Genomic DNA, 57671 nt, shown 5'->3' with positions numbered 1-57671 from the left:
GGGGGTTGCGGAGGTCGGGGTTGCGGAAGTAGGGATTGCGGAGGAGCGGGTTGCGGCGTCGTGGGCGTGTCCGGCGGCGGTGATGCGGTCGAGCATCTCGGTGAAGATCTCGTCGGAGGTGCCGAAGTTGATGCGGACGTGGCCGGCGTAGTCGTCGCTGGAGCTGTCGACGAAGTAGTTGCCGGTCTCGACGCGCAGCCCGACGTCGGCGAACGCGGCCACGGGGTCACCGGCGATCGACGTGTCGGAGAAATCGGCCCAGTACAGGTAGCCAGCCTCGGGGGCTCGATGTACGACCCCGGGGAATGCTTCGTCGAGCGTCGCCGCGAGGCGGTCGCGATGACTGCCGAGGAGCGTGACCATCTGGCGCAGCCACTCCTGGGCGGGCGGTTCGAGCGCGGCCTCGGTCGCGAGCACGCCGAGGAGTGAGGGGCCCGAGCGCAGGCGTCGCGGAATCGCCAGCCATTCGTCGCGCCATGCGGCGCCGACGATCGCGGCACCGCACAGCAGTCCCGCGAAGCTCATCGCTTTCGACATCGAAACGAGGACCACGCAGTGCTCGGGTCCGGCGACCTCTGCGTACGAGCAGAAGTCGGTGCCGGCGTACGTGACCGGTGCGTGGACCTCGTCGCTGACCACCACGGCACCGCGCTGGGCGGCGATGCGTGCGAGCTCGACCAGTTCGCTCCGCTCGAACACCGTGCCGGTCGGGTTGTGCGGATGACAGAGGAGCAGCAGGCGAGCGCCGCCCGCGAACGCGCGGTCGATGCCGTCGAGGTCGAGACGCCAGCGCGAGCCGTCGTCGACGAGCGGGACGTCGACGCGGTGGCGGCCGAGTTCGCCCGGTGCGTCGAGAAACGGTGCGTAGACCGGTGTGGTCACCACGACCTCGCCGCCCGGTTTGGTGAACGCACGGATCGACGCGTAGAGGCCGGTGACCACGCCGGGGACGCCGAACACCGAATCGGGGTCGACGTCGACGCCCCACTCGGTGGCCAGGTGACGCGACCAGCTCGCGCGCAATGGTGAGGTCTCGTCGCTCGGTCGGTAGCCGACGTCGCCGCTCGTCACCGCCCGGACCAGAACGGACTCGACGCTCGGCGGCAGCCGGAAGTCGGTTTCGGCGACCCACGCCGGGATCGTGCCCGGTACCGTTTCCGACCACTTCATACCCGTACGTTGTATACAGTCCTCGGTCGACGCCTGGAACGGTCCAGCGTCCGAGGTGGCAGGAACGCTTGAATAACCGGCGTTTGGTGCCGTTTCGACATTTTCGCTGGACAAGCTCATCGGTAGAATGTATACAATACCGCATGACCTCGACGCAAGGGCTTTCGCTCCAGAGTGACGATCAGTACACCGAAGTCGGCGAGCTCTACCGTGAGCAGCGGATCGGCGGCGGTTCGGTGGGGTGGGGTGCGAAGGCAGCACTGCTCATCGTCGACTTCCAGCACCTCTACACCCGAGGTCGTGCATCGACCGGCCTCGAGGCGGTCGAGAACACCGTGCCCCTGCTGGCTGCAGCTCGAGCCAACGGCGTCCCCGTCGCATTCGCCGTCGTCGGCTACGAGGCCGAGGCCGTCCCCGACGATCACGCCTGGACGATGAAGTGCCCCGGGCTCCTCGAAGCCCGACGCGGTTCGGAAGCATCGTCGGTCGACCCGCTCATCGCGCCGATCGACTGCGAGATCGTCCACGTGAAGACGGTGCCCTCGGCGCTCTTCGACCCGACCGTGCGCGACGCGTTCCGATCCGCCGGCGTCGACACGATCGTCGTCGCCGGCACCTCCACGAGTGGCTGCGTCCGCTCGACCGTCGTCGATGGGGTGTCGCACGGCTTCCGCATGATCGTTGCGGTCGACTGTGTGGCCGACCGATCGAAACCGTCGTCCGATGCGGCGCTGTTCGACATCGACACCAAGTACGGCGACCTCACCACCTCCGCCGAGGTGTGCGCCAAGTTCACACAGATCGGAGCCGACGCATGATCGAACTGACCGGGGTGTCCAAGGAGTTTGGCTCCGGGTCCGACGCCGTCCAAGCGGTGCAACCGCTCGACCTGTCGATCGGGGAGGGCGAGATCGCCGGCATCGTCGGATTCTCGGGCGCCGGAAAGTCGACCCTCCTCCGACTCGTCAACCGTCTGGAAGAACCGACCACCGGTCGCGTGGTCGTCGACGGCACCGACATCACCAAGCTCTCCGGACGTCGACTTCGTGAAGCCCGGCGCCGCATCGGCGTGATCTTCCAAGGGTTCAACCTGCTGTCGAATCGCACCGCGCTCGACAACGTCGGCCTGGCGCTCGAACTCGACGGCTGCAGCCGAGCCGAACGACGGAAACGCTCGATGGTGGCGCTCGAACGCGTCGGTATGGCCGAACGCGCCAAGGCGTACCCCGCTCAACTGAGCGGCGGGCAGAAGCAGCGCGTCGCCATCGCCCGGTCGCTCGTGACCGAACCGAAGGTGTTGCTCTCCGACGAGGCGACGAGTGCCCTCGACCCGCACACCACGCTGAGCATCCTGCACTTCCTCCGCGACCTCAACGCCGACCTCGGCCTGACCCTGGTGATCGTGACGCACGAGATCAACGTCGTCAGTTACCTCTGCGACACCGTCTCGGTGATGGAGCGAGGAGCGATCGTCGAAGGCATCGACCTCCGAGACGGCCCACCAGAACCGAGTACGCCACTCGGTCGGTTCCTGTTCGAGTCGGCCACCGGCTGGGACGAAGACACCGTCCGGTTGGCCGAGCAAGTCGCAGGAGCAACCACATGATGTTCGCCGCAACCATCGCCGGGATCATCCCCGACGAAGTCATCGACGTGATGCCCGAGTTCCGCGAGGCGATCGGCGAGACGGCACTGATGGTGTCGATCTCGGTGACCGCCGCCCTCGTGTTCGGCACGCCGGTCGGCATCCTCCTGCACCTCGCACGCCGGGGTGGACTGATCAACAAGCCATGGCTCGCCGAGACGCTCGGCTGGATCGTGAACGTGATCCGTTCGTTCCCGTTCGTCGTGCTGGTCATCGCGATCATCCCGCTCACCCGGCAGATCGCGGGGACGGGCATCGGCCCGAAGGCGGCGGCGGTTCCGCTGTCGATCGCGGCGATTCCGTTCTACGCCCGGCTCGTCGAACAGAGCATCCGCGACGTGCCTCGCGGCCTCGCCGAGGCGGCGATCGCAGCCGGAGCGAGCACCTCGCAGGTCGTCCGCAAGGTGCTCATCCCCGAAGCGATGCCGAGCCTGATCGCCAGCTTCACCACCACGGTGATCAGCTTCATCGCCTTCAGTGCGACGGCCGGTCTCGTCGGCGGCGGCGGGCTCGGCGACCTCGCCATCCGCTACGGCTACAACCGCTTCATCGAGCCGGTCATGTACGCCGCCGTGATCGTGTTGATCGTGGCGGTGCAGATCGTCCAACTCGCCGGAACCATCGCAGTCAAGGTCGTCGACAAACGCTGACCGCGTCGGCAGGCGACCTCGCCCGGCACCCCGCTTCCGGCATCACGCGTCCTCCCACCATCCCCGAACCGTCCATCCACACCCCGCACCACCACCAACCACCCCACCACCAACCACCCCACCACCAACCACCCCACCACCCCCACATCAAGGAGACAGCCAGCATGAAGTTCCCAGCACCGACCCGAGGCGCGATCGCCCTCTTCACCGCCGCAGCGTTCGCGCTCGCCGCCTGCGGAAGCGACGACGACGCCGCCGAGACCACCGACGCCCCGGCAGCAGCCACCGACGACACGGTGGCCGAAGCCGAGACGATCGAGCTCGACATCGGCTTCATCCCCGGCCCGTACGCCGACATGTTCAAGGGCGGAATCGCTCCGATTCTCGAAGCGCAGGGCATCGAGGCGAACATCGACGAGATCAGCGACTTCACGATCCCGAACCAGGCCACGGTCGACGGCGACCTCGACATGACGATCTTCCAGAACGACGCGTTCATGGACGGCTACAACGCGGCCAACGGCTCCGACATCGTGTCGATCCTCAAGATCCCGTCGGCGCCGCTCGGCATGTACGCCGGCAAGGGCAGCGCCACGTCGCCCGCCGACATCGAAGACGGCGCGACGCTCGCGCTCACGTCGGAGGCGAGCAACCTGGCCCGCAGCCTCAACTTCCTCGAGACCCTCGGTCTCGTCGAAGTCGGTGAGGTTCCCGAAGGCGAGTTCGCCACCGAGAAGGACCTCACGTCGAACCCGAAGAACCTGAAGTTCGAACTGGTCGACGCCCCGCAGGTGCCGCGCACCCTGCCCGACGTCGACTACGGCGTCGCACTCGGCAACCACATCTACGCAGCCGACGGCGTGACCCTCGGTGACGCGATCGCACTCGAAGACGTGCCAGAGGCCTCGCAGATCACGGTGACCGTGCTCGCCGAGAACGCTGAGAGCGCCGGAGCCCAAGCGGTCGTCGCCGCCTTCGAGTCCGACGAGTTCCGTGCCTTCGTCGAGAACGACCCGAACTTCGCCAGCTTCGTGAAGCCCAGCTGGTGGAAGTAAGCCTCGACCACATCGGTCACCTCGTCGACTCGCTCGACGACGTCGCGGCGCAGCTCGTCGCCGCCGGTTTCCAGCTCACGCCCCCCGTGCAACTCGCACGGGGCGGCGGTGAGCCGACCGGCGGCGTGCAGCAGACGTTCGTGACGGCGTCGGGCTACGTCGAGGTCCAAGAACTCGCCGAGCTCGGACTTGATCATCCGCTCGAACACCTCTGGGAGTTCCGACCGGTGACCGCCGTCGTCGCCTGGTCGACCGACGACGTCAGCGCCGCGGTCGACGCAGCGCGCCGAGCCGGACACCAGACCACCGATCCCGTCACGTGGGCACGCGACACGCCCGACGGCGAAGCTCGGTTCTCGTTCGCGTCGCTCGTGCCGTCGCCGGCGTCGGGCGCACGACCCGGCCCGTTGCACGTGATCGTGCAGCACCACGACAAAGACCGCGTCACCGCGTCGTCCGAGCAACCGAATTCGATGTCGGCCATCATCGGCTACCGCACCGCGTCACGGCTCGTCACCGCGCTCGACCTGTCGGTCGCCCCCGCCGACCTCGCCGAGGTCACCGCTCCGGTCGACACCGTGATCGTCCGCGCCGACGACACCGACCGTCTCCTCGGCTCGATGTCGTCGATCGGCATCGAACCGACCGACCCATCGGGTCCCCAACTTGCCGAGGCCGTCGCCACGCTCGACGCGCGTGCGCTCCTCGGCGTCTTCATCGAGGTGTGTACATGACCGCCAAACCCACCGAATCGCACGACCACGTCGCCGTGGCGATGGCATCGCTCCGCTCGGCGATCGCCAACGGCAAGTATCCGCCGGGTCGTCGGCTCAAAGAAGTCGAGATCGCCGAGTCGCTCGACATGTCGCGCACCCCGGTGCGCGAAGCCATTCGCCGCCTCGTCGGCGAGGGGCTGCTCGAACTCACGCCCAACCGCGGCGCCGCGGTGCCGCAGTGGTCGGACCGCGATCTCGACGAGATGTTCGAAGTGCGCGCCCAACTCGAAGGATTCGCAGCCCGCCTCGCCGCGGCCCGAGCCACGCCGGAGGAAGTGACGTCGCTGCGCGAGCTGTGCGATCGGATGGAACGCTTCGGCGGACACGATCTGCGCGCCGAGGACTGGAACGAGTACGCCGTCATCAACAACCAGTTCCACCGCGACCTCCTCCGCGGCTCCGACAACCGACGCCTCGAAACAGCGGCGCTCGGTCTGATGGCACCCTCGCTCCTGCACAACCAGATCGCTCGACAGAGCACCGCGCTGCTCGATCGGTCGAACCAGCACCACGCCGAGATCGTCGACGCCATCGCGGCCGGCGACGAGTCGTGGGCCGAGGCGATCACCCGCACACACGTCGTGGCGACGCGCAACAAGTTCATCGCGGCGAGGGGTGACGATGCAGTCGCTCCGTGATGTGACCCCGTACTCGCCGATCGTCGATCGCCCGAAGCTCGAATGGCCCGGCGGCAAGCGCCTCGCGGTGTGGACGGCCCTCAACGTCGAACACTACGAGATGATGACGCCGCCCGCCGTCGGCCGCGTCACCTGGGATCGAGTGACCCACGAGCCCGACGTCCGCGAGTACTCGCTGCGCGACCACGGCAACCGGGTCGGCCTCTGGCGGACGCTCGAGGCGTACGACGCCGTCGGCATCGCGCCCACGCTCTCGCTCAACCTCGCCGTCCTCGACATGTTCCCGCGCATCCGCGACGAGATCATCGAGCGCGACCTCTGCGTCATGTCGCACGGCATCTTCAACACGCGCTTCCTGTTCGGGATGGAACCCGAGGAGGAGCGGGCGTTCTACACCGACAACATCGAGTCGCTCCAGCGACACACCGGTCACCGACTGCGCGGCATGCTCACCCCGGCGGTGAGCAACACCCCGAACACGCCGACGCTCATGGCCGAGATGGGGTTCACGTATCACGCCGACTGGGTCCACGACGACCAACCGGTCCCGCTCGACGTCGGGGTCGGCCGCATGATCTCGATGCCGTACTCGTACGACCTCAACGACGCCCCGCTCTGGGACGGACGCCCGTACTCGGGGGACTACCTCGTCGATTCGTGCATCGCGCAGTTCGACCGACTGCTCGCCGATGCCGAGCGATGGGACACCGGCCTCACGATGTGCATCGCGCTGCACCCGTATCAGATCGGTCAGCCGCAACACATCGGGCGTCTGCGCCGCATCCTCGACCACATCGTCGGCGACGACCGCGTGTGGCACGCCACCGCCGACGAGATCGCCGACCACTACCTCGAACACGCCTACGACGAACAGTTGGCCTACGCCCGCGATCTCGCCGCGGTCGGCGCAGCAAGGAGTTCCGATGCCCGCTGAGCGGCGTCCCGGTTACGACCACGAATGGTTCGACTACAGCGCCTTGGCCGACCGCCGGCGCCCGGGCAGCGGGGTGGCGGTCGTGCCGATCATCCTGCTCGAACTGTACGAAGATCCGCTTCCCGAAGGTTGGCCGCAACCGTCCTCGACGGCCGGTGGCCTCGACCGCGCGTTCCCCAACATCTCGCGGGTGTCGATGCGCGAGTACGGCCATCGCGTCGGGATCTTCCGACTGCTCGACGCGCTCGAGCGACACGGCGTGCGACCGACCATCGCGATCGACGCGATGACGGCCGAGGGCTACCCGTGGCTGGTGCAGCGCCTCGTCGACGCCGGTGCCGACTGGATCGCGCACGGCATCTCGGTGACGCGGCCCATCGGTTCGCACCTCACCGCGGAGGAAGAACGCGCCTACGTCACCGAGACGATCGAACGGCTCGCCGCATGTGGCATCGAGACCAACGGTTGGCTTGGGCCCGAGTACGGCGAGTCCGAACGGACTCCGGGCGTGCTGGCCGCGGCCGGGATGGAGTACGTCTTCGACTGGACGGGCGACGAGCAGTTCGTCGACTTCCACGTCGACACCGGACGGCTCACCGGCTTCCCGCTGTCGGCCGACCTCGACGACCAGACGACGCTCGCCAACCGGATGGCCGAACCCGCCGCCTACGGGCAGCACCTCGTCGACGCGGCCACCGAGTTGGCGATCGACGACGGTCGCGGCGCCCGCGTGCTGTCGTTCTGCGTTCGCCCGTGGCTGACCGGTCAGCCCTTCCGAGTCGGCGTGTTCGACCACTTCGTCGACGCCGTCGTCGACATCGACGGCGCGACCCTCACCCACTGGACGGATGCGGCCGCATCGCTTCAGACCGAACCTCTCCAGAAAGCAACGACTCGATGAACCAGTGGACCGGCCTCACCCGCCGTCTCGCCGAACACGCCGCCGGCCTCACGGTCGACCAGATCCCGGCATCGGCACTCGCCGCCACCCGCTCGACGATCTCCGACGCGCTGGCCTGCGCCATCGCCGGATCCGTCGTCGCCGACGACATCGTCGGTCCTGTCTCGGCGCTCGTCGCCGACACATCGGGCGGTCGATCGACGTCGATCCTGACCGGCGGATCGCTGCCCGCCGTCGACGCGGCGTTCCTCAACGGTGCCATCGTGCACACGATCGACTTCGACGACACGCTGATGGCGGTCGTCGCCCACCTCGGTTCGTCGGTGGTCACCTCGGCGCTCGCCGCGTGTGAGCACGTCGGTGCATCGGCCGAGACCTTCCTCGCGGCGGTCGTCGCCGGATTCGACGTCGGCGGTCGCGTGGGCCGCGCCGTCATGCCACAGCACTATCAGCGGTGGCACGCGACCGCGTCGCTCGGCGGGATCGCGAGCGCGGCGGCGGCATCGGTCGCGCTCGGTCTCGACGCGGCGGCGACCGAAATGGCACTCGGCATCGCGGCCGACGACACCGGCGGCACACGCGTGTGCATCCGCCAGGGTGACGTGACCAAGAGCCTGCATGCGGCCGCGGCGTCGCAGAAGGGCATGCGCGCGGCGCTGCTCGTGCACGCCGGAGCGATCGGCCCGGTCGGGCATCTCGAGCACGACTTCGGATTCTTCTGGGCCTACTCCGACGAGCGCGACCCGCACCGTCTTCCCGAACACCTCGACGATCTCGGCGAGCGGTGGGAAGTGGAGGAGAACGACCTCAAGGCACACCCGTGCATCCTGAGTTCGCACACCGCGGTCGAAGGGGTCGTGACCCTGATGAGCGAGCACGGCCTGAACGTCGACGGCATCGAGTCGGTCGAGTTGTTCCAGCCGCCGTACTCCGAACGCCATGGCGTCAACTACGAACCCGAGACCGCGATGGCGGCCAGGCTGTCGGTGCAGTACGTCGTCGCCGCAGCGATCCGACACGGCAAGGTCGGGCTCGAGGAGTTCGACGGGGGAGCGTGGCTCGACCCCGACGTGCGCCGTCTGATGGAGCGCATCACGATCACCCCCGATCCCGAACTCTCCACGCGCTATCCCGGGCAGGCGCCCAACCGCACCTGCATCACGACCGTCGGCGGGTCGACCCACGAGCTGGAGGTCGGCGTCGCGCTCGGCAGCCACCTGCGGCCGCTGCAGGGAGATGCTCTGCGCGAGAAGCACGACGCGTTGCTCGCTTATCGACTCGACGCGGCGGAGCGCGAGCGGTGGCACGGTGCGATCGATGCCCTCGGCGTCGGCGGTGACATCGCCGATCTGACGGCGTTGTTCGCTGCAGGCCGGTCGGAGGTCCAGGGTCGATGATGCCGTCGTCGATCGAGGTCCTCGAAGTCGGCGCCCGCGACGGGCTGCAGAACGAGGCGGTCACGGTGTCGACCGCACTCAAGCTCGAACTGATCGACCGACTGATCGGCGCCGGCGTGCGACGGTTGGAGACGACGAGCTTCGTCCATCCCGCCGCCGTGCCGCAGTTGGCCGACGCCGACGACGTGATGCGCGGCGTGTCGCGAGTCGACGGCGTGGTGCACCAGGGCCTCGTGTTGAACGAGCGCGGCTTCGATCGCGCGCACCTCGGGCTGTGCGACGAGATCAACGTCGTCGTGGTGGTCAGCGACGAGTTCAGCACGCGCAACCAGCGCATGACGACCGACGAGATGCTCGACGTCGTCGACGTGATCGCCGCTCGCGCTGCGTTGGTCGGGACTCCGATGTCGGTCACGCTGAGCGCGGCGTTCGGCTGTCCGTTCTCGGGCGAGGTCGACCCGGGCCGGGTGGAGGCGATCGCCGGCCGCATCGGGGCGCTCGCGCCGGCGCAGATCGCGCTGGCCGACACGATCGGTGTCGGCGTTCCGGCACAGGTGACCGACCTCGTCGACCGGTGTCGACGAGCCGCACCCGACGTCGCATTGCGGGCGCACTTCCACAACACGCGCAACACCGGATACGCGAACGCGTTCGCGGCGATCGAGGCGGGCGTCGTCACGCTCGACTCGTCGGTCGGCGGCATCGGCGGTTGCCCGTTCGCCCCCGATGCGACCGGCAACATCGCCACCGAAGATCTCGTCTACATGCTCGAACGGTCGGGGATCGACACCGGACTCGACCTCGACGAACTGATTCGAACCGCGCAGTTCGTCGGCGAGATCCTCGGGTCGACGGTGCCGGGCAATCTGAGTCGGGCCGGTCGCTTTCCCTGAGCTGCACGTGGGTCGAGCGACGACGTCGCCCGCTCGTTCTGCTGGTCGTCCGCTGGTCGTCAGCCCGGTCGGAGTTCGACCGCGAGGTGCATGATCGGGTCGGGCACCACGACGCCTGGGGTGAGGACGGCCCGCTGGGCCGGATCGACGAACGCGGTGACGCCGCTCGACGCGAATCGGATCGTGACGGTTCCGTCGTCGTCGAGCGTGAGTTCGTGGGTCGTCTGCCCGAAGCAGTCGATGACCTGCTCGGTGCCCAGCCCGCCGAACTCAGCCGCGATTCCGACGCCCGTACCGCTTGTTGAACCGCTCGACACGGCCGGCGGTGTCGATGATGGTCATGTTGCCGGTGTAGAAGGGATGCGTGTGATTCGACACGTCGAGCAGGACGTGTGGATACTCCTCACCGTTCTCCCACGTGGTGGTTCGGTCGGTCTGGATCGTCGAGCGGCAGATCCATCGTTGGCCGCCGGTCGAGTCCTCGAAGACCACCGGCCGGTAGTCGGGGTGGATGCCCGGCTTCATCAGCGTGTCTCCTTGAACTCGACGTGGCGTCGGATGATCGGGTCGTACTTCTTCAGCACGATCCGCTCGCGCGTGTTGACCTTGTTCTTCTTCGTGACGTATCGGTAGCCCGTGCCGGCGGTGCTCTCGAGCGTGACGATCGGTCGGCGATCTTTGTTCGCTGCGGCCATCGTTCAGTTCCGTCCGCCGTCGTGTTCCCGTTGCGGACTGTGGTGCGTGGCCGTGTCGTTCATGTTGGTCATGTCGATCATGCTAGTCGTAATGAGAATCATTATCATTACGATGATCGGATGATCACAACTCGCTCGACCCGTCCCGAATCGACGGGGTCACTCCCCACCACGGTGCTGTCCGGCTTCCTCGGAGCCGGGAAGACCACGCTGCTCAACCACATCCTCCACAACCGCGACGGCCGTCGAGTCGCGGTGATCGTCAACGACATGAGCGAGATCAACGTCGACGCGCACCTCGTCTCCGGGGAGGTGCAGCTCGACCGGACCGAAGAGCGGCTGATCGAGATGACCAACGGATGCATCTGCTGCACGCTGCGCGACGACCTGCTCGCCGAAGTCGGTCGCCTCGCCGACGAGGGGCGCTTCGATCACCTCGTCATCGAGTCGACCGGGATCAGCGAGCCGCTGCCGGTCGCCGCCACGTTCCTCTTCGACACCGGTGACGACCTCTCGCTCGTCGACCGTGCGCACATCGACTCGATGACCACCGTGGTCGACGCGCATCGCCTGCTCGACCACTTCGACGACGTCGACGAACTCGCCGAGCTGGGCATCGGTCGCGACAGTGACGACCAGCGCACGATCGCCGAACTGATCGTCGACCAGATCGAGTTCGCCGACCTGATCGTGCTCACCAAGACCGATCTGCTCGACACCGCGGACACGGAGCGGGTCTGCGCGCTGATCCGCGTGCTCAATCCCGACAGCCGAATCGAGATCGCTCCGTTCGGGCGAGTGCCGGTCGGCGAGTTGCTCGACAGTGGCCGGTTCGATCCCGACTCGACCGGTGCGTTCCCGGGCTGGGCGCAGGCGCTCAACGGTGAGCACGTGCCGGAGAGCGAGGAGTTCGGCATCACGAACTTCGTGTACCGATCGCGGTGGCCCTTCCACCCGGGCCGCCTGTTCGACCTGTTGACCGAGTCGGCGTGGGACGGCGTGCTGCGGTCGAAGGGCTTCTTCTGGGTCGCGACGCGGCCGGACGTGCAGGCGATCTGGCATCACGCCGGAGCGGCCGTCACCCTCGAGCCAGCGGGGCCGTGGCTCGCGACCATCCCTCGCGACGAGTGGGAGCTCGAGCCGGACGAGCAGGCCGACCTCGACGGACGGTGGGACCCGTTGCTCGGCGACCGGATGACCGAGTTGGTGTTCATCGGCATCGAGATGGACCACGCCGCGATTTCCGCATCACTCGACGCGTGCGTGCTGACCGTCGACGAGATCGAAGCCGGGTTCGCGGGCTGGGCCGACTTCGCCGATCCACTCCCGGCATGGGACGACCTCGACGACGACTGAGCCGCGGCCGAGCGGCCAGGCTGGGCCGATGAGCGGCGTGGTCTGATCGGTCCACTTCATCTGGACGATCTGGATCAGGTTGCCGCAGGTGTCGTCGAAGACGGCGATGATCGAGGGGCCGGCGTCGGTTGGCGTCGTGAATTCGACGCCTTGCTCGACGAGACGCACGTTGATGGTGGGCGTTCGCTGGTTGCGAACGAGGAGGTTGGCAAGGGGCCCGAAAACGACCACACTCGAACCTCCAAACGGGGCTCGGGTGTCCGGGGTGTCTCGCGACATCTGATTGGAGCGGATGACGGGAATCGAACCCGCGTTCTCAGCTTGGGAAGCTGATGTTCTACCATTGAACTACATCCGCGAAGAGCGCCGAGTGTAGCTGAACGAGCCGCCGGCAATCCACGTGACCAGGTGCAGGGAGACGTGCTGCTCTCCAGCGTCAAACGATGCGGGCTCCAACTGGCCGCTGATGACCTACATCCCGAGGTACTCCCTGGCTCGACTGGGGCGCGCAGGCTACTCATCCTGGTTCTGGCAGGACGTAGTGAGCACCACGCTTCTCGCCGCGCATCGTGAGTTTCCCGGAGTCGACCATGCGGCTGAACGATGGTGCCGCCTGGTCCGTTACGGCTGGGACAGCCCCACAACGTCTGAGCGGCGGATCGTGAGATCCTTTGACATCACGTCACAGCTATACCACGCGTATGTGATGCGCATCACCAGTTATGCGACGTTGTCGCATAACTATGCAACAGTGTCCATACGTGCTGTGGACAAGGCGAGAGCCCGAGCTGGCGGTCGCAGCGGTCCGACACGCGTGCACGGATGGTCTGGTCGTTGTTGTCGGTCGTTCCGGCTGGTGAGTCGGGTTCGATGGTTGGGGTTGATTCGGTTGCGAAGGGGCGTGATGGCACGCCGGCCGGGATCGACAGCAGCGTCGCAACGCCCCGCATGGAATACGGCCTCAGGCCGAGGAAGGCGGCACCTTCGTGGGTCGAGCGGCGACGGCGGCGCCTGCTGCCAGCGCGAGGCAGAGCGGGGAGTAGACGCGCAGGTCCCAACGGCGGAACTCGTCGGTCACGTCGATGAGTCGCGTCGCCCCTGCCACGAGACCGCCCGCCCCGCGAAGAGCGAGTGCGCCCGCGACGCCAGCGGCTCCGAGCCGAGTGAGGCGGACCGATATCGGTGCGGGGACCCTGCCGTCGGCGGCGAGCACCAGCCATGCGCCCCCGGCGACCAGACCGGTCACCGCCCACGTCGCCGGAGGCGACGGGAATGGTCGAGTTCCCACCACCAGGTCCGCGAGCTCGTCGCTCGAGTCGCGCGGCCACGTCGAACCACTCGCCCAGAGCGCGTGCAACGCGCCAGCCGCGCCGAGGCCGGCCACCGTGAACCCAACAGCCACACTTTCCATACGGTTACGTATGTTCATGTTGCGTACGGTACCGTATGCAACATGCCGAGGGCAACGCGAACTCCACCTGAGCGGTGGATCGAAGAGTGTCTCCGCACGGTGGCGAGCACCGGCGAGGCCGGAGTCTCGGTCGAACGCCTCGCCGCCACGCTCGGCGTCACCAAGGGAAGCTTCTACCACCACTTCGCCGACCGGTCCGATCTCCTGCAGCGATCCCTCGAACACTGGCAACGCCTCGCGACCGACGTGGTCATCGAAGAGCTCGAACAGGTCGACGACCCCGCCGAACGCCTCCGCGCCGTGCTCGCCGTTGCGTTCGGAGACGACGAATGGGGCACCATCGACGTCATGCTCGCCGTGTCGGCCGACCCGACAGTGCTCGCCGTGGCGAGCGCGGTGGCCGAGCGCCGCATTGCGTTCATGGCCGACGCCTACCGCCAGCTCGGCGTGCCCGATCCCGACGCCGAACGACGGGCAGCCATCGCCTACTCCACCTACCTCGGCCACTTCCACGTCGCCGCCGCACGCCCCGACCTCACCGCCGACGCCGACTACTTCGACCTACTCGTCGCAACCCTGCTCCCGTAGTCCTTCGATGCGCAGCTCCCGCGGTCGGCGACGGCGGTCATCAACGCGGGCCGAGCACCGATGCTCGTCGGAGACATCGCTCGTCGAGGGTTCGGTCGGACGGCGCCGAGCGCAGGCGTGCATCACGTGAGGCCGAGCGCGTCGGCGAGCGTGGCGAACGTGCAGCGGGCTTGCACTTCGGTGAACGTGGGAGTGTCGAGTCGGACCGCTTGCGGTGACACGTTGCCGTCGATCGTGGTGATCGAGAATCCGCCACGTCGCGACACGGTGCCGGTGGTCCCGTTCGAGACGTACTGCACGCAACGAACGGCGGTCTTTGCATCGTCGCCGTTGTAGAGCACCTCCGCGATGACCATCTCGTAGCTCCCTGCGGCCACGCCTGCATCGAGCAGAATCAGCGACGCTCGGTCGAGCGCAGCGAACGTCGCGGCGAGCTCGGTATCGGTGGCAACGATCGACGGATCAAGCGCACGGGCCGTCGACCAATCCTGCGCGGCGAACGCGTCGACGAGCGCCTGCGCGTTGAGGAGGAACGGCAACGCATCAGCGGCGAACACGCCCGATCGCAGCTCGGCCGACTCGATCTGTGGTGACCCCGGGCCACTGGTCGGCAGGGGTGGCGTCGGCAGCACCGGCGTGTCCCAGATCGTCGGGGCCACGGTCGTCGGCGGCGCGACCGTGGTCGGTGCAGCGGTGGTCGGCGGCGCCGTGGTCGGAGGAACCGTGGTCGGAGGGATCGTCGTCGGGGGAGCGGTGGTCGGAGGAACCGTGGTCGGCGCGACGGTGGTCACGGGAGCCACCGTGGTCGGCACGCCGGTCGTCGGCGCCACGGTCGTCGGCGCGAGCGTGCTCGAAGGAGCGGTCGCCAACGATGCGTCGGGCGGAGAATCGACGGTCGGGGCCGTCGCCGCGCCGGGGCTCGCGTCGTCGTCGCCCGAACGCGTCACCAGCACGAGTCCGGCACCGAGCACCGCGATCACGGCGACGACCGTCGCGACCATCAGCCCGACCGAGGGGCCGGTGCGCTCCGCCGACTGATCGAACGGTGGGGGTGACGTCGAAACAGAAGCAGCGACCGGCCCGCCGAACTCGCGACCACACGCCCGGCAGTACCGAGCATCGGCAGCGTTCAACGCCGAACAGTTCCCGCACGTTGCCTTCATCCGATCGTTCCTCTCCAGTCGAGTTGCCGCTCAGTCACCGTTGCCCGCCAGATCGCGCACGAGGCCTCGGAGCTCCCAGAACTCGTACTGCTCGGGGAGCATGTCGGCGAGGTCGTCGAGCAGCGTGGCGGCAGCATCGAGCTGATCCTGCTCCATCAGAGCTCGGGCCGTCAGCAGCCAGAGCATCGGCGACCACCGCTGCTCGGACCGTGCTGCCGTCACCGCGGCGAGCCAGTGCACCGTCGCCTCGGCGGCGCGGCCCATCCCGTGTTGCGCCCGTCCGAGCTGCACGCGCAGGCTGATCAAGCCGGGGGCCCAACGCAACCCGCGGAGCGCATACGACTCGGCGAGCTCGAAGTTCCGGTCGCGAAGCAGTTCGTCGACGACGGCGCCGAACATGGCGATCGCGGTGGCCTCGATCTTCGCGATCGCGTCCGGCTCGGCGGCGGCGAACGCCTCCACTTCGTCGACGAGCGCAGCGAGGTCGACGCGTCGCCCGAAGATGCGGTCGACGTGCTCGGCACGAACCGGTATCTCGGTATCGGGCAAGCCGACTGACGCAGCGACCTCGCGATCGGGGCGCACCAACACCCAACTCACGACGCACCCCCGGTCGAACCGCGATCCTCGAGGATCAACCGCTCCCACACCTGGTCCGCAGTCGGTATCCGATCTGCTGGATCGGCGGCGGTCTTGAGCTCGCGCTCGAGTTGATCGGCGATGCGGTCCATCCGCTGCTGCAGCTCGCGCACCTCAGGAGGCCGAAGCTGCTCCATCAACCTGATGCGCTCACCGGTCGCGTTCGCGACATGCGACGGCGTCATCCCGGTCTCGGCGAGCAGCCGGCGTTCCATGTCGACGGGTGACACCCCGTCGTTCTTGATCGTCTCCATGATCTCCATCGCTCGATCGAGCCGGGTATCGGGTTTGGGAACCGGCGTCGTCGCCGGCAACAGCCCCTGATCGACGAGGTACTCGGTCTGGCGTCGCAACGCGTCGAGTCGCGGCTGCACCTGTTTGCCGTTCTGCTTCACGATCTGGCGGACGCCCTCGGCCCGCTGGTCCTCCGACAGCTCCGACCAGTCGATGCCACCGCCGGCGCCACCCCCACCGCTCCTCGACGACGTCGGTCGGATCGCCCGGTCGCCGGAATGGTCGGCTCGCCACGCCCACTCCTCACCTTTGTGCGTCACCGTCAACCCGACCTGCTGGGCGTCGCCGATCTCACCGAACGGCCGGTTGATCACGGCGCGCACGTTGCGGTAGGCCTCGGGGTCGAGGTCGTCGGTGACCGCCTGGTCGAGTCGCTCGGCAACGCGGTCGATGGTTTGCCGGCGTGCGGCTCCGTCCAGGTCGGTCGGCGGTGGCACGCCGCGGCGCTCGGCATCGGCGAGCACCTCCGCGGGGGTGGCCGCGGGGATCCCGAGTCGCTCGCGCATGTCGTCGCCGCCGATCGCGTCGTAGAACGCGTCGTTGTAGACGGGGCGCACCTCATCCCTCGGCAACGAGAACGCCGGCGCCGTGCTTCCCGCCGGCTTCACGTACGTGGTGAAGTCACGGTCGGCACCGACACTGATCTGACCAGGCCTCGCGTTGGTCGGCTCGAACAACTGGATCTCGTTGCCGACGGTGTCGACGAAAACGTGACGGCCGTTCTCGATGCGGTCCAGCTGAAGGTCGCCTTGGATCCGGACGCCGCCGAGGCGGCCGGAGTCCTGACGGTTGATGTAGTCGGTCGCCCAGTCGAGCACCGCTGCGTCGGTCTCGTCGTACACCTCGCGCATCTGATTGACGAACACTCGCTGAACCGCCTCGGGCTGGTTCTTGATCTGTTGCAGTGCGTTCTTGTTCGTCTGGACCCGCAGTGCCGCCTCGCGTTGTGCCGCACTCAGCTCGCCCACGGTCTCGACGTCGAGGTCGATCGGACGTGTGGCGTGATGAGCGAAGTCGTCGACGGCCGCCGCGCCGACGCGTTGGTTGTTCTCCCAAGCTGCTCGACGCGCCTTGTCGTCGGGGGATCCCAACGCATCGCTGAGCCGCGCCCTGTTGCGGGCGATCTGCGCCTCGATGTCGTCGACCACTCCTCCCGGCGCGCGGGTCGCGTTGCTGTTGATGTCGTCGAGCGACGACGCCAGCGCGGACTCCCGTCGAGCATCGGTGAACCTGTCGAGCGAACGCCGACCGTCGACGCCGGCGTCGGAGAGGTCGCCCGCCCGACCGAGGTGGTGCAGCCGCTCAGACGAACGCGCTGCATCGGCTGCTCGCTCCAGATCGCGTGACGCGTCGACGAGGTTCGAGGCGTCGCGAGCCATCGACGCGCCGCCCATCGCCGGGAAGAGCTCGCCGAGAACCGCTCCGAGCGAGGCGAGTCGCTGACCGAGCGTGCGGTCTCCGTCGAGCGAATCCTTCACGTCTTGGAGCGGGCTCATCTGCATCGCGAAGCCGACGGGGTCGGCGGCGAACGCCTCGGCCATCGCCTCCCCGAATCGGCCCAGGGCCCGCGACGACTCGGAGATGTGTCGTCGGCCTTCGCCGAACTCCACGGGCGAGAGCATGCCGGCCAGGTCGTAGGCAGTGCCGCCCATGGCGTCGCTGAGAATCTCCCACGTCTCGGGGTCGTTCAAGGTCTCGTTCACCGACTGGGCGACCTCGCGCAGTTCGCCGGGCAACCCTTCGACATCGCGCAGCATGCCGTCGAACGCGTCGTCGAGCATCGCCTCGCGAACGCGAGCCGGATCAGACCAGCGCTCCTGATCGGCCTCGGCAGCCAACAGCTGCGTTTCGAGCTCGTCGCGACGTCGCAGCTGCTCGGTGAGCCGATCGACGCGGGCGCGGTCGGCGCGGATGTCGGCCAGCAGCTCGGCGTCACGTTCGAGTCGTTCGGTGCGTCGCTGATCGCGGTCGACCCCTTCGAGTCGATCGCGCTCCGCGCGCGTCATGTCGCGGAACTCCTCGCGATTCGGGTCCCAGCCGCGCACCGGGTCGTCGGGGCGTTCCGCCGGTTCGAGGTCGGTGTCGAGCAGCTCCTCCACGCGTTCGCGCCCGCCGTTGCGGTAGGCGTCGACGAGCTCGCTCATGGAGTGGCCGCTCTCGGCGATCGTGGAGCCGGCGAGCCCAGCCGCGCCGAGCAGGGACACGAGTGCGATCGCTGCGATGTCCTCTGCGTCGACGTCGTCGTCCTCGGATGCCGCCGCGTCACGGTCTGGTTCCTCGTCGTCTGGCGCGTCGCCGTCGTCGGGTTCGAGGTTCGCCGGATCGCTCGTGGCTGGCTCGGTGTCGGCCTCGCCGTCGGGATCTGCTGGCCCGTCGGTGTCGGCCTCGCCGGGTTCGGCGAATGCGGCGTCCGACTCGGCCGAGGGAGCGACGCCGTTCGCGTTCCACTCCTGAGCGAAGCGATGCCAGGTGTTCAGCACGTCGGCGATATAGGGGTCGCCGACTTCGCAGTGGTGGCAGTTGTAGAAGTAGCTACCCCACGGGAAGTTGCCGCGAATGATCGTGTCGGGGCCGTCGGCCAGATCGGTGTTGGTCCAGATCGTGACCTCGCCGTCACCGAACTCGTGGAAGGTGCGATTCAGGCAGAAGTCCTGGTCGGCGCGCTCCTGCGGGATCCCATCGGCGCCCACGTCGCACTGGATGTCCGCGTCGATCTCGTGCGGCAGCGTCCGGTCACCGAAGGTCTCGACGATGGCGCGCTGACGTTGGCCCTCGGCCTCCGGATCGACGGAGGCGAGCGAATAGATGAACTCGTTGCGGACGCCACCCTTCCGTTCGTCACCGACGTAGGCACTGCCGTTGCACGCTGGTTCGTTCGGGTCCCGAAAGACGTCGAGTAGATCGTTGGTTGCGGCCTGATCGTTGTAGCGCGGGTCCTGCCCGAACGTGGCCATCACCTCTTGGTGGACAGGGCACACCGTTCCGTGCGAATCGATCCGCGCGGGGTCGTCGAGCGCGGGAACTTCGGGGGCCCGATCGAGCGCCGCAGACACCGTGAAGCCAGGCAGTTCACAGTCGGTGTACACCGCGACCTCGGGTGCGTCGCGGCCGCTCGAATCGGTGTCGCCGACCGCGAGCGTCGAATAGATCGGATCGTCGTCGCCGATGCGTCGACTCTGGAGCACCTGGCGGCCGCACGCTCCATTGTCGAGGATTTCCGGCGGGCCGAATGGTCGTTGACCGTTGAACCCGTCCGCTAGCGAGGTCAACGCGCCCAGTTCGGCTTCGGCGACGATCGCCTCGGCCGCGTCGTCACCCTGTTGCGAGGTGCCGGTTGCCGCGTAAGACATCGAGCAGCACAGGCCGTCCGGAAGCGCCGAGAAGGTATACGTCTCTGCGAGGGCGTAGGCGTACTCCGTGCCCGCCCATGGCAGTGACCAGGCGGCCTCGACCGAGATCGGGTCGGGAATCGTTTCCAGTCCGATGGGGAGCGTCACCTCGACGAGCGGCTTCACGTTGCCGACGCCGCTGTAGCCCGCATCGAGCTGCAGCGTGGTCCAGTCGACGAGGCTGGTGAGGAAGGCTTCGGTGTCGAGCTCCGATGCGGGTTCGGCCGGCGGTTCGTCCTCGCCCTCGTCCCCGTCGTCGTTCTCGGGGGAGGGAGTCGCGAGGATCGCGTCGTGGGCACGGGCGGTCCCGACCGTCGGTCCGGCCCCTCCGGCAACCAGCGCGATGGCGGGGGCCGATACGAAGAGCAGGACCACGGCGGTGGCCATCGAGGCACGCGCGTCGCGCACTCTGGGGCGTCGCCCGACGGTGACGCCGGCAGCGAGCGCGGCCGACAACATCGTCAAGCCGATACCGACGCTGAGGATCCCGATCCGGCCGAGCAAGCCCGACAGCTGAGAGGCCGACAATCCGATGACGAACGCGATCATCGCCCACCGACTGCGCCGCGCCATCAGCCGATCGTCGGCGACACGCACCTCGAGATTGCGTCCCTGGACCAGACCGAGTGCGCCGCCGAGCAAGATCGCGACGGGAAACACCCACAGCGGGGTCGACCGCCCGAGCACGAACGTCGTCACCCCGGCAACCACGACCATGATCACGATGCGCAGCACGTCGAGTTTCGGCCGCACACGCGACTCGCGTTTCAACATGAACAGCGCCAGGGCGACGCCCAAGATCGAGAGCGGCAGGGCAATCCACCCGAAGATGCGCATCGCCAACTGGACCCATCCCGGGAATCGACTCGTCGACGGCTCGGTCGCTGCACTCGACGCGGGTGGGGTCGATGTGGCTTCGGGAAGCCCGTCGGTTGCAGCGCTCGTCGGGGTCGACTCGGTGGGTGCCGCGTCGGTCACCGGCGCGGCGACGGTCGTCTCCGGTTGCGCAGGTTCCACAGGAGCAGAAGCGGGGGCGTCGGCAGCGACCGGATCCGGCGGGGGCACCAGCGATTCGCCGCCGCCGGGCGTGAGCAGCAGCGTCGGCTGGCCCGAGCTGTAGCCGACATCCCAGACCTCGGCGAGCCACTGAGGGAGCGGCGAGTAGAGGTTGCTCTCGGGGACCGCCGCACAGTCCGCGGCGAGCGGCGCAACGAGCGAGAGCATCGCATCGAGCTCCGCCCGCGCTGCCTCGACGTCGTATGCGAGCGCCGGGCTCAGCGGATCGATCGTGCCGTAGACCGCTGACGCACCGGGCCCGTCGACGGTGGTGATGCCACCGTCGAACCGATCGACGGCCGAGCATGGCGTGATCTTGGCCCTGTCGGCGGCGGTCGCCGACGCATAGGTGACCGACACGCGCACCTCGCTGTCGACGATCGGAGTATCGACGTCGATGGCGTCGTAGTCGATCCGGTACTCACACCGGAGGGTCCACACGCCGTTGTCAGCTCTCGCTTCGGCGGTTCCGTCCTCGTTGCCGAAGAAGTCGTCGAAGGGCACGGGGCCGATCTCCGTTGCACACGTGTGGATCGGCGCGCACGGCTCCGAGACAGGTTCGAACGCGACGATCAACTGGGTGGCCGCATCGACGAAATCGTCGAAGGCCGCAGGTCGCCCCTCTTTCAGCAGGCTGATCGAGGCATCGACGGAGGCGTTGCCGAGGCCGACCGTGAACAGGTCGTTCGCAAAGTCGCTGGGTTCACGATCGTCGGTCGGGATCGATGTCGTGCAACCGCTGCCGCCGGGTTGGCCGAGGTCGATCCATCGGATCGTGATGTCGAACCCCTGGGTGTAGACGCACGTCAGCGACCCGCCGGTCTCATGAACGTTGACGCGTCGGTTGGTCGGCGCCAATGAACCCACGTTCGGGCAGACGATCGGTGCCGCCGCCCCTTCGTCGGGCGCTGTCGTCGGCGGAGCTGCCGACGCCGCGAGTGGCGATGCGAACGGCATCAGCGCCGTCAACGACACGACGGCGACGACGAGACGCAGAAGTGAGGCAAACCGGTGAGGGCGCGACGAAGAGCTCATCACCCCACAAGTGTGACACGGGTGTTCCACCCGCCGTGACGCCGTGCTGGTGACCGCGCTACACGGTGGCGCAGTCGTCGAGAACGTCGAGGGCCGTTGGTGTCATCACGTCTTTCGTCGGCGTGCCAGTTCGGCGAGTCCGCCGAGGCGGCGCACTGCGTCGATGGCTATCTCCATCGCTTCGGCCCCGCCTACACCTTCGCCGTCGCCGCCACCGGCCGTGAACCGTGCTCGTTCCGTCGCGATGATCTGTGCAATCGGAGTGGCAGCCGCTCCGAGATCGAGCTGTGCGCCGCCGCTCTGGGCGCGCCAGAACTGATGGAGATGATCGAGCAGCACCCACGCGTGCTGATCGGGCGCACTCGGCGCGTCGGCCACCAGCGCCGCGAACATGTCCCGCACGCCAGTCGCGCATGCCGCCGGATCGTCGCGGTGGAGCGCCATGATCGAGCTTCTCCAACTCCCCAGCACCCAGTGCTCCCCGTGACCGATCCCGCTTCGATCGTGTACGAAGTACCGGCCTCGGCCGAGTGCGAACGCAAGGAGTTCGTTGCGGTCGCTCGCTTCTCGGAACAGCGTGCTCATGCGGCCACCTCGGCGGGCCTGCGAGACGACGAGTACGCGATGCCACCCGCGCACGCCGCCAACGCGGCGCACAACGCGGCGAACGCCCAGAACGGAACCGTGTTTGCGACGAACTCGCCGTTGTCGAGGAGATCGGCTCCATCCGGATCATCCGGCATGTACAGCACGGACAGCTCGTCGAGCGCACCGAGTTCGGCGTATCGATCGGCCGCGATCGGCTGAGTCGCCGACGACTGCGCACCGTCGCCGAGTCGGAAGCCGAACTCGACTCGGTCGTCGGAGTAGGTGTCGTATCGACCCGTGTTCGGGTTGAGTCGCCGTTCGTCGCGTTCGATGAACGAACGCCACTCGACAGCGGCTTCGACGCCGTCGTTTCGCAGTTCTGCCCGCTCGGCCGACTGCCGCAACTGCAGCACGGTGAAGAGCACGGCCCCGACGAAGAATCCCGTTGCGCAGATCATCATGATGAGTGCCTGCGCGCGGTTTCGCACAACGCGAGGGTACCGAGCGGCGCGGCACGGCGACGGGACCGTCGGAGAATCCACTCGTCGGCGAAGGTGAGTCGGGTTGAAGCGGTGCGGCTGCCCGGCGACACTGGGGCATGCGCTCGAATCAGGCGCTGAGGCGCGAGTACCGGTTGGCCGTGACCGCGCTCGTCGTCCTCGCGCTCGTCGCTCCGGTGCTGCTCGATCGCGACAGCTTCCCGTTGTCGACCTGCCCGATGTACTCAGGGGCACGCGGGACGCATTCCACGCTCGTGACGGCGTACGGCATCGACAAGGACGGAGAGCGGCGGGGGCTCACGCCCACGTTGATCGGGGCCAGCGACGATCCGCTCGTCGTCGCCGGACGTTTGCGTGCGGCCCTCGCATCCGACCGAGTCGGCGTCCGCTGCTCCGAGATCGCGCAACGAGTGTCGAGGCGCCCGAGCCTGGCGGAGGTCGTGTCGATCGAGGTCGTCAGCGAACGTCACGACACAGTGGCGCGCACGCGCGGCGAGGCGAGCCTGTCCCACCGCGATGTCCACGCGATCTGCGAGGTGGAGCGGGCGTGAAGCGGGTTCTCGACGCGGAGGCGCCCGGGGAGCGGCTCGCCGCGTTTCGCATCGTGGCCGGCGTGTTCGTCGTCGGCTATCTCGTGCTTCGCCTTCCCGTCTTCCTCGCGCTCGGCGACCGTCCCGCCGCGGACTTCGAGGCAGTCGGCGTCCTCGCCCCGCTGTCGTCGCCGCCGTCGAGAGCCGTACTGGTTGCATGCATCGTCGCGGCCGGCGCGTCCGGAATCGCCTCGACGCTCGGCTGGCGGTACCGACCGGCGGCCGTGACGTTTGCTGCGTCGATGCTGCTCCTCACGACCTTGCGAGGATCGTGGGGCCAACTGTTGCACTTCGAGAACCTGATGGTGCTCCAACTCGTGGTGCTCGCCGCGTCGCCCGCCGCCGACGTGTGGTCGCTCGACGCGAAGCGCCGTGCGCCGACGGCACCCACAGCCCTCCCGGGGTCATCGGTTCGCTACGGCTGGCCGCTCGCGGTCGCCTCGCTGGTCACGACGATCACCTACGTGATCGCCGGCGTCGCCAAGCTTCGCTACGGCGGGCTCGACTGGATTTCGGGCGACACCCTTCGGAACCACATCGCGTACTCGGCGGCACGGCTCGACGTGCTCGGCGGAAACCCGCCGGTGTTCGCCCGCACCGCGGTCCGTGCCGAGTGGATCCTGGGCATCGCCGCCGTCGGTGCCGTGGTGATCGAGCTGTCGGCGCCGGTGATCTTCGTCGGTACACGTCTTCGCAACGCCTGGGTCGCTGCGGCCTGGCTGGGGCACGTCGGCATCCTTCTCACGATGGGTGTGGGCTTCCCGTCAGCGCTGTTCGGTGTTGCCTACGCGCCGTTTTTCGCGTTGGAACGTGTCCGCGCACGGGGGCAGACCCGAGGTGTGGCGCGGACTTTCTGTTGAACGTCAATGTCGCGACAAAGCCACTCGCACGGCCCGTGCCGCGTCTACAGTTCGCACTCGCCGCTGACGGTCAGCGACGGGAGGGACGACGACACACCATGGAGACCGCGCCACATTCGCGATGGCTGAACGCGCTCGACCGTGAGTGTCACATCGGAAGTGACGCGCTGCGCGTGGTCGACGTCTCCGAGATGCGGGTCCGCGACGGCCAGTCGACCTTCTCCGTGGTTCTCGAACTCGCCGACCCTCGCCGGGTCGAACAAGGCACCTACGACGTCGACCTCGGCGACGGCGCACCCGTTCCCGTCTTCCTCGTGCCCATCTCCGAACACCGTCTCGAGGCCGTCTTCAACACGATGATCGAGGAATCGGCATGAGCGCCCCGTCCGAACGAACGCCCAGGATCTCTCGCCGCGGCGTCATCGTCGGTGGCACCGCACTGGCTGCGGGTGCCGCCGTCGGCCCCGGCCGTGGCCTCATCGGCCTCCTCGGCTGGTGGAACGACCCGGCCCGACTCGAACGATCGAGCATGCAGCAACACCTCGCCGAACGATTCGCGCTCGCCGCCCCCGACGGCGGAACGATCGAACTCGTCCTGCAGCAGATCGACGAACTCCCCACCCGCGAAGTGTCGAACCCCGAGGGCCAGTTCGCCGCACGCTTCGCCGCACCGAGCGGAACCTCGCTCGCCCAAGACACGTACGCCATGTCGAGCCCCCGATTCGGCGACATTCAACTGTTTCTCTCCCCGGTGCACGACACAGCCGGGAACGTCGCCGCCTACGAGGCGCTCTTCAACCGCCCAGAGGTCACGTCATGAACCCGTCCATCCGCAACGCGATCCGGACCGCACTCGCCGCGACGCTCACGGTGAGCGCCGTCGCCACGTCGGCCGGTCAGGCCTCGGCCGAGCCCGTTGCCGACGACGCGCTCGTCGTGTTCGCCAACTCGACCACCGAAGAAACCCTCGTCTCGCTCGCTCCGAGTCGCTTCGCCGACACGCGCCTCGACGGAACCACCATCGACGGTGAGTCGCAGGCGACCGGACTGATCGACGCCGGCGAGACGATCGAGGTCGTCATCGGTGGACGCGGCTCCGTCCCCGCCGATGCGACCAGCGCCGTGATGAACCTCACCGCGGTCACCCCGACCGGCAACGGCTACATCACCGCCTACGACTGCGACCTCGATCGGCCGCTCACCGCATCGCTCAACTTCGCCACCGGTGTCAACGTCGGCAACGAAGTGGTCACGGCGCTGTCCGGCACCGGGAGCCTCTGTCTCTACGCGAGCACGGCGACCCACCTCACCGTCGACGTCGCCGGCTACGTGCCCGCCACCAGTTCGATCGAGCCGATCGCACCATGGCGCCTGCTCGACACCCGGCCCACCGGCACGACGGTCGACGGCGTGTCGCAAGGCGACGGTCGCACCACCCCTGGCGTGTCGACCGTGGTCCGCGTCGCCGGACGCGCCGGGATTCCCGAGGCCGCCGACGCGGTCATCGCCAACGTGATCGCCGTGCGGCCGACCGCCACCGGCTTCGTGAGCGCACACCCGTGCCTCGACCCTGCACCCTCCACGGCCTCGCTCAACTACGTCGCCGACGTCAACCGCGGCAACGAACTGCTGCTCGACCTCGACGGCAACGGCGACGTCTGCATCGAGACCTCGACCGAGGTCGACCTCGTCCTCGACGTGGTCGCCTACATCCCCGCCGGCACCAACCTGAAGACCACCTCGCCCGTTCGACTCGCCGACACCCGCCTGTCCGGCGAAACAGTCGACGGCGAGTACGAAGCCGACGGCCGCCTGGGAGCAGGCGACGAGTACACGATTCGCATCGCCGGGCGCGGTGGCGTCCCTGCCGATGCCCGGTCGGGCGTCCTCAACCTCGCCGTCGTCAACCCCTCGGGCAACGGCTACGTCACCATGCACCCGTGTCAGGATCCGCGACCCGTCGCGGCATCGGCCAACTTCACCGCCGGTGTCACCGGCGCCAACGAACTCCTCGCCGAACTCGACGAGAACGGCGACGTGTGCGTGTTCACCAGCGCAGCAGCCGACCTCGTCGTCGACGCGTCGGGCTTCCTCGCCGAACTTCCCGCCGGCCCAGGCGAGGCCGACCTCTCGATCGCCGTGACCGACAGCGCCGACCCGGTCGCCGCCGGCGACTCGCTCTCGTACACGATCACCGTCGACAACGCCGGCCCCGACGACGCCACCGGAGTGACCGTGATGGAGACGCTGCCCGCCGGCGTCACCTTCGACTCCACGACCGGATGCGGCGAAGACCCGAACGGCGTCGTGTCGTGCACCTTGGGCACCATCGCGACCGGTGACTCGGCCAGCTTCACCGTCGACGTCACCGTCGACGCGTCGACGTCGGGCGTCATCACCAACCAGGCTGCCGTCTCGTCCGACCTCACCGACCCCGACACGAGCGACAACGTCGTCAGCGAGACCACCACGGTCGACGGCCTCGGCACGATCAACATCGTCAAGCTGAGCGACCCGTCGGGCGGCACCGGCTACGCGTTCACCGACGACATCGCCGCCCCCAACTCGTTCTCGCTCGACGACACCGAGACCAAGACCTTCACCGACGTCGCGATCGGCACGTACGTCGTGACCGAGGTCGACCCCAGCCCGCAGACGCTCACCGCGATCGTGTGCGACGACGGAACGAGCACCACGCCGAGCACCGTCGACGTCGGCACCCGCACCGCGACCATCGAGGTCGACCCGGGCGAGAACGTCACCTGCACCTTCTCGAACAACCGCAACCTCGCACCCACGATCACGACCGCAGCAACCGCCAACGCGGCGGAGAACCAGACCGCGGCGGTCGACGTCGACACGACCGACGACTTCAGCTCCGAAGGGGCCGGCCTCACCTACTCGATCACCGGAGGCGCCGACGCGGCCGCCTTCTCCATCGACGCCGCCACCGGAGCGCTGACGTTCGACGCGGCGCCCGACTTCGAGTCGCCGGCCGACACCGGAGCCGACGGCACGTACGACGTGCAGGTCACCGTCACCGACGCCGGCCCGGGCACGCCGCTCACCGACGTCCTCGACCTGGCGATCACCGTCACCGACGTGAGCGAAGCCCCGTCGATCACCACCGTGGCGACCGCCCTCGCTGCCGAGAACCAGACTGTCGTCACCGACGTGCAGTCCACCGATCCGGAGGGCGACACCGAGGGCTCGGGTCTCACCTACAGCATCACCGGCGGTGCCGATCAGGGCGACTTCTCGATCGTGGCGGCGACGGGCGTGCTCACCTTCGACAGCGCCCCCGACTTCGACACGCCCGGCGACACCAACGCCGACAACGTGTACGAGGTGCAGATCACCGTCACCGACTCCGACTCGATGACCGACGTGCAAGACCTCGCGGTCACCGTCACCGACGTCAACGAAGCACCGACCATCACCTCGGGCAGTGCCGTGTCGGCCGCCGAGAACCAGACCGCCGTGACCGACGTGCAGTCCACCGATCCGGAGGGCGACACCGAGGGCTCGGGTCTCACCTACAGCATCACCGGCGGTGCCGATCAGGGCGACTTCTCGATCGTGGCGGCGACGGGCGTGCTCACCTTCGACAGCGCCCCCGATTTCGACACGCCCGGCGACACCAACGCCGACAACGTGTACGAGGTGCAGATCACCGTCACCGACTCGGGTTCGCTGACCGACGTGCAGAACCTCGCGGTCACCGTCACCAACATCAACGAAGCGCCCGTCGTCACGACCACCGCCGGCACCACCGCCTTCACCGAAGACGGCGGCGCGGTCGTCGTCGACGCCGGGGTCACGGTCACCGACCCCGACAGCACGGTGCTCGACACGGCAACCGTCACCATCACCAACCTGCAGGACGGAGCGAGTGAAGTGCTCGCCGCGACCGCGACGGGCGGCATCGTCGCCGGCGACATCAGCTACGCCGCTGGCGTCCTCACCATCGACCCCGCCACCGGTCAGTCGCTCGCCGACTTCCAGGCGGTGTTGCGATCGGTCACCTACACCAACGCGAACAACACGCCCGACACCACCGCCCGCGTCGTCCGATTCGTCGTGAACGATGGCGCCATCGACTCGGCCGACGCCGACAAGACGGTCAGCGTCACCGCCGCCAACGACGCACCCACGCTGACCGCCCCTGGCACCTACGCCTCGATCGGCAACGTGGGTATCGACGTGCCCGCCTCGGCCGGCCTCATCCAGGGGGCCACCATCACCGACGTCGACTACTCCGGAGCCTTCACCATCGGCGGCACCGTGCCGACCACCTCCGCACAGGGCGGCGGAGTGGCCGTCAACCCCAACTCCGGTGGCTTCGTCTACGAACCGCCCGCCGGCTTCACGGGCAACGACACCTTCACCTACCAGGTGTGCGACGGCGGAACGCCCGCGCCGTCGGCCTGTTCCACCGCCGCCACGGTGACCATTGCGGTCAGCGCACCGATCTGGTTCATCGACGACGCCGCCGCTGCCGGCGGTGACGGCACCCGCGTCGCGCCGTTCAAGACGATCGGCCAGTTCAACGCCGCCGGCGGCCCCGCCGCCAACCACGGCGTCTTCCTCGCCGACGGCACCTACACCGACGGCATCGTCCTGGCGGACGGTCAACGAGTCATCGGCGAGGGCACCACGGGCACCACGCTCGCCGGAGCCCTCGGCATCACCACTCCCACCCACAGCGAGACCCTGCCCAGCCTGGACGGCACGTCGCCGACCATCTCGTCGACCACCGCCGACGGCATCGCACTTGCCGAAGACAACACGGTCCGCGGCCTCGACGTGGCCAACACCCCGGCCGGTCACGCGCTCGCCGGCACCGTCGTCGGGACGCTCACCGCGTCCGAGATCGACGTGTCGGGCACCGGTGGCATCATCGAAGTCGCCACCAGCGGCAACCTCGACGCCGTCTCGCTCGACACCCAGGTGTCGACCAGCACGATCAGCGGAGCATCGGCGATCGACCTCAACGGCCTCACCGGCACCACCGGCTACAGCGGTGGCATCGTCTCGATCAGCGGAGCGTCGGGCTCGGCGATCGAGATCACCGGCGCAACGGCGCCGGTCGCGTTCGCCTACGCCACCATCAACGGCGGTCAGAAGGGCGTCGAACTCACCAACAACTCCGCCACGTTCTACATGGCCGGAGCGATCGGCGGGTCGGGGTCGACCACGCAGGAAGCGGTCGACATCGACGGAGGTTCGGGCAACGCCACCTTCACCACGGCGATCTCCAACAGCCAGGGTCGAGCGGTCGACATCAATGGTCGGACGGGTGGCGTGATCACGTTCACGGGCTCGATCGACGACACCGGCGGTGCGGGCGTCGCGCTCACCAACAACTCCGGCTCGTCTCAGATCACGTTCACTGAATACGTGCACCTCACCAACTCGACCGGCACGGCAGTCACGGCCACGAGCAACAGCGGCGCGACGATCTCGTTCGCCGACCTCGACGTCACGAACACCACGAGCAACCAGACCGGGCTGCTCGTGTCGAACTCGGGCACGTTCTCCACCACGTCCGGCACGATCAACACCGGCCAGGCCACTGCCGTCGATCTCGACAACACGAACCTCGGCGTCGTGCTCGACAGCGTCACCTCGACCGGCGGAAGCGCCGTCGGCATCGACATCCGCAACACCACGGGCACGTTCACGGTGAACGGAGACGGAGCGTCCGGTCCGGGAATCACGGCCAACAACGGCTCGGGCGGCACCATCCACACGAAGACGGGAGATGCCATCTACCTCGACACAGCGACCGGCATCTCGCTCAACTACCTCGACATCGGCGCAGCCGGAGCACTCGGCAACATCGACGGCAACGGCGTGCGAGCGAACGCCGTCGCCGGGCTCACCATCACGCGGTCCGACTTCCTCAACGTCGCCGACCAGACATCCCCCGACGAAGCGGCGGTGATGGTGACAGCACCCACCGGTGCGTACACGATCGCCAACACGTCGTTCGATCGATCGCACGACGACCACGTTCGCATCACGAACGCGAACGGAAACCTCGCGTCGCTGTCGGTCACCGACAGTCGCTTCACCGACAACAACGACAGCGGTCAGGGAAACGACTCGCTGCTCTACCTGGGCGACAACAGCAGCGACGCCACGATCGTCGTGGCGGGCAACACCTTCGAAGACAGCGACGGCGACCACGTGCAGGTGTCGTTGAACGGCAGTGCCAGCGCTGACGTGACCATCGGCGGACCACTCGGCACCGACGGCAACACGATGCAGGTCAACGGTGGCGAAACGGTGGTCGGATCGGGAATCACCCTGAGCGCCGGCAACTCCTACTCGGGCTCGCTCACCTACTCGATCGAGAACAACAGCATCCAGGGTGCGGTGGGCCGCGCGATCAACGTCAACCTCGAGTCCTCCACCTCGGACGGCTCGTTCGACGGTGACATCACGAACAACGTCGTCGGCACGCCCGGCACCCCCGGCTCGGGCGGATACGGCGTGGGCGTCATCAGCAACGGCGCCGGCACCTCGACCGTCGACCTCACCGGCAACTCGGTGCGGTCGTGGACCGAGAGCGGTATCAGCCTCGAGGCTCGCAACGGCAGCAACCGCCTGAATGCGACCTTGGAGAACAACACGATCCTCGAAGGGGCCGATGACATCTTCTACTTCGCCGGCCTGTTCGTGGCCAGCGGCGCCCTCGCCACCGACACCACTGCGGTCTGCCTCGACGTCGGCATGTCGGGTGGCAACAACACCTTCGATCAGATGCCCGACCCGACCTTCTCGTTCGGAGATGCCTACATCGGCACGCTCGGGTCGAGCACCATCGCGATCAGCGGCTACGTCGGCGCACCAAACGACGCAGCGGCGATCCAGAGCGACATCGCGAGCGACAACGTCGGCAACCCGTCGGTGGATGTCTCCGCCTCGGGCGGCGACATCAGCGGCGGAGGTGCCTGTGCCGTCTGACCGAACACACCGACCGCCGAGCCCTGCAGCGAAAGGACACCATGTCTGAACCGTTTCTCGCCGAGATCCGAATGATCGGCTTCGACTTCGCTCCCCGCGGGTGGGCGTTCTGCGACGGTCAGATCTTGCCGATCAACCAGAACCAGTCGCTCTACTCACTGCTGGGCACCGACTTCGGCGGCGACGGGCGAACCACACTCGGGTTGCCCGACCTGCGCGGCCGGACACCCATCCACGTCAGCAACGAGCACCATCACGGCCAGAAGGGCGGTGAGGAGACGCACTCGTTGACCACCGCCGAGATGCCTGCACACTCGCACGGCCACCAGGCATCGTCGGCCAACGCCGACTCGCCACTCGCGGCCGATGGTGCTCTGGCGGCATCGCTCAACGGCTACGCGTCACCCGACGCGCTGGTCGACCTGCGCCCGGGCACGATTGCGTCCGCCGGTGCCAACCAGGGCCACGACAACATGCAGCCGTGGACCGCGCTCTATTTCTGCATCGCGCTGAGCGGGCTGTTCCCGTCGAGGAGCTGAGGAGATCATGTCTGAACCATTCGTCGGTGAGATCCGTATGTTCGCCGGAGATTTCGCACCCCGAGGTTGGGCATTGTGCGACGGCCAACTCCTGGCGGTGAGTCAGAACGACGCCCTGTTCTCGCTGTTGGACACGATCCACGGCGGCGACGGTCGGACGACGTTCGGACTGCCCGACATGCGCGGTCGGATTCCGATCCACGCAGGCAACGGTCCGGCGCTCTCCATACGCCAGCTCGGCCAGAAGGGCGGCCAGGAGCGGGTGACGATCACCCAACCCGAGCTTCCGGCCCACTCCCACGACGCCCGGGCATCGACGAACTCCGCGACCGACAACCAGCCCGAGGGCAAGGTCGTGTCCAGCTCGTCGGCCACGTCGAAGTTCGTCGAGACCGCACCGACCCACAACATGGCCCCGACCGTGCTCGACGCCGGTGGGAGCCAACCGCACGACAACCTCATGCCGTTCCTGTGCGTCAACTTCATCATCGCCCTCTTCGGCATCTACCCGTCGAGAAACTGAGAAGCATCATGTCTGAACCGTTCGTCGCCGAGATCCGGATCTTCGCGGGCAGCTTCGCTCCACGCGGGTGGGCCGTCTGCAACGGCCAACTGCTGCCGATCGCGCAGAACACCGCACTGTTCTCCTTGATCGGCACCATCTATGGCGGCGACGGTGAGACCACCACCGCCTTGCCCGATCTGCAGGGCCGAGCGCCGATGCACCCGGGCCGCGGGCCTGGTTTGACGAGCCGCAGGATCGGTCAGCGAGGGGGCACCGAGGAGATCGAGCTCACCGAATCGCAGATGCCACAACACACGCACGTGCCCTGGGGCGCGAACACTCCGCTGGGGCAGGTCCAGTCGCCGACGTCGCAGACGACCCTCGGCCGGGTTCGGGGTGGCACCGCCTACCAGGCCGAGCCGCTCAGCGACCTGGTCGACCTCGCCCCCGAGTCGTTGAGTACCGAAGGCGGATCGCAGGCGCACAACAACATGCAGCCGTTCCTCGCGGTCCACTTCATCATCGCCCTCATCGGCCTCTACCCGACGCGTTAGGGATGCTGCTCCGGCCGGCGACCCCTGGCGACGTCGACTTCCTGCGTGAGCTGTACGCCGACACTCGAGCCGAAGAGTTCGTCGGCATCGGATGGCCCGCCGACCAGATCGCCACGCTGCTGGCCATGCAGTTCGAGGCGCAGCACACCGACTACACGCGCCGGTTTCCGGCGTCGAGCCACGACATCGTGCTCGACGGACTCGCACCGATCGGCCGCATCTGGGTCAACCGGGCACCCGACGAGATCCGTCTCCTCGACCTCGCGATCCACAGCAGCTTCCGCAACCGTGGCATCGGCAGTCGCCTGATCCACCAGCTGCAAGCGGAAGCGACGTCGGCGGGTCGACCGCTGCGCCACAGCGTCGTGAAGGAGAACCTCGCGGCGCTGCGGCTCTACCACCGCCTCGGATTCGAGATCGTCGGCGGCGTCGAAAGCCACCACCTCATGGAATACACCGCCCCGACCCCCTGACCACGTCATCCGGTGTCTGACACCATTTGATGCGTCATCGGGTGTCTGACACCGATTGACGCACCGCGGTCTGGCGGCGGGACTGGGTTGGGTATCGTGCCAGCGTGATTCTGTCCGACCGGTCCATCCGTGAACAGCTCGACGCCGGGCGCATCGTCATCGACCCGCTCGACGAGTCGCTGATCCAGCCGTCGTCGATCGACGTGCGCATCTCCAACCTGTTCCGCGTCTTCCGCAACCACACGCGCGGCATCATCGACGTGAAGGAAGACATGCTCGACCTCACCGAGCCGATCGAGATCCCGGCCGGCGACGACGGCGTGGGCGACGACCCGTTCATCCTCCACCCCGGTGAGTTCGTGCTCGGCTCGACCTACGAACGCATCGCGGTGCCCGACGACCTCGTCGGCCGCGTCGAAGGCAAGTCGTCGCTCGGACGCCTCGGGCTGCTCATCCACTCGACCGCCGGCTTCATCGACGCCGGGTTCGACGGCCACATCACGCTCGAACTCGCCAACGTCGCGAGCCTGCCGATCACGCTGTACCCGGGCATGAAGATCGGCCAGGTCAGCTTCATGCAGATGACCAGCGCTGCCGACCACCCGTACGGCGCCGGTGCCAAGGGGTCGAAGTACCAGGGTCAGCGCGGCCCCACCCCCTCGCGCTACTTCGAGAACTTCGGCTGACCGCCACGAGCCTGACGGCCGGTTGCAGCCCGCTCGCTCCGCCTGACTATTTCGCGCGTGTGACGAGGTCGGCGCGCAGCTTGTGGAGTTCGTCGGTGATCGACACGTGATAGCGGTGCGGGTTGACGAGCCGTCGCACGCCGGGGTCGAGATGATCGAGATCGGTCGCGCAGCGCGCCGCCAACTCGTCGATCGACGCTCCGCTCTCGGGCGTGACGAGCAGCGGCTCGACACGAGCGATGTCGGCGCGCCTGATGATCTGGTTGACGCCCGAGTGATTCGGGTGGTGCACCACGTTCTCGTCGAGCGGCAGCGGCTCCTCGTCGCTCAAGCCGATGAGGTCGACGATGGCGACGTCGCGGTGGTCGTACAGGCGCCACACCGCCTTGCGGCCGGGCAGCGGGATCTTGCCCGGGTCCTCGGAGATCTTGATCGCGGGCGTCCACTCGCCGTGCTCGTCTTCGATGCCGACCAACTTGTACACCCCGTTGAGCGCTCCCGACCCGTGTGACGTGATGAGCCGAGTCCCGACGCCGTAGACGAGGCGCTGACGGATCGGGTTGGGATCCATCCCCTCCCGCTCGGCCTCGTCGGCGATCTGAGTGAGGATCTGCCAGATGTTGAGCTCGTCGAGATCGCTCGACAGCACGATCGACACGCCGGGATAGCCCGCTGCGTCGAGCAGCTTCGCCGTCTGCACCGCCAGGTAGGCGAGGTCGCCCGAATCGAGTCGCACGCCGACCGGCTCGTGGCCGTCGGCACGCAGTTCGTCGAACACGGTGATCGCATTGGGCACGCCCGATGCGAGCGTGTCGACGGTGTCGACGAGCAGGATGCACTCGTCGGGGGCGGCCTGGGCCATGGCCCGGAACGCGCCGAGTTCGCCATCACCGATCGCCATGTAGGCCTGGACGAGCGAGTGCGCGTGGGTGCCGATGGGCTGGCGACCGAGTGCGATCGCCGCCTCGACGTTCGACGTCGAGACGCAGCCACCGATCAGCGCTCCACGGATGCCTTCGTTCACTCCGGTCGCCGGGCCGCGCCGCATCCCGAACTCCAACACTCGGCCGCCGCGTGCGCTGCGCACGACCCGCGCCGCCTTCGTGGCGATGAGCGTCGGGTAGTTGAAGTGGTTGAGCAGCGACGTTTCGAGCAGCTGACACACCGCGAGCGGCCCGGTCACCGTGACGATCGGGATGTGCGGGTGCACGACGCGCCCTTCGGCGATCGCGCGGACCTCGATGCCCTCGAAACGGTCGGGTGCCGCCAACCAGTCGAGGAACTCGGTACCGAACACCGGGGTGCCGGTGGGGGAGGTCATCGCGGCGAGCGCCTCGATGTGCGAGTCGTCGATGCGGAGCCCGCCGAGCCATCCCATGAACGGCTCGAGCCCGGCGCTCACGCAGTAACCGGCCTGGTGCGTGCCGTAGTCGGGCGTCGATCGGAAGAAGTGGTCGAACTGCGCGGCGCGTTCGGAGATGCCCTGGGTGACGTACACCTGCGCCATCGCCAGCTCGTACATGTCGGTGAACAGCGGACCGCGCGTTTGGACCCAGCGACCGGTGATGGCCGACGCGAGGGAGGTCACGACGTGGAGCCGATCACGATCACACCGGCATCGTTGAGCTCGTCGATGGTACGGGTGTGAGTGTCGGCGTCGGTGTAGACCGGTCGGGTCGCATCCCACACGACGAACGTCTCGAAGTCTTCGGTGGCAGCGCTCTGCGCGGTGGCCGACACGCAGACATCGGTGGCGAGGCCGACCACGACGACGCGTTCCACACCGCGCTCTCGCAGCAAGCCGGCGAGGCCGGTCGGGATGTCGACGTCGCCGCCCGGTTCGCGCATCGAGAACGCCGAGTAGCCGTCTTCGCCGTTGGTGCCCTTGCGGATGACGGCGCTCGCGCGATGGTTCGGGTCGAGCCCGTCGACGAGCTCGGCTCCCCAGGTACCGGCGACGCAATGCGTCGGCCACACGCCACCGTCGTCGATGAAGTGCGGGGTCGAGGCCGGGTGCCAGTCCTGCGTGAGCACGACGAGTCCGCCGTCGCCGGCGACCTCCTCGATCTTGTCGTTGATGGCACCGACGATGGTGTCGCCACCTTCGACGAAGAGCGATCCGTCGGGGTGCCCGAAGTCGTTCTGCATGTCGACGACGATCAGCGCCGTGCGGGCATCGTGCTGCGAAGTGGTCACGAACCGAGCCTACGCATCGGACCGCGACGATGACGATGGAGATGGTGCCGGCGGAGCTGCCGTGTGGCGCGAGTCAGCTCGACGTGCGGGCGGCGTAGCGCTCGCGCAACTCACGCTTCAGCACCTTGCCGGTGCCACCGATCGGGAGTTCGTCGACGAACTCGAGCGAACGTGGCTTCTTGTACGACGCCAGACGCTCGGCGCAGTGGTCGATCACCGCGGCCTCGGTCGCGTCAGACCCCGGTCGAAGGACCACCACCGCGTGGATGGCCTCTCCCCACTGAGGGTGCGGCACCCCGATGACCGCGCACTGCGCGACATCGGGGTGCGTGTACACCACGTTCTCGATCTCGCTCGAGAACACGTTGATCCCTCCCGTGATGATCACGTCCTTCTTGCGGTCGACGATGGTGATGAAGCCGTCGGCGTGGGTGACGGCGATGTCGCCCGTCTTGAACCAGCCGTCGACGCGCGACGCCGCGGTCTCGTCGTCCATGCGAAAGTAGCCGGGTGACACGGTGTCGCCTCGCAGTTGGAGTTCGCCCGACGTGGTGCCGTCGGTCGGAACCTCGGCGTCGTCGTCGCCGATCACGCGCGCTTGGATCAGCGGGTGCGGTTTGCCGGCCGACGCGACGCGTCGCGCCGCGGTGTCGGCATCGGTCTCGAGGTGTTCGGGGCGCAGCACCAGACCGCACGAGTACGTCTCGGCCATGCCGAAGAATGGGCGGAAGACGGCACTGCCGAACAGCCGCTCGGCTCGATCGATGAGCTCGGGTGGCACCGGTGAGCCGCCGGTGACGACGGCCCGCAGCGTGCTGAAGTCGTGGTCGGCGACCTCGGGATGATCGAGCACCATGCCGATCATCGTCGGTACGGCCGTGGTGTGCGTGACTCCGTACTCGGCGACGGCGGCGATGAACTCGCTGGGGTCGAAGCCGGCATGGATGATCGAGCGCCCGCCCTTCATCATCACAGGGTGGAGCTGCGCCGGGCCACCCGGATTGAAGAACATCGGGATGCACTGCAGGTTCGTGTCGCCGTCGCGGATGGGCATCTCGGCCATCCAGTTCAGCATCGCGGCGATCGCGTTGCGGTGCGTGAGGATCGTGCCCTTCGGAACGCCGGTCGTGCCGCTGGTCGCTCCGAGTTGGTAGATGTCGGTGTCGTCGAGGGTGACGTCCGGTGCGGCGCTGCTCGACGTCTCGACGAGTTCGTCGTAGTCGAGGGCGAAGCCGTGACCGTCGCCGACGCCGATCACGAAACGCAGCGACGGGAGTTCGTCGATGAAGCGGCGCGCCGTCTCGACCTGGTCGGCGCTGACGACGATGGCGGTCGGTTCGACGTACTGCAGGTACGACGCGAGTTCGCTCGGGGCGAGCCGGATGTTGGTCGCCGCGCCGATGATCCCGGACTTCGCCGTGGCGAAGAAGATCTCGATGTACTCGGCTCGGTTCGACGAGAAGACCGCCAAGCGATCGGTCTTCTCGAGCCCGAGGCCGAGGAGTGCGTTCGCGAACCGGGTCGACCGGTCGTCGACCTCGCGCCACGAGCGGGTGGTGGTGCCGGGAACGACGAGCGCGTCGGCGTCACCGAAGTACTGGGCATTTCGTCGAACGATGTCACCGATCAGCATGTTGGTCCTCGAGCTGCATTGTGGCCGGTCGGGCCGATGGGGGCCGTGCCGACCCGGCAGGTGGAACCCGGGTCGGCACGGAGACTGGATGAATGGATGTGGATGAACTGATGTCGATGGAGGTCCGAGCCTCGGCGTCGACGACGTGCCGACACCGAGGCTCGACGCTCGATCAGTTGGGTCGGAGTTCGGTGCCGGCGACGAGGCCGATGCCGTCGATCTCGGGCACGACCGGCACGAGGTTCTCGCCGTCCCAGCGCGAGATGCTGATGATGGAGCTGCACACCGACAGGTACGGGGCGGGTGCGCCGGCGCAGTTGAGCGGCGAGCCGCCGAAGGCCGACGCGCTTCCGTTGGTCGCGGCGAACGCATCGCTGATCGCCTGACCGGTCACTTCACCGTCGATCGTGTTGGCGATCTCCCAGATGTTCATCATGCCGGCGAAGCCCTGTGCAGCGAATCCCTTGAAGAGATCGCTGTCGGGCATGCCGTACTCGAGCCCCTTGGTCTGGTACGTCGTCACTTCGTCGCGGTGACGACCCTCCTCCAGACCGTCGGGTGAGACGAGGAGGCTGTTGGTGGTGCCGGTGAAGTAGATGCCCTCGGCGAGATCGCCGGCAGCTTCCATCGCGTCGAAGTCGGTGCACGAGCCGGAGAGTGCCATCGGGATCTTCTCGGGAGTCCAGCCGACACGGCCGAGTGCGTCGACGAGGTTCCAGCAGTCGGCACCCTGTGCGGAGAACATGATCACGTCGGGCTCGTAGGAGAAGATCTCCGTCGCGCGAGGCGTCAGGTCGGGTGTCGCCGGAACGATCGGGACGTCGATGAACTCGAGGTCGGGCTTCTCGCCGAACCGCTCGGAGCTTCCTTCGGTCACACCGGCGATGACGTCGAGGGGCTTGGCCTCGAGGTCGTTGAAGCAGAACACGCCAGGAGGTGTGTCGGCCCACGGCACGGCGACCTTGTTGACCTCGATCTCTTCGAGGTCTTCGATCTCATCGGTGATGAACTGCACGAGACCGGTGTGGGAACCGAGGCAACCACCGCCGGCGCCGATGGAGAAGACTCCCTCGGCGGTGAAGTCGGCGACGGTGACGGGGCGCAGCACGACGACCGGGATGTCGGAACCCTCGTAGATCGAGAGGTGGTTGCCGAAGAAGTTGATCGTCGACACGGCGACTTCGATCTCGTCGGCGGCGAGCTCGTTGGCGCATCGCTGCGAGTCGTCGGGCGACACGACCGAGTTGCACACGACGAGTTCGATCGGGCGACCGCCGAGGCCACCGAGTTCGGCGTTGATGTACTCGGCCGCCGCTTCGATGGCGGTGTTGAACTCGGGGAACGATCCGGCCGGATCGCCTTCGAGGTTCTGGATGCCGATACGGATCGGATCGCCGTCGGCCTCGCCGGACGGCGCCTCGGCCGCCGGTTCCTCGGTCTCGGTCTCGGGCTCGCTCTCGGCGGCGCTGTCGACGGGTGCCGTGTCGGGTGCTGGCTCGTCGGTCGTCTCGGTTGCTTCGGCCTCGGTGGTCGCGGGTTCGTCCGGTGTCGTCGAGGCGCCGGAGTCGTCGTCGCTACCGCAGGCAGCAACGAGTGCGAGCGTCACGACACACGCAGTGGCGCGTGCGGCGTGACGAAGATTTCGGACAGTGATCATGGTTCGACCCCCCAGGTCGTCGTGTGCACCGGTGCGGTGCGCAGTTGCTCGTCCCCACCGTCGAACGACGGCGGCGTCACGGCCTCTTCTTGTAAATGTGACACCACGTTACCATTCGCGATCGCGGGGCGCCGAGGCGGAGCGGAGCGGGGTGGGTCAGCTCAGTCCGCCGTTGTAGAGCTGAGCGAGCATGCCGCCGACATCGCGGTCGGTCACCCCGAGTTCGCGACCGAGCGCGACGCGTGCGTACGCGGAGCGCTCGTGGATCGAGCCGTAGAACTCGGTCATCAGCTGCACGTCGAGGTTCTTGGTGATCAGGCCGTTGCGTTGGCCGCGGCGCCAGACCTTGACCATCTGCGTCATCAAGATGTCGTGCAGGTCGATCCAGGCGCGCTCGTAGGTGCTGCCGGGAGTGTTCAGTTCGCTCCAGGCGAGGAAGACTCCGGCGCGGTCTCGATGCAGCTGCATGAATCCCTCGTACACCTCTTGCACCGGGTGGCGCCCCGCGGCATCGAGTTGGTACATGCGTCGTTCGACGAGTTCGTGCTCGGTCGCCGTGAGCAGATTGAGGAGCAGGTCTTCCTTGTCTTCGAAGTAGCGATAGATGGTGGCCGACGAGACCCCTGCGGCTTCGGCGATGTCGGCCACGGTCGCGGCGCGGAAGCCGAGTGTGGCGAAGACCTCGGTGGCCGCCTCGCGAATCCGGTCCCAGGTCTTCTGGCCGCGGCCGGATGCCGGCAGGACCTGGTTGTCGGAGACCGACCACGAGAAGTACGTGCGATCGAGTTGCACACCCGCGAGCACCGCCCGACTCGGCGACGCGTCGCCGATCGGGTCGTCGTACATGCCGTCGCGTACCAACTGCTCGATCTGACCGCCGACGTGGTCGGCGTCGCGCACTTCGAACCAGCCCGACGTCTCGGCGAGGGTGTAGTACTCGAGCCCGTCGACGATGATCGCCGCCGCCACCGTTCGGCTCGGCCCGACGAGGCGTGCCGGAAGCAGCTTGGCCATTCGTTGTTCCCACCCGTCACGGGCGAGCGACCACCGCTGGGTCTGCGGTTGGCGCGGCCGCAGTGTCTCCTGCGCCGAGCGCAGGAGTCCGCGATGAGCCCGGCCGAGCTCGATCCACGCGGAGCAGGCCGACGCGATCGACGCCGCGGTGTCGAGTGCGTGGTCGAGTCGGGCGCGGTGCTCGTCGAACAGGACGGCGAGGATGTCGTCTTTGCCGGTGAAGTGTCGGTAGAGCGAACCCGTCGTGAGCTCGGCGTCGGACGTGATGTCGGCGAGACGTGTCGCCTCGTATCCGTGCGATCGGTAGCGCTCCTCGGCGGCGCTCAGGAGCGCGCGTCGCGATCGCTCGCCGTGTGCCGTGGCTGCCGTGTGGCCGCGGCCGACATCGGGCTGGTCGTCGGCCTCAGCCATGCTCGCCGCCTGACGGGGATCGGGTGTCGGATTGCATCTCCATCGAGTGTGCCAGCCTCGTCGTTCGTGCCGCGTCTCGCGGCTCAGTGCTGTGCACGCAGCTCGGTCTTCAAGATCTTGCCGGTGGCGTTCTTCGGCAGCTCGTCGACGAACGAGAAGGTCCTCGGGACCTTGTACGACGCGAGTCGCTCGCGGGCGAACGCCGACAAGGCGTCGCCGTCGGCCTCGGCTCCGTCGTGCAGGACGACCACCGCGTGGACCCGCTCACCCCAGCGTTCGTCGGGAAGGCCGATGACCGCCGCTTCGAAGACCGCGTCGTGCGCGTACAGCACGTCTTCGACCTCGCGCGGATAGACGTTCTCCCCACCGCTGACCACCATGTCCTTCTTGCGGTCGGTGATGAAGATGTAGCCGTCGGCGTCGCGGTGGCCGAGGTCGCCGGTGTGCATCCAGCCGTTGCGGAGGGCGTCGGCCGACGCCTCCTCGTTGTTCCAGTAGCCCGACATGAGCGCCGGGCCGCGGGTGATGACCTCGCCGACCTCGCCGCGAGCGACTTCGGTGTCGGTGTCGTCGACCACCATCGTCTCGAAGCCCACGGCGTCGGTACCGCACGACGCGAGCCGCTCGGGGTGTCCCACCGGGTCGTGGTCGGCGGGCCGCAGGATGCTGCAGCCGGAGCTCTCGGTCATGCCGAAGAACTGCAGGAAGTCGCACTCCATCACGTCGATGGCCTGCGCGAGCACGTCGGGTGAGATCGACGACGCGCCGTAGAGCACCATCTCGACCGACGAGAAGTCGGCGCGCTCGATGCCCGGATGATTGAGCAACATGTTGATCATCGTTGGCACGAGCAGGATGTGCGTCGGTCGTTCGTTCTCGAGCAATTCGAAGAACTGGTTCGCGTCGAACTGGCGCATGAACAGGTTGGTCGAGCCGGTCGACGTGAAGCTGTATCCGAGGTTCGAGGCGATGTGGAACAGCGGCAGGCACTGCAGGAACACCGAGCCGGGAGGTGCGGCGACCTCGGCGACGAACGAGCACTGCCGCGCCCAGAGCGCGAGGTTGGTCAACACCGCACCCTTCGGCCGGCCCGTGGTGCCGCTCGTGTAGAGGATGGTGCACGGCGCCGATGCGTCGATCGCCGCGGCGGGCGTGCTGCCGGGTGGGCGGCCCGCAGCGAGCAGTTCCTCGTACGGCGTGCCGGTTCCCTCGTCGGTGAGGTGGTACTTGCGCGGCACGTCGAGGTTCGCCCCGACCTGCGCGAACTCGCTGCCGGTGATCAACGCTGCCGGCCGGCTGTCGTCGACGAGGTAGGCCAACTCGGCCTCGGCCAGTCGATAGTTCATCGGCACGAGGACGAAGCCGGCGCGCTGACAGGCCACCTGGATCTCGGTGTACTCGATCTCGTTGTACGCGAGGAGCGCCAACCGATCGCCGGGTCGGAGGCCCTCGTCGAGCAGCGCGGTCGCGAGGCGAGTGGCCCGCTCGTGGGTCTGCTCGAACGTGTGAGCGTGCGTTCCGTCGGTCACCGACCGGCGGGTCGCGAACCGTTTCGCCGCGTTCGTGAGCATGTCTGGTACCGATTGCATGGACGCTCCTTGCGTGAAGCCGCTGAGCGTGTAACGGTAACACGATGTCAGCTTCCCGTACGATCCGCAGCGACGACACGCGTGACGAGAGGTCCTCGTCTGCGCTCACCACCGGCGGCGTCGCACTCGGCGTCGCGCTCCCGTACTGGCTCGATCGCGCTCCCGGCGAAGCGCTGAGCGTGGCGCGTGCCGCCGACGCTCACGGATTCGGCGAGATCTGGATCGGCGAGATGGCGACGTTCGACGCGTTCGCGCTCGCCGGGGCGTTGGCCCGCGAGACCGCGAGCGCCAAGCTCGTCGTCGGCCCGCTCCCGGTCACCCTGCGAGATCCCGTCGCGCTCGCGATGGGCATCAGTTCGATCGCCGAGCTCGGAGGTCGGCCCTGCGACCTCTTCGTCGGTGCGTCATCTCCCACGGTGCTGGCCGACTGGCACGGTGTCGACACGCCCGCCACGCTCACGGCCTTCGGCGACACGTTCCACGCGCTGCGCAGCATCCTCAGTGGAGCGCGAACCGACTTCGATCTTCCGACCGCTCGCTCCTCGGGCTTTCGCCTGCGGTTGGCCGAGTCGTCGCCGGTGCAACTGGGTATGGCGGCCTTCGGGCCGCGCATGCTGTCGTTCGCGGCGGAGCACGCCGACCGCGTGGTGCTCGCGCACGTCACGCCCGAACAGGTCGCTCGCGTGCGACAGCAGCTCGACGATCAGGCGGCGACGTTCGGACGCGATCGGCCGATCCTCAGCGTGTGGATGGCGGCGGCGACCACCGACGAACAGACCCAGCAGGTGATGCGCGGCCTGGTCACTTACGTCGGCCAACGCGGCTACCGAGACATGTTCGACGAGGTCGGGTTCGGTGATCTCGTCGCGCTGGCCCGGTCGGGCGTCGGTCCGAAACGAGTGCTCGCGGAGATGCCCGTCGAACTGGTCGAGACCATCGCCGGCATCGGCGACGCCGACTCGATCGTCACGCGCATCGGTGCCTTCGGCGCGAGCGGTGCCGACCAGGTGTGCATCGTGCCCGCGACCGCAGGCGACGACACGGGTGCCGCCGTGCTGCACGCGGTGAGCGCCGCCGTCGCCGGCAACGCCTGACCGGGGCCGGGTTCGCGCGACGCCGTCGCGTTGATCAGCTTCCGGACGGGATGCCGGACTCGCCGTGCAGCAGCGGCGCTTCGCCGGCGTGGAAGGCGGCTTCGCCCTGCTCGAGTGCGTCGACGAGGTGGATGGCGATGTCGGCGACCTTGACCTGATCGTCTTCCACGCCGGCACCCTTCACGCCGTCGTCCATCATGATGTAGCAGAACGGGCAGGCCGTGGCCACGCGAGAGGCACCGGTCGACAGCGCCTCGTTGGCGCGTTCGTCGTTGACCTTGACGCCCGTGGTCTCTTCCATCCACATGCGAGCGCCACCGGCGCCACAGCACATGCCTTGCGTGCCGTTGCGCTGCATCTCGACGACCTCGACGCCCTTGATGGAGCCGACGACCTTGCGAGGTGCGACGTACACGTCGTTGTGGCGACCGAGGTAACACGAGTCGTGGTAGGTGATCCGCTCGTCGAGCGTTGCCTGACTCACGTCGAGCTGACCCGACTCGATGAGCTGCTCGAGCAGTTGCGTGTGGTGGATGACCTCGTAGTGGCCACCGACCTGCGGGTACTCGTTGAGCAGCGTGTTGAAGCAGTGCGGGCACTGCGTGATGATCTTCTTCACGCCCATGCCGTTGAGCATCTCGACGTTGGGCTGCGCGAGCATCTGGAACAGGTACTCGTTGCCCGAGCGGCGGGCGGAGTCGCCGGTGCACATCTCCGACGGGCCGAGGATGGCGACGTCGATGCCGGCGCGGCGCAACAAGTTGGCCATCGCCTGGGTGACCTTCTTGTTCTTGTCGTCGAACGAGCCGGCGCAACCGACCCAGTAGAGGTACTCCGACTCGAGCGAGTCGCCCGGGTCGACGATCTGCACGCCTTCGATGCCTTCGGCCCAGTCGGCGCGTTCGCCCTGGTTGAGGCCCCACGGGTTGCCCTGGTTCTCCATCGCCCGGTAGGCGTTGCCGAGTTCGGCGGGGAAGTTGGACTCCATCAGCGACAGGTAGCGACGCATGTCGAAGATCTTGTCGGTGATCTCGATGTTGACCGGGCAGATCTCGTCACACGCCTTGCAGGTGGTGCACGCCCAGAGTTCTTCGGGCGTGATGCGCTCGAACAGCGAGTTGGCGTTGACCGTGATCTCCTTGACGGTGCCGAGCGGCGGCGACACGGCCGGCGTGCCGGTGGCGGCCATGACCTCGCCCGACTTGAGGACGATCTCGCGCGGGTCGAGCGGCTTGCCGGTGGCGTGTGCCGGGCACACCGAGGTGCAGCGTCCGCACATGGTGCAGGCGTCGAGGTCGAGCAGTTGCTTCCAGGTGAAGTCTTCGACCACCGAAGCGCCGAAGCTCTCGAGCTCGGTCTCCATCAGGTTCGGCATCGGCCGCATCGCACCCTTCGGACGGTCTTTGTCCTTGAGGTACATGTTGAGCGGCGAGGTGAAGATGTGGCGCAGCATCGTGATCGGCAGGATCGCCAGGAACACGATGAAGCTCACGACGTGAGCGATCCACCACCACTGGTGCCACGTGTCGAGGCTCGACTGCGACCAGCCGTCGACCAGGTCGGCGAGCGGGTAGCCGATGAAGCTCCAGCGTTCGTACGAGGGGAGGCCCTCCTGTGCGATGCGGAACATCTCGGCACCGAATCCGGTGAGGCCGATGGCGAAGAACGTGCCGAGGATGACGGCGTGCTCGGGCTTCGACTTGATGCGGATGCGGTACGGACGCTGCACGTAGCGGCGCACGATCGCCCAGACGATGCCGCCCATGAAGATCAGACCCATGAGGTCGCCGAACGCGACGTAGCCGCGGTACACGTCGCCGTGGAGGAACTTGAGTTCTTCGGGCAGTTGGTGGTCGATCTCGAGCACGGTGGTCACGCCGAGGAGACCGAGGAACCCGAAGTAGATCATCGAGTGCATGAGGCCGGCACCGGCATCTCGCAGCAGGGTCTGCATGTAGACGCCGGCGCGGAAGTCCTTGAGGCGGGTCTTCGCATTCTTCGCCGTGGTGCGGCGCTTCGACGGGGCGCCGCGCTCCCAGTTCTTCATGCGGTGCGAGAACATGACCGCACCCCAGATGATCATGACGGGCATGACCGTGTAGAAGGCGATCTGCAGCGGTCCGGGGATGTTGCCGAACACCGTGCGGTGCACGGCGTTGTCGTTCTCCCAGCCGGTGATCTGCGGCAGGATGCCCGAGATCAGGGTGAACAACCCGACCGCGACGCCCAAGACGAGGGCGAGTTGGTGCGGCTTGACGCGTTGAGGTGCCTTCTCGGCGGCGTCGGATGAGGTGTCGACAGCAGTACTCATGCGAGCGCGAGGCTACTCGGCAGTAGGTCCGAGGAGCACAACCGCCGTCGGCGGATCATCGTCACGTCATGCGATTTCGTGTGTGGGTCAGGAGCGGAGGTGGGCGAGGCCGTGGAGGAAGAACTCGTTCGCTGCGTGCAGCGGGTTCTCGGCGGCGTCGAGTTCGCCGAAGCCCAGCACTGCGCCGAAGGGAGCGTTCCAGAAGTCGGGGTCGCCTGGCCGGTCGGCATCCCACGGGCCGACGTAGAGGTACGGCTCCTGGTGGAACTTGTCGCCGGCCGAAGCGCCGAGGTTGGTGCGCATGCCTGGCTTGCGAACCGCGTCGATCGCCACGTCGACGCCCACGTCGAAGTGCTCGGGCCAGAGCCGCACGATCGACGCCTGCGCGTCGGGGAGCGATGCGATCGCACCGTCCATCGCCTGCTGGCCGAGCTGATACCAGTCGGCGAGCACGGCCACCGCGACCGAGTCGACGATCAGCATCTCGTCGGGGTCGCCCAGGGTCGGCGTGTCGTGCCCGACGTTCAGTTCGGGGTCTGGCTCGAACCCGGCTGCCCGGCACAGCGCCCGGATCGACGATCCGGCGATCATCTCCACCTTCGTGGTGGCGGTGCCATCGGCCACCGACTCGACGAACAGCGAGCCGCCGACGACGCGTACGCGCGAACGATCCGGCCCGAACTGCGGCGTGCCGAAGCCGCCGGGCAACGGCATCAGCGCGAAGTGACCGGTCACCAACTGCTGTGCCTGCGCGACGACGTGCGTCGCGATGCGACGCAACGTGTCGCGCTGCGTCGGCCAGTCATCGGGAAGCGGCGCGAAGTTCATCCCCCGAACAGTACGCCGAGGCGCCACCTGCCCCCGCCAACCGCGCCATTCCCCCCCCCGCCAACCGCGCCATTCCCGCCCACCAACCGCGCCATTCCCGCCCGCCAACCCCGCATCGCACCGTCGAACCGGCCCGACCCCATCCGGTTTTGCCCCGCAGATCCGTCAGATCTGACGCATCGCCGGGGCAAAACGCTGCCTCCCCGGTTTTGCCCCGCAGATCCGTCACCGATGACGGATTGCGGGGGTAAAACGCGCAATGGCGTGGAGATGGCGCGGTGGGGGCGCTCGTGGCGGCCAGACTGTCAGACATGCGTTCACGCTCTGTTGCTCTCGCGGTGTCTGCCGCGCTCGTCGTCGCCGCTTGTTCTGGATCGGACGACGCGACCGAGGCTCCGTCCACCGACTCGGCGCCGACCGATTCTGTCGCGGAGGACGTCGACACGACCGACGAGCCTGCAGCCGACGAGCCTGCCGAGGAGGAGTCGACGACCACGGTCGATGCTGCGTCGACCGACGGCATCGCGGTGGTCGACGTCGAGGGCAGCGTCCATGCACCGCTCGCGGCGCTCGTCACGGTGCGCACCGACGACGAGACCCTGGTCGACGTGACGGCGACCTCGGGTGACCACGTCGTCGACGTGCCCCTCCCGGCGGCCACCTCGACCGAACACCAGATCCCGGTGATCGGCATGCGCGCCGACCAGACCTACGCACTCTCCGTCGACGTGCTCGATGCCGACGGCGCGTCGATCGGCGTCGTCGACGGACTGGAGTTCACCACCGACACGCTCCCGGGGTACTTCGGCGACCATCAGCTCACGATCGATGCCGAACGCGCTGCGCCCGGCTTCACGGTCATCGAGTTCGACACGCTCAGCCCCCGAGAGGGCGCCACGTCGAGCCAGCACCTCGTTGCGTACGACAACGACGGCGAGGTCGTCTGGTACTACGAGAACACCGGCGCGCTCGGCGGTTTCGAAGTCACGCCCGCCGGCACGTTCAACATCTTCTACTGGCCGTTCGGCACGCGTGAGGTCGACTTTCTCGGCAACGTCGTGGGCAACTGGCGGCCGCTCGCGAGCGGGGCCGACCCGAGCGTGATCACCAACGAGGAACTGTTCGAAGGCATCGACCCCGAACAGGTCGACTTCCAAGGTGGACTCGGCGCACTGGTCGGCAACCCCGGCGACGCCGAACCCGTTCCGGTCAGCGCCGAGTGGGTCGACCTCGCCACCATCCATCACGAGGCGTGGCCGATGCCCAACGGCAACACGCTCACCCTGTCGACCACGACGCACGAGTTGACCCCCGAGCAGCGCGAGGCGTTCTGCCCCGGCGACCCGGCGCCGTTCAACGCGATCAGCGACGTGGCCGTCGAGTTCACCCCCGACGGCACGGTCGTGCGCACGTGGGATCTCTGGGACGTCATCGACATCGATCAGTTCCCCGGCGGCGAGATGTGCGTGCCGGCCGGCATCTTCGCCGAGGAGAACGCCCGCGACTGGACGCACGCCAACAGCGCCATCTACGACCCTGAACGTGACGCGGTGATCATCTCGTCACGTCACACGAACCAGATCGTCGCCTTCGATCATCTCGACGACGAAGGTCCCCAGACACAGCTTCGCTGGATCCTCGGTGCCGGTTCCACGATGCCCCTCGACGGCGAGCCCACCACCTACCAGCACGCCGTCGAGGTCAACGTCGACGGCTCGCTCATCGTCTACGACAACGGCAACGACCGCCCGACGAACCAGTTGGCCACACCCGGAACACCGTCGTCGTGCACCTCGGTCGTGAGCTGTGCCAACGCGTACAGCCGGGCCGTCATCTACGACGTCGACGACTCCTCCGACGACCCGGCCGACTGGACGGCGACGCAGCGCTGGGAACACATCGACACCGAGGACAACGGCAACCTGGCCTACTCCGGATTCATCAGCGACGCCGACCAACTGTCGAACGGCAACGTGCTCATCACCCACGGCGGCATCGGCACCTTCCCGCCCGGACCGGAGGACCCGTTGCACATCCTCATCCGCGAGGTCGTCCCGGAAGGCGAGTCGGGCGGCGACATCGTGTGGGAACTCCAGTCGGAGCTCGGTTTCGTCACCTACCGCTCGGAGCGCATCGAGACGTTCTACAACGGTCCGGAGTGGGCGAACTGACCGCGACGTCAGCGTCGGACGGTTTGTCTCAGAGACAAACCGTCCGGGTCAGAACTGGACGAGCGACGGGTTGTAGTCGCTGGGCGCTTCGTAGCCGAGCAGGTTGAACACCGTCGACGCGACGTTGGCGAGGCCGTGGTCGGAACCGGCCGCCGCCTCGATCATGTGGTATTCGCCGTCGTAGTTCGGGTCGTGGATCGCGAACGGCACCGGTGAGAGCGTGTGACTCGTCTTCGGGTGCCGCACGCCGTCTTTGTCGACCGTGAACATGATGTCGGCGTTGCCGTGGTCGGCGGTGAACACGAGCACGCCGTCGAGTTCGTCGATCACCTCGACGAGTCGGGCCATGCACTCGTCGATGATCTCCATCGCCTCGACCGTGGCGTGCAGATGACCGGTGTGGCCGACCATGTCGCCGCTCGGGAAGTTGAGCCGGCCGAAGCGGTACTCGCCGGAGCGCAGCAGGTCGATGGTCTCGTCGGTGATCTCGCGCACTTTCATCGCCGGCGTCGTGTCGAACTCGACGTTGTCGGACGGGATCTCGATGTAGGTCTCGAGATGCTCGTCGATGTAGCCCGACTTGTTGCCGTTCCAGAAGTAGGTGACGTGGCCGAACTTCTGAGTCTCGGAGATCGCGAAGCTCTTGACGCCCTCGGCGCACAGGAACTGACCCATCGTGCGGTCGATCTCGGGCGGGGCGACGAGGAACTTCTTGGGGATGAACGCGTCGCCGTCGTACTGGAGCATCCCGGCGAAGAACACGTCGGGAGCCGGATCTCCGCTCGCGCTGGTGCGATCGAACACGTCGAAGTCGGGTTCTTCGAACGCTCGTGAGATCTCGATGGCGCGGTCGCCGCGGAAGTTGAAGAAGACCACGGCGTCGCCGTCGTGGATCATGCCGACCGGACCGGCACCGCGATCGACGACGAAGCGACCGAGGTACTGATCACCCGCATCGGACTCGGCGTACATGGTCTCGACCGCGTCGGCAGCCGACGCGAACGCTGGGCCTTCTCCGTGGGCGTGGCACATGTAGCCGTTTTCGACCATCTTCCAGTTCGCTTCGTACCGATCCATGGTGATGGTCATGCGACCGCCGCCCGACGCGATGCGATAGTTGCGGTTCGGGCCGGCGGCGTTGATCTCGGCGAGCACCGCTTCGGTCCGCTCGATGTAGGTCAGTGCCGAACGGGCCGCGACGTCGCGCCCGTCGTGAAGGATGTGCACGGCACAGCTCATGACGCCTTCGTCGGCAGCGCGACGCAGCAGGGCGTACAGGTGCTCGAGACTCGAGTGCACACCACCGTCGGAGTGGAGACCGATGAGGTGGAGCGTGCCGTTCCGGCCGTGCTCGATGGCCTCGGCCCACACGTCGGATTCGAAGATCGCTCCGGTCGTGATGGCCTTGTTCACGAGCTTGGCGCCCTGCGCGAAGATCCGACCGGCACCCAGCGCGTTGTGGCCGACCTCGGAGTTGCCCATGTCGTCGTCGGTGGGGAGTCCGACGGCCGGGCCGTGCGCGGCGAGTTCGGTGTACAACTCGGTCGCGTACAACGAGTCGAGGGTCGGCGTACTCGCTTCGGTGATGGCGTTCGAGGTACCGGGCGGGGCGACGCCGACGCCGTCGGCGACGACGACGAGGAGCGGGCCCGGTCGGCCCGAGAACGACGGGTGCGGTTGGAGCGACAGGTCGGAACTCACGACGCTCAGGTTACGGAGTGCACCCGCGCTGCGTCATCCGGTGTCTGACACCCGATGATGCGTCATCCGGTGTCAGACACCCGATGACGCAGGCCGGTTGGGTCACGCGTCGCGGCGGTAGCCGAGCTGGAACGAGCGCGAGCCGAGGTGTACCCGGTCGCCGATCGACAGGCGGGTCGCCCGCTTCGGAACCAGGGGCGACGCCGTGCCGGTCGATCCGTTGACGACCATCGTGCCGTTGGCGCTGCCGAGGTCGGTGACGTCGACGCCGTCGCGGTGGGTGCTGATGGCGAGATGGTGCCGCGACACCGCGCTCGTCTCGTCGACGATCAACAGGCCGCGTCGAGCGCCCGAGGTGACGTCGGGGTGGGTGGCCGGCTCGCGACCGAGCAGGAGATCGGCGACGAGCGCCAGGGTGCCGCCGTCGTCGAGGATCAAGACGTAGCCGCCGCCGTCGACCCGTTCGGCGTCGACGTCGATCGGGCGAACGCTGGCACCGCTGACGACGGTGGTGGGGACGGGAGCGGTGGACTTGCTCATCGAGCACAGTCTTGACGATCCCGTGCCAACCGGCGGTGATACTCGGCGCCGATCGAGCGTCATGCCGTACGGTGGAGACGTCCTCGGCGAGTCATCGTCCGAGCCGTCGAAGGAGTTCCATGAGCAACATTCCACCACCCGGCGGAGGCGAGAACCCGATGCAACCACCGCCCGACCCGTTCGCCGCGCCGGCGTCACCGCCCTCGATGCCGCAGCCTCCGACGGCTCCGGTCGGCTACCAGCCGTACCCCGTGGGTGGCGCGCACACCATGGCGCAGCCGGCCAAGTCGGGCAAGCTGCTCGCCGGTGGCATCGTCGCCGTCGTGCTGGCCGCCTTCACCATCCTGGTCGGGTTGGTGATCGCGTTGCTCGGCGACGCCATCAACGACATCGCCAGCGACTTCGGCAATGCGGTCGTGTTGATCGGGATGGTGGTCGCGGCGCTGGGCGGATTCGGCCTCGCCGCCGGCATCGGTGCGATCATGCGCCGCTCGTGGGGGCGCATCTGCTCGATCGTGTACGGATCGATCAACGGCGTCCTCGCCGTGTTGGGCCTCGCCAGCGAACCCGACGGCAGCAGCGTCGTGTATCTCGCGATGTCGGTCGCGATCGTCGTGCTCTGCGCACTCGGACCGGCGACGCGATCATGAGCGACGACTTCCGCGACCTGTTCGCCGCTGCCGCCGCGGTCCGCGAACGCTCACACAGTCCGTACTCGCGCTACCCGGTCGGGGCGGCGATTCGGACCACCGACGGCGTGGTGTTCGTCGGGTGCAACGTCGAGAACGCGTCGTATCCCGAGGGCACGTGTGCCGAGGCCGGAGCGATCGCCGCGATGGTCAGCGCCTCGGAGCACCCGCCGAAGATCGCCGAGATCGTCACCATGACCAGCGGCGAGACGCCGGGGACACCCTGCGGCGGCTGCAGGCAGCGCATCCGCGAGTTCGCCACGACCGACACCGTCATTCACGCGTGCACGGTCGACGGCGCGGTGCTCACGCTGTCGATGGACGAGTTGCTCCCCGCCTCCTTCGGCCCGGAACGCCTGCTGGAGTAGTGGTTTCCGCCGTCTCCTGAAACTTGAGTCGAACACACTCAAGTTTCCTCACTGTCGGGTTGCCGTTCTCGGGGGCGACCTCTATCTTGAGTGTCACTGATTCAAGATTTGACCCGCTTCCCCTGACCGTTCGTGAGTTCGGCCGGGGTCAGCAGTCCCCAAACAGTCCCGCAGCATCCCCTTCAGCATCCCCCCAGTATCAAGGAGCACATCATGGCCAAAGCAGTCGGAATCGACCTCGGAACCACCAACTCGGTCGTCTCGGTCCTCGAAGGTGGCGACCCGGTCGTCATCCCGAACTCCGAAGGCGCCCGCACGACCCCGTCGGTCGTCGCCTTCTCGAAGACCGGCGAAGTGCTGGTGGGAGAAGTCGCGAAGCGTCAGGCGATCACCAACCCCGACCGCACGTTCCGCAGCGTGAAGCGTCACATCGGTGAGAACTGGAAGTCGGAAGACGTCGACGGCAAGCAGTACACCGCGCAGGAGATCAGCGCCCGCACGCTGATGAAGCTCAAGCGCGACGCCGAGAGCTACCTCGGCGACACGGTCACCCAGGCCGTCATCACCGTTCCCGCTTACTTCGACGACGCGCAGCGCACCGCCACGAAGGAAGCCGGCACGATCGCCGGCCTCGAAGTGCTCCGCATCATCAACGAGCCGACCGCCGCGGCGCTCGCCTACGGACTCGAGAAGGGTTCCGAAGACGAGACCATCCTGGTGTTCGACCTCGGTGGCGGCACGTTCGACGTGTCGGTCCTCGAGATCGGCGACGGCGTGTTCGAAGTGAAGTCGACCCACGGCGACACCGAACTCGGTGGCGACGACTGGGACCAGCGCATCATCTCGTGGCTCGTCGATCAGTTCAAGGCGGCACACGGTGTCGACCTGAGCGCCGACCGCATGGCCGCACAGCGCCTGCAGGAAGCCGCCGAGAAGGCCAAGATCGAGCTCAGCCAGACGCAGAGCACGCAGATCAACCTGCCGTTCATCACCGCCACGGCCGACGGCCCGCTCCACCTCGACGAGTCGCTCTCGCGAGCCAAGTTCCAGGAGATGACCGCCGACCTCATCGAGCGCTGCCGTGTGCCGTTCGAGCAGGCCCTCAAAGACGCGGGCGTCGCCAAGGGCGACCTGCACCACGTGATCCTCGTGGGTGGCTCGACCCGTATGCCGGCCGTGACCGATCTGGTGCACGACCTCACCGGCAAGGAGCCGAACAAGACGGTCAACCCCGACGAAGTGGTCGCCATCGGTGCCGCCATCCAGGCCGGCGTGCTGCGCGGCGACGTCAAGGACGTGCTCCTGCTCGACGTCACCCCGCTGTCGCTGGGCATCGAGACCAAGGGCGGCGTCATGACGAAGCTCATCGAGCGCAACACCACCATCCCCACGAAGCGCAGCGAGGTCTTCACGACGGCCGAAGACAACCAGCCGTCGGTCGAGATCCACGTGCTCCAGGGCGAGCGTGACATGTCGCAGTACAACAAGACGCTCGGCAAGTTCCAGCTCGTCGACCTGCCGCCCGCACCTCGTGGCGTGCCGCAGATCGAAGTGGTGTTCGACATCGATGCCAACGGCATCGTGCACGTGTCGGCCAAGGACCGGGCCACCGACAAGACCCAGTCGATGACCATCACGGGCCAGTCGACCCTCGACAAGGACGACATCGAGCAGATGGTGAAAGACGCCGAGGCACACGCCGAGGAAGACAAGAAGCGTCGCGAAGAAGCCGAGGTTCGCAACAACGCCGACTCGCTGCTCTACCAGACCGAGAAGGTGCTCCGCGAACAGGGCGACAAGGTCACCGCCGAGGAGAAGGAAGCCGTCGAGCAGCCGCTCGCCGACCTCAAGACGGCGCTCGAAGGCAACGACAACGACGCCATCAAGACCGCGACCGAAACCCTCATGTCGGCCAGCCAGGAGTTCAGCCAGAAGCTCTACGAAGCTGCTGCCAAGGACTCCGGTGCTGCAGGTAGCTCCGCTTCGGGGCAGGACACCGCCGACGCCGGTGCCGGCTCGGTCGACGACGACGACATCGTCGACGCCGAAATCGTCGACGACGAGAACTGAGGCCGGCCATGGCAGACGACGCAGCCGGGCTTCCCGGCAACACGGGTCCTGGTGACAACTTCGACCCAGAGGTGCACGGCGTCGACGATGGCGAGTTCGCTTCCACCGGCTCGGGCGCCTCGCGCCCGGCCGACGGAAGCGGGGGCCAAGGCGTCGACGAAGACGGCACTCGCGCCAGCGAGGTCGACGACGTCACCGCCGGACTCGACCGTGACGATGTCGACGCAGCACTCGCTGCCGAGATCGACGGCATCGACGTCGACTTCTCCGATGTCGACGTTGCCGCCGTGCTCAGCGAACGCGACGAGTACAAGAACCTGGCCCAGCGCGTGCAGGCCGACTTCGACAACTTCCGCAAGCAGTCGGCCATCCGGGCGCAGCAGGAAGCCGACCGGGCGACCGGCCGGCTGGCCGAAGCGCTGCTCCCGGTGCTCGACGCCGCCGAGGCCGCTTTCCTCAACCATCCCGCCGAGATCGAGCCGCTGCTCAATCAGATGCTGGCCGAGTTGAAGAAGCACGGGTTGGAGACGCTCGACCTCGATGGTCAACCGTTCGACCCGGAAGTCGCCGAAGCGGTGGCCCACGAACCCGGTGACGGCGGAGAACCGATCGTCGCCGAAGTGCTGCGCAGCGGCTACCAGTGGAAGGGCAAGACCCTCCGCGCCGCCATGGTCAAGACGAAGGACTGAACCGATCAGCGTCGGTGGCATCGCTCCCGAGCGGTGTCACCGACCCTGGCCGACGCCGGGAGCCAGCGATCGAGGCTGGTGCTCCTCCGACCAGATTCAGCCGACGCAGTCGGCTGGTCGGAGGAGGAGACAAATCAGGAAGGAGGAGAGGAGTCGAGATGTCTGCACAACGTGAATGGCTCGAGAAGGACTACTACGAGACGCTCGGTGTCGCTTCGACGGCGACCGACAAAGAGATCAAGAAGGCGTACCGCAAACTCGCCGGTGACCTCCATCCCGACAAGAACCCCGGAAACGCCGCGGCCGAAGAGAAGTTCAAAGACGTGTCGGCCGCGTACGACGTGCTCGGCGACGAGGCCAAGCGCAAGGAGTACGACGAGGTCCGTGCGATGGGCCCGATGGGCGGCGGACCCGGAGGGTTCTCGTTCAACGTCGGCGACATGGCCGGCGACGGTGGCCTCGGCGACGTCCTCGGCTCCATGTTCGGGCGCGGCACCCGCGGCCCCACCCGCGGTCGTGGCGCCTCCTCCGCCGGCGTCGGCCCGCGTCGCGGTGCCGACATCACCGCGCAGCTCACCGTCGACTTCGCCGACGCGGTCACCGGTATCGAGACATCGCTGTTCCTCACGACCGACGCGCAGTGTTCGACGTGCGGCGGCTCGGGCGCCAAGCCGGGCACCAGCCCGAAGGTCTGCGGCAACTGCGGCGGGCGCGGCGTGGTCGACGACAACCAGGGCTTTTTCGCCATGTCGTCGCCCTGTCGCATCTGCCAGGGCAACGGGGTCATCATCGAGCACCCGTGCGACACCTGCCACGGCTCCGGCATCGAGAAGCGCCCTCGTGAAGTCAAGACGCGCATCCCGGCCGGCGTCAAAGACGGCCAGACCATCAAGCTCAAGGGGCGCGGCGCACCTGGACGCAATGGCGGTCCCAACGGCGATCTGCTCGTCGAACTCAAGGTCATGCCGCACCCTCGGTTCGGTCGTCGTGGCGACAACCTCACGGTCACCGTGCCGATCGAGTTCACGCAGGCTGCGCTCGGCGCCGACGTCGACGTGCCGACGCTCGACGGCTCGACCGTCAAGCTCCGGATCAAGCCCGGAACGCAGTCGGGCAGTCGCCATCGGGTGAAGAGCAAGGGCATCCACCGGACCACCCGACAGGGCACGGTCGACGGCGACCTCATCGTCACGGTCGAGGTGCGGGTGCCGACGGAGCTGAACGACGCGCAGCGCTCGGCGATCGAAGCGCTCGCCGAGGCCACTACGGTGGAGACGCAAGGGAGCTGACGCCGACATGACCAAACGAGCCACCACACGAGCCGTCTACGTGATCTCCGTCGCCGCCGAGCTGGCGGGCATGCACCCGCAGACGCTGCGCATCTACGAGCGACGTGGCCTCGTCACGCCCGCTCGGACCGAAGGCGGCAACCGCCGATACAGCGATGCCGACATCGCGCTGCTGCAACGCATCTCGGAGCTCACCAACGAAGGCATGAACCTCGAGGGCATCCGCCGCGTCATGCGGCTCGAAGACGAGAACGCCCGACTCCGCAGCGAACTCGAGAAGGCGCGCGAGATCGCGCTGCACGCAATCCGTGAGGCCGAACAGCGCCCGGCGCCGCGGTCGGGTGGATCCGACCTGGTGCCGCTGAAGCAGGCGGTGGCAGTCTTCGGGCAGCGCCCGTCGATCTTCGACGAGCGCTGAGCAGGCCGCCGCGACACGGCACTCACAGGGTTCAGACTCGCAGGGTTCAGCGGCGTGAGCGTCGCGGCCGGAACCGCGTGGTCATCCGCTTGACCGGGCCGATCGTCGGCGGCGCCGGCGGCTCGGGCAGGTCGACGAGGCGTTCGATGGCCCAGGGGCGATCGAACTGCTGCGCATCGATGCCGACCGGGAAGGTCATGTCGACGGGGCGCAACGAACCGGCGAGCCCTGCCGCGCCGATGGCCGCTCCCAGTGCGACGGCCTGTCGTTCGGGCGCTCGGATGTCGTGGACCGGAAACGCCGGGTAGGCCTCGCCGACGATGCCGAGTGACACCTGCTGGCTGCCGTGGCGTTCTTCGTGCTCGAGCAGCGAGGCGCGCGCATCGGCGCTGCGGCTCGACCGGATCAGCAGGTCGTTGAGCTGCGCCTCGTCGAGGAGATCCTCGAACCACACGACAGGGATCTCGACATCGCTGACGTCGAGATCGGGATGGGTGCGTCCGACGATGGAGGCGCCGGCAGCGGCCACGGGTACCCCGTTGGAGAACACGGCGTGATGCGCGTCGGCGTGGCCGACGAGGCGGCGGGCGTAGCTGGTCGAGCGAGGGAGCACCCGTCCGAGCGCCAGCGGGCTCGGCTCGACCGTGACGTCGACGAACCCTGCGCGTTCGGCGAGGTCTTCGAGTCGCCGAATGTCGGAGGCGTCCCAGCGGATGAGGAGCAGCCACCGGCGCGGACCGTCGTCGACCACCAGCGTCGAATCGATGCCGCGGCGGCGGTCGAGGGTGGCACGGGTCTCGTTGAGTTCGGGGCCCGAGCGGCCGGTGACGTCGATGCGCTGCAGCGTGGCCGTCGGCGGGAACACCGCGATCTTGGTCGGCTCGTTCGGTTCGCCGAGTTCGGCGCGCAGCAGTACCAATGAGTCGAGTGCCGCTCCGTCGTCGTACGACACGAAGGGCAGTTCGACGGCAGCGGCGACTCGACCGGCGACGTCGTGCCGGAGACGCACGGCGCGTACGAACGCGTCCGACACCTCGATGCCGACCCCGTC

Annotated in this window: 52 protein-coding genes, 1 tRNA gene and 1 pseudogene (2 of these 54 cut by a window edge); 31 read left to right on the top strand and 23 right to left on the bottom strand. The window is 67.6% G+C overall.

Annotation, left to right across the window (positions count from 1 at the left end; translation table 11 throughout):
* Window positions 1-1290, bottom strand: the 5' portion of a protein-coding gene (locus tag YM304_RS19890; RefSeq protein ID WP_083908503.1) for a MalY/PatB family protein. It extends 45 nt beyond the left edge of the window; only the first 1290 of its 1335 coding nucleotides appear in the window; the start codon lies at window positions 1288-1290; its stop codon lies beyond the left edge, outside the window.
* A gap of 23 nt (window positions 1291-1313) precedes the next feature.
* On the opposite strand from YM304_RS19890, the gene YM304_RS24395 reads away from it, so the two are divergent.
* From YM304_RS24395 to YM304_RS19840, 10 genes are all read left to right on the top strand, one after another.
* On the top strand, window positions 1314-1988 hold the full coding sequence (locus YM304_RS24395; protein WP_015443526.1) for an isochorismatase family protein: 675 nt from the start codon (window positions 1314-1316) through the stop codon (window positions 1986-1988).
* Window positions 1985-2776, top strand: a complete 792-nt coding sequence (locus tag YM304_RS19880; RefSeq protein WP_015443525.1) for a methionine ABC transporter ATP-binding protein — start codon at window positions 1985-1987, stop codon at window positions 2774-2776. Before YM304_RS24395 ends, YM304_RS19880 begins: the two co-directional genes overlap by 4 nt.
* On the top strand, window positions 2773-3465 hold the full coding sequence (locus YM304_RS19875) for a methionine ABC transporter permease (protein ID WP_015443524.1): 693 nt from the start codon (window positions 2773-2775) through the stop codon (window positions 3463-3465). The genes YM304_RS19880 and YM304_RS19875 overlap by 4 nt, the downstream gene beginning before the upstream one ends.
* Before the next feature lie 164 nt (window positions 3466-3629).
* Window positions 3630-4520, top strand: coding sequence for a MetQ/NlpA family ABC transporter substrate-binding protein (locus YM304_RS19870; protein WP_015443523.1), 891 nt, complete (start codon window positions 3630-3632; stop codon window positions 4518-4520).
* Window positions 4511-5254 carry a VOC family protein gene (locus YM304_RS19865; protein ID WP_015443522.1) on the top strand — a complete coding sequence of 248 codons (744 nt, stop codon included), beginning with the start codon at window positions 4511-4513 and terminating at the stop codon, window positions 5252-5254. Before YM304_RS19870 ends, YM304_RS19865 begins: the two co-directional genes overlap by 10 nt.
* The gene (locus tag YM304_RS19860) at window positions 5251-5934 is read left to right on the top strand and encodes a GntR family transcriptional regulator (protein WP_015443521.1); all 684 of its coding nucleotides are present in this window, start codon (window positions 5251-5253) and stop codon (window positions 5932-5934) included. Before YM304_RS19865 ends, YM304_RS19860 begins: the two co-directional genes overlap by 4 nt.
* Window positions 5918-6868 carry a polysaccharide deacetylase family protein gene (locus tag YM304_RS25155; protein WP_041300893.1) on the top strand — a complete coding sequence of 317 codons (951 nt, stop codon included), beginning with the start codon at window positions 5918-5920 and terminating at the stop codon, window positions 6866-6868. Before YM304_RS19860 ends, YM304_RS25155 begins: the two co-directional genes overlap by 17 nt.
* Window positions 6858-7769, top strand: coding sequence for a polysaccharide deacetylase family protein (locus tag YM304_RS19850; RefSeq protein ID WP_015443519.1), 912 nt, complete (start codon window positions 6858-6860; stop codon window positions 7767-7769). Before YM304_RS25155 ends, YM304_RS19850 begins: the two co-directional genes overlap by 11 nt.
* Entirely contained in the window at window positions 7766-9166 is a 1401-nt protein-coding gene (locus tag YM304_RS19845; RefSeq protein WP_015443518.1) for an MmgE/PrpD family protein, read from the top strand. The genes YM304_RS19850 and YM304_RS19845 overlap by 4 nt, the downstream gene beginning before the upstream one ends.
* Entirely contained in the window at window positions 9163-10059 is an 897-nt protein-coding gene (locus YM304_RS19840) for a hydroxymethylglutaryl-CoA lyase (RefSeq protein ID WP_015443517.1), read from the top strand. Before YM304_RS19845 ends, YM304_RS19840 begins: the two co-directional genes overlap by 4 nt.
* A 59-nt stretch (window positions 10060-10118) precedes the next feature.
* On the opposite strand, the gene YM304_RS19835 is transcribed toward YM304_RS19840, so the two are convergent.
* Genes YM304_RS19835 through rpmG form a run of 3 tightly spaced genes read right to left on the bottom strand, consistent with a single transcriptional unit; the run spans window position 10119 to window position 10754 of the window.
* Window positions 10119-10376, bottom strand: coding sequence for a hypothetical protein (locus YM304_RS19835; RefSeq protein ID WP_041298472.1), 258 nt, complete (start codon window positions 10374-10376; stop codon window positions 10119-10121).
* Entirely contained in the window at window positions 10330-10584 is a 255-nt protein-coding gene (locus YM304_RS19830) for a type B 50S ribosomal protein L31 (protein ID WP_015443516.1), read from the bottom strand. Before YM304_RS19830 ends, YM304_RS19835 begins: the two co-directional genes overlap by 47 nt.
* Window positions 10584-10754 carry a 50S ribosomal protein L33 gene (gene rpmG / locus YM304_RS19825; RefSeq protein ID WP_015443515.1) on the bottom strand — a complete coding sequence of 57 codons (171 nt, stop codon included), beginning with the start codon at window positions 10752-10754 and terminating at the stop codon, window positions 10584-10586. Before rpmG ends, YM304_RS19830 begins: the two co-directional genes overlap by 1 nt.
* Before the next feature lie 120 nt (window positions 10755-10874).
* On the opposite strand from rpmG, the gene YM304_RS19820 reads away from it, so the two are divergent.
* Window positions 10875-12110, top strand: coding sequence for a GTP-binding protein (locus YM304_RS19820; protein ID WP_015443514.1), 1236 nt, complete (start codon window positions 10875-10877; stop codon window positions 12108-12110).
* 54 nt (window positions 12111-12164) lie between these two features.
* On the opposite strand, the pseudogene YM304_RS25800 reads toward YM304_RS19820, so the two are convergent.
* The 3 genes and pseudogenes from YM304_RS25800 to YM304_RS19805 form a co-directional block, all read right to left on the bottom strand.
* A pseudogene (locus YM304_RS25800) lies at window positions 12165-12275 on the bottom strand (VOC family protein); the annotation flags it as partial.
* A 119-nt stretch (window positions 12276-12394) separates the two neighbouring features.
* A tRNA-Gly gene (locus YM304_RS19810) sits at window positions 12395-12468 on the bottom strand.
* A gap of 603 nt (window positions 12469-13071) precedes the next feature.
* Window positions 13072-13539 (bottom strand): DUF3995 domain-containing protein, encoded by a 468-nt coding sequence (locus YM304_RS19805; protein WP_083908498.1) that lies wholly within the window; start codon window positions 13537-13539, stop codon window positions 13072-13074.
* A 24-nt stretch (window positions 13540-13563) separates the two neighbouring features.
* Here YM304_RS19805 and YM304_RS19800 point away from each other — a divergent pair, with 24 nt between their 5' ends.
* Entirely contained in the window at window positions 13564-14109 is a 546-nt protein-coding gene (locus YM304_RS19800) for a TetR/AcrR family transcriptional regulator (protein ID WP_015443511.1), read from the top strand.
* A gap of 122 nt (window positions 14110-14231) precedes the next feature.
* Here the strand turns inward: YM304_RS19800 and YM304_RS25325 are convergent, their stop codons facing one another.
* On the bottom strand, window positions 14232-14900 hold the full coding sequence (locus tag YM304_RS25325) for a hypothetical protein (protein ID WP_193788177.1): 669 nt from the start codon (window positions 14898-14900) through the stop codon (window positions 14232-14234).
* Window positions 14901-14910: 10 nt separating this feature from the next.
* Between YM304_RS25325 and YM304_RS25150 the strand changes: the two genes are divergently transcribed.
* Entirely contained in the window at window positions 14911-15147 is a 237-nt protein-coding gene (locus YM304_RS25150; RefSeq protein ID WP_162142121.1) for a hypothetical protein, read from the top strand.
* A gap of 155 nt (window positions 15148-15302) precedes the next feature.
* On the opposite strand, the gene YM304_RS19785 is transcribed toward YM304_RS25150, so the two are convergent.
* The 4 genes from YM304_RS19785 to YM304_RS19770 form a co-directional block, all read right to left on the bottom strand.
* Window positions 15303-15872, bottom strand: a complete 570-nt coding sequence (locus YM304_RS19785) for a tetratricopeptide repeat protein (RefSeq protein ID WP_015443509.1) — start codon at window positions 15870-15872, stop codon at window positions 15303-15305.
* A complete protein-coding gene (locus YM304_RS19780) occupies window positions 15869-21715 on the bottom strand; it encodes a hypothetical protein (protein ID WP_154723570.1) in 5847 nt (1948 codons plus the stop codon). The genes YM304_RS19785 and YM304_RS19780 overlap by 4 nt, the downstream gene beginning before the upstream one ends.
* Before the next feature lie 75 nt (window positions 21716-21790).
* Window positions 21791-22270: a hypothetical protein gene (locus YM304_RS19775; RefSeq protein WP_015443507.1), complete on the bottom strand. Its 480-nt coding sequence runs from the start codon at window positions 22268-22270 to the stop codon at window positions 21791-21793.
* The gene (locus YM304_RS19770; protein ID WP_015443506.1) at window positions 22267-22761 is read right to left on the bottom strand and encodes a hypothetical protein; all 495 of its coding nucleotides are present in this window, start codon (window positions 22759-22761) and stop codon (window positions 22267-22269) included. Before YM304_RS19770 ends, YM304_RS19775 begins: the two co-directional genes overlap by 4 nt.
* A 110-nt stretch (window positions 22762-22871) precedes the next feature.
* Here YM304_RS19770 and YM304_RS25145 point away from each other — a divergent pair, with 110 nt between their 5' ends.
* The 10 genes from YM304_RS25145 (at window position 22872) to dcd (ending at window position 33952) form a co-directional block, all read left to right on the top strand.
* Window positions 22872-23324, top strand: coding sequence for a hypothetical protein (locus YM304_RS25145; RefSeq protein ID WP_015443505.1), 453 nt, complete (start codon window positions 22872-22874; stop codon window positions 23322-23324).
* A complete protein-coding gene (locus YM304_RS19760) occupies window positions 23321-24223 on the top strand; it encodes an HTTM domain-containing protein (RefSeq protein WP_015443504.1) in 903 nt (300 codons plus the stop codon). The genes YM304_RS25145 and YM304_RS19760 overlap by 4 nt, the downstream gene beginning before the upstream one ends.
* Window positions 24224-24396: 173 nt before the next feature.
* Entirely contained in the window at window positions 24397-24600 is a 204-nt protein-coding gene (locus tag YM304_RS19755) for a DUF6916 family protein (RefSeq protein WP_154723568.1), read from the top strand.
* Entirely contained in the window at window positions 24597-25043 is a 447-nt protein-coding gene (locus tag YM304_RS19750; protein WP_015443502.1) for a DUF6916 family protein, read from the top strand. The genes YM304_RS19755 and YM304_RS19750 overlap by 4 nt, the downstream gene beginning before the upstream one ends.
* Window positions 25040-31195: a beta strand repeat-containing protein gene (locus tag YM304_RS19745; RefSeq protein ID WP_015443501.1), complete on the top strand. Its 6156-nt coding sequence runs from the start codon at window positions 25040-25042 to the stop codon at window positions 31193-31195. The genes YM304_RS19750 and YM304_RS19745 overlap by 4 nt, the downstream gene beginning before the upstream one ends.
* A gap of 41 nt (window positions 31196-31236) precedes the next feature.
* Window positions 31237-31734, top strand: coding sequence for a phage tail protein (locus YM304_RS19740; protein WP_015443500.1), 498 nt, complete (start codon window positions 31237-31239; stop codon window positions 31732-31734).
* 7 nt (window positions 31735-31741) lie between these two features.
* Entirely contained in the window at window positions 31742-32257 is a 516-nt protein-coding gene (locus YM304_RS19735) for a phage tail protein (RefSeq protein WP_015443499.1), read from the top strand.
* 8 nt (window positions 32258-32265) lie between these two features.
* A complete protein-coding gene (locus YM304_RS19730; RefSeq protein ID WP_015443498.1) occupies window positions 32266-32793 on the top strand; it encodes a phage tail protein in 528 nt (175 codons plus the stop codon).
* Window positions 32794-32795: 2 nt separating this feature from the next.
* Window positions 32796-33266, top strand: coding sequence for a GNAT family N-acetyltransferase (locus tag YM304_RS19725; RefSeq protein ID WP_015443497.1), 471 nt, complete (start codon window positions 32796-32798; stop codon window positions 33264-33266).
* A 104-nt stretch (window positions 33267-33370) separates the two neighbouring features.
* Window positions 33371-33952, top strand: coding sequence for a dCTP deaminase (gene dcd, locus YM304_RS19720; RefSeq protein WP_015443496.1), 582 nt, complete (start codon window positions 33371-33373; stop codon window positions 33950-33952).
* Window positions 33953-33998: 46 nt separating this feature from the next.
* Here dcd and YM304_RS19715 read toward each other — a convergent pair whose 3' ends face one another.
* The 6 genes from YM304_RS19715 to YM304_RS19690 form a co-directional block, all read right to left on the bottom strand.
* The gene (locus YM304_RS19715) at window positions 33999-35540 is read right to left on the bottom strand and encodes a nicotinate phosphoribosyltransferase (protein ID WP_015443495.1); all 1542 of its coding nucleotides are present in this window, start codon (window positions 35538-35540) and stop codon (window positions 33999-34001) included.
* Window positions 35537-36148 carry an isochorismatase family protein gene (locus YM304_RS19710; protein ID WP_015443494.1) on the bottom strand — a complete coding sequence of 204 codons (612 nt, stop codon included), beginning with the start codon at window positions 36146-36148 and terminating at the stop codon, window positions 35537-35539. Before YM304_RS19710 ends, YM304_RS19715 begins: the two co-directional genes overlap by 4 nt.
* 73 nt (window positions 36149-36221) lie before the next feature.
* Window positions 36222-37781: a class I adenylate-forming enzyme family protein gene (locus YM304_RS19705; protein ID WP_015443493.1), complete on the bottom strand. Its 1560-nt coding sequence runs from the start codon at window positions 37779-37781 to the stop codon at window positions 36222-36224.
* Window positions 37782-37953: 172 nt separating this feature from the next.
* Window positions 37954-39438 (bottom strand): ABC transporter substrate-binding protein, encoded by a 1485-nt coding sequence (locus YM304_RS19700; RefSeq protein ID WP_015443492.1) that lies wholly within the window; start codon window positions 39436-39438, stop codon window positions 37954-37956.
* A 156-nt stretch (window positions 39439-39594) separates the two neighbouring features.
* Window positions 39595-40863 carry a TetR/AcrR family transcriptional regulator gene (locus tag YM304_RS23240; RefSeq protein WP_015443491.1) on the bottom strand — a complete coding sequence of 423 codons (1269 nt, stop codon included), beginning with the start codon at window positions 40861-40863 and terminating at the stop codon, window positions 39595-39597.
* Window positions 40864-40946: 83 nt separating this feature from the next.
* Window positions 40947-42452 carry a class I adenylate-forming enzyme family protein gene (locus YM304_RS19690; RefSeq protein WP_083908497.1) on the bottom strand — a complete coding sequence of 502 codons (1506 nt, stop codon included), beginning with the start codon at window positions 42450-42452 and terminating at the stop codon, window positions 40947-40949.
* Window positions 42453-42496: 44 nt separating this feature from the next.
* Between YM304_RS19690 and YM304_RS19685 the strand changes: the two genes are divergently transcribed.
* Complete coding sequence (locus YM304_RS19685) at window positions 42497-43546, top strand: LLM class F420-dependent oxidoreductase (protein ID WP_015443489.1); 1050 nt, start codon at window positions 42497-42499, stop codon at window positions 43544-43546.
* Between the two features lie 34 nt (window positions 43547-43580).
* Here YM304_RS19685 and YM304_RS19680 read toward each other — a convergent pair whose 3' ends face one another.
* Entirely contained in the window at window positions 43581-45857 is a 2277-nt protein-coding gene (locus YM304_RS19680; RefSeq protein WP_015443488.1) for a heterodisulfide reductase-related iron-sulfur binding cluster, read from the bottom strand.
* 87 nt (window positions 45858-45944) lie between these two features.
* Complete coding sequence (locus tag YM304_RS23235) at window positions 45945-46685, bottom strand: hypothetical protein (RefSeq protein ID WP_015443487.1); 741 nt, start codon at window positions 46683-46685, stop codon at window positions 45945-45947.
* Between the two features lie 311 nt (window positions 46686-46996).
* Between YM304_RS23235 and YM304_RS19670 the strand changes: the two genes are divergently transcribed.
* Window positions 46997-48856: an aryl-sulfate sulfotransferase gene (locus YM304_RS19670; protein WP_083908496.1), complete on the top strand. Its 1860-nt coding sequence runs from the start codon at window positions 46997-46999 to the stop codon at window positions 48854-48856.
* A gap of 48 nt (window positions 48857-48904) precedes the next feature.
* Here the strand turns inward: YM304_RS19670 and gpmI are convergent, their stop codons facing one another.
* Entirely contained in the window at window positions 48905-50557 is a 1653-nt protein-coding gene (gpmI, locus tag YM304_RS19665) for a 2,3-bisphosphoglycerate-independent phosphoglycerate mutase (RefSeq protein WP_015443485.1), read from the bottom strand.
* 102 nt (window positions 50558-50659) lie between these two features.
* Window positions 50660-51097: an FHA domain-containing protein gene (locus YM304_RS19660; protein WP_015443484.1), complete on the bottom strand. Its 438-nt coding sequence runs from the start codon at window positions 51095-51097 to the stop codon at window positions 50660-50662.
* Between the two features lie 119 nt (window positions 51098-51216).
* Here YM304_RS19660 and YM304_RS25450 point away from each other — a divergent pair, with 119 nt between their 5' ends.
* The 6 genes from YM304_RS25450 to YM304_RS19630 all read left to right on the top strand — a co-directional run bounded on the left by YM304_RS25450 (window position 51217) and on the right by YM304_RS19630 (window position 56620).
* Window positions 51217-51747 carry a hypothetical protein gene (locus tag YM304_RS25450; protein WP_041298465.1) on the top strand — a complete coding sequence of 177 codons (531 nt, stop codon included), beginning with the start codon at window positions 51217-51219 and terminating at the stop codon, window positions 51745-51747.
* The gene (gene cdd, locus YM304_RS25445) at window positions 51744-52154 is read left to right on the top strand and encodes a cytidine deaminase (RefSeq protein WP_015443482.1); all 411 of its coding nucleotides are present in this window, start codon (window positions 51744-51746) and stop codon (window positions 52152-52154) included. Before YM304_RS25450 ends, cdd begins: the two co-directional genes overlap by 4 nt.
* Before the next feature lie 213 nt (window positions 52155-52367).
* Window positions 52368-54224 carry a molecular chaperone DnaK gene (gene dnaK / locus YM304_RS19645; RefSeq protein ID WP_015443481.1) on the top strand — a complete coding sequence of 619 codons (1857 nt, stop codon included), beginning with the start codon at window positions 52368-52370 and terminating at the stop codon, window positions 54222-54224.
* A gap of 8 nt (window positions 54225-54232) precedes the next feature.
* Complete coding sequence (locus tag YM304_RS19640) at window positions 54233-54913, top strand: nucleotide exchange factor GrpE (RefSeq protein WP_015443480.1); 681 nt, start codon at window positions 54233-54235, stop codon at window positions 54911-54913.
* A 158-nt stretch (window positions 54914-55071) separates the two neighbouring features.
* Window positions 55072-56202 (top strand): molecular chaperone DnaJ, encoded by a 1131-nt coding sequence (gene dnaJ / locus YM304_RS19635; RefSeq protein WP_015443479.1) that lies wholly within the window; start codon window positions 55072-55074, stop codon window positions 56200-56202.
* A gap of 7 nt (window positions 56203-56209) precedes the next feature.
* Window positions 56210-56620, top strand: coding sequence for a heat shock protein transcriptional repressor HspR (locus YM304_RS19630; protein ID WP_015443478.1), 411 nt, complete (start codon window positions 56210-56212; stop codon window positions 56618-56620).
* A gap of 46 nt (window positions 56621-56666) precedes the next feature.
* Here YM304_RS19630 and YM304_RS19625 read toward each other — a convergent pair whose 3' ends face one another.
* A protein-coding gene (locus YM304_RS19625; protein WP_015443477.1) for a hypothetical protein crosses the window boundary here: on the bottom strand, window positions 56667-57671 show its 3' portion. Its footprint extends 18 nt past the window's final position; only the last 1005 of its 1023 coding nucleotides appear in the window; its start codon lies off the right edge, out of view; it ends in the stop codon at window positions 56667-56669.

Origin of the sequence: Ilumatobacter coccineus YM16-304, from assembly GCF_000348785.1 — a bacterium.
Lineage (GTDB): Bacteria > Actinomycetota > Acidimicrobiia > Acidimicrobiales > Ilumatobacteraceae > Ilumatobacter_A > Ilumatobacter_A coccineus.
This window is presented reverse-complemented; position numbering and strand designations above follow the sequence as displayed.

Coding starts and splice junctions, on each gene's coding strand:
- YM304_RS24395 (WP_015443526.1), top strand. CDS start 1,314: ATGACCTCGACGCAAGGGCTTTCGCTCCAGAGTGACGATCAGTACACC.
- YM304_RS19880 (WP_015443525.1), top strand. CDS start 1,985: ATGATCGAACTGACCGGGGTGTCCAAGGAGTTTGGCTCCGGGTCCGAC.
- YM304_RS19875 (WP_015443524.1), top strand. CDS start 2,773: ATGATGTTCGCCGCAACCATCGCCGGGATCATCCCCGACGAAGTCATC.
- YM304_RS19870 (WP_015443523.1), top strand. CDS start 3,630: ATGAAGTTCCCAGCACCGACCCGAGGCGCGATCGCCCTCTTCACCGCC.
- YM304_RS19860 (WP_015443521.1), top strand. CDS start 5,251: ATGACCGCCAAACCCACCGAATCGCACGACCACGTCGCCGTGGCGATG.
- YM304_RS25155 (WP_041300893.1), top strand. CDS start 5,918: ATGCAGTCGCTCCGTGATGTGACCCCGTACTCGCCGATCGTCGATCGC.
- YM304_RS19850 (WP_015443519.1), top strand. CDS start 6,858: ATGCCCGCTGAGCGGCGTCCCGGTTACGACCACGAATGGTTCGACTAC.
- YM304_RS19845 (WP_015443518.1), top strand. CDS start 7,766: ATGAACCAGTGGACCGGCCTCACCCGCCGTCTCGCCGAACACGCCGCC.
- YM304_RS19840 (WP_015443517.1), top strand. CDS start 9,163: ATGATGCCGTCGTCGATCGAGGTCCTCGAAGTCGGCGCCCGCGACGGG.
- YM304_RS19830 (WP_015443516.1), bottom strand. CDS start 10,584: ATGAAGCCGGGCATCCACCCCGACTACCGGCCGGTGGTCTTCGAGGAC.
- rpmG (WP_015443515.1), bottom strand. CDS start 10,754: ATGGCCGCAGCGAACAAAGATCGCCGACCGATCGTCACGCTCGAGAGC.
- YM304_RS19820 (WP_015443514.1), top strand. CDS start 10,875: ATGATCACAACTCGCTCGACCCGTCCCGAATCGACGGGGTCACTCCCC.
- YM304_RS19805 (WP_083908498.1), bottom strand. CDS start 13,539: ATGAACATACGTAACCGTATGGAAAGTGTGGCTGTTGGGTTCACGGTG.
- YM304_RS19800 (WP_015443511.1), top strand. CDS start 13,564: ATGCCGAGGGCAACGCGAACTCCACCTGAGCGGTGGATCGAAGAGTGT.
- YM304_RS19775 (WP_015443507.1), bottom strand. CDS start 22,270: ATGAGCACGCTGTTCCGAGAAGCGAGCGACCGCAACGAACTCCTTGCG.
- YM304_RS25145 (WP_015443505.1), top strand. CDS start 22,872: ATGCGCTCGAATCAGGCGCTGAGGCGCGAGTACCGGTTGGCCGTGACC.
- YM304_RS19750 (WP_015443502.1), top strand. CDS start 24,597: ATGAGCGCCCCGTCCGAACGAACGCCCAGGATCTCTCGCCGCGGCGTC.
- YM304_RS19745 (WP_015443501.1), top strand. CDS start 25,040: ATGAACCCGTCCATCCGCAACGCGATCCGGACCGCACTCGCCGCGACG.
- YM304_RS19740 (WP_015443500.1), top strand. CDS start 31,237: ATGTCTGAACCGTTTCTCGCCGAGATCCGAATGATCGGCTTCGACTTC.
- YM304_RS19735 (WP_015443499.1), top strand. CDS start 31,742: ATGTCTGAACCATTCGTCGGTGAGATCCGTATGTTCGCCGGAGATTTC.
- YM304_RS19730 (WP_015443498.1), top strand. CDS start 32,266: ATGTCTGAACCGTTCGTCGCCGAGATCCGGATCTTCGCGGGCAGCTTC.
- YM304_RS19725 (WP_015443497.1), top strand. CDS start 32,796: ATGCTGCTCCGGCCGGCGACCCCTGGCGACGTCGACTTCCTGCGTGAG.
- YM304_RS19705 (WP_015443493.1), bottom strand. CDS start 37,781: ATGCTGATCGGTGACATCGTTCGACGAAATGCCCAGTACTTCGGTGAC.
- YM304_RS19700 (WP_015443492.1), bottom strand. CDS start 39,438: ATGATCACTGTCCGAAATCTTCGTCACGCCGCACGCGCCACTGCGTGT.
- YM304_RS23240 (WP_015443491.1), bottom strand. CDS start 40,863: ATGGCTGAGGCCGACGACCAGCCCGATGTCGGCCGCGGCCACACGGCA.
- YM304_RS19690 (WP_083908497.1), bottom strand. CDS start 42,452: ATGCAATCGGTACCAGACATGCTCACGAACGCGGCGAAACGGTTCGCG.
- YM304_RS19685 (WP_015443489.1), top strand. CDS start 42,497: ATGTCAGCTTCCCGTACGATCCGCAGCGACGACACGCGTGACGAGAGG.
- YM304_RS19680 (WP_015443488.1), bottom strand. CDS start 45,857: ATGAGTACTGCTGTCGACACCTCATCCGACGCCGCCGAGAAGGCACCT.
- YM304_RS23235 (WP_015443487.1), bottom strand. CDS start 46,685: ATGAACTTCGCGCCGCTTCCCGATGACTGGCCGACGCAGCGCGACACG.
- YM304_RS19670 (WP_083908496.1), top strand. CDS start 46,997: ATGCGTTCACGCTCTGTTGCTCTCGCGGTGTCTGCCGCGCTCGTCGTC.
- YM304_RS19660 (WP_015443484.1), bottom strand. CDS start 51,097: ATGAGCAAGTCCACCGCTCCCGTCCCCACCACCGTCGTCAGCGGTGCC.
- YM304_RS25450 (WP_041298465.1), top strand. CDS start 51,217: ATGAGCAACATTCCACCACCCGGCGGAGGCGAGAACCCGATGCAACCA.
- cdd (WP_015443482.1), top strand. CDS start 51,744: ATGAGCGACGACTTCCGCGACCTGTTCGCCGCTGCCGCCGCGGTCCGC.
- dnaK (WP_015443481.1), top strand. CDS start 52,368: ATGGCCAAAGCAGTCGGAATCGACCTCGGAACCACCAACTCGGTCGTC.
- YM304_RS19640 (WP_015443480.1), top strand. CDS start 54,233: ATGGCAGACGACGCAGCCGGGCTTCCCGGCAACACGGGTCCTGGTGAC.
- dnaJ (WP_015443479.1), top strand. CDS start 55,072: ATGTCTGCACAACGTGAATGGCTCGAGAAGGACTACTACGAGACGCTC.
- YM304_RS19630 (WP_015443478.1), top strand. CDS start 56,210: ATGACCAAACGAGCCACCACACGAGCCGTCTACGTGATCTCCGTCGCC.